52 protein-coding genes and 2 tRNA genes (2 of these 54 only partly in view) are annotated in these 56,709 nt (G+C 63.7%); 24 read left to right on the plus strand and 30 right to left on the minus strand.

Annotated elements, in window-relative coordinates; genetic code table 11:
- The 7 genes from K1X11_RS22565 to K1X11_RS22595 form a co-directional block, all read left to right on the plus strand.
- On the plus strand, positions 1–85 hold the end of the coding sequence (locus K1X11_RS22565; RefSeq protein WP_221030231.1) for a flagellin N-terminal helical domain-containing protein. It extends 812 nt beyond the left edge of the window; only the last 85 of its 897 coding nucleotides appear in the window; its start codon lies off the left edge, out of view; it ends in the stop codon at positions 83–85.
- Between the two features lie 26 nt (positions 86–111).
- The gene (gene fliW, locus K1X11_RS22570; protein ID WP_221030230.1) at positions 112–543 is read left to right on the plus strand and encodes a flagellar assembly protein FliW; all 432 of its coding nucleotides are present in this window, start codon (positions 112–114) and stop codon (positions 541–543) included.
- A 16-nt stretch (positions 544–559) separates the two neighbouring features.
- A complete protein-coding gene (gene csrA, locus K1X11_RS22575; RefSeq protein ID WP_221030229.1) occupies positions 560–808 on the plus strand; it encodes a carbon storage regulator CsrA in 249 nt (82 codons plus the stop codon).
- Between the two features lie 516 nt (positions 809–1,324).
- A complete protein-coding gene (locus K1X11_RS22580) occupies positions 1,325–1,801 on the plus strand; it encodes a response regulator (RefSeq protein ID WP_221030228.1) in 477 nt (158 codons plus the stop codon).
- A gap of 25 nt (positions 1,802–1,826) precedes the next feature.
- The gene (locus K1X11_RS22585; protein WP_221030227.1) at positions 1,827–4,271 is read left to right on the plus strand and encodes a PAS domain-containing protein; all 2,445 of its coding nucleotides are present in this window, start codon (positions 1,827–1,829) and stop codon (positions 4,269–4,271) included.
- Positions 4,272–4,580: 309 nt separating this feature from the next.
- The gene (locus K1X11_RS22590) at positions 4,581–4,931 is read left to right on the plus strand and encodes an energy transducer TonB (protein ID WP_221030226.1); all 351 of its coding nucleotides are present in this window, start codon (positions 4,581–4,583) and stop codon (positions 4,929–4,931) included.
- 33 nt (positions 4,932–4,964) lie between these two features.
- Entirely contained in the window at positions 4,965–6,938 is a 1,974-nt protein-coding gene (locus K1X11_RS22595; protein WP_221030225.1) for a methyl-accepting chemotaxis protein, read from the plus strand.
- 89 nt (positions 6,939–7,027) lie between these two features.
- On the opposite strand, the gene K1X11_RS22600 is transcribed toward K1X11_RS22595, so the two are convergent.
- From K1X11_RS22600 to K1X11_RS22635, 8 genes are all read right to left on the minus strand, one after another.
- The gene (locus K1X11_RS22600) at positions 7,028–8,125 is read right to left on the minus strand and encodes a Gfo/Idh/MocA family protein (protein WP_221030224.1); all 1,098 of its coding nucleotides are present in this window, start codon (positions 8,123–8,125) and stop codon (positions 7,028–7,030) included.
- Between the two features lie 21 nt (positions 8,126–8,146).
- Positions 8,147–9,340 (minus strand): MalY/PatB family protein, encoded by a 1,194-nt coding sequence (locus tag K1X11_RS22605; protein ID WP_221030223.1) that lies wholly within the window; start codon positions 9,338–9,340, stop codon positions 8,147–8,149.
- Positions 9,341–9,344: 4 nt separating this feature from the next.
- Positions 9,345–10,220, minus strand: coding sequence for a DUF3737 family protein (locus tag K1X11_RS22610; protein WP_221030222.1), 876 nt, complete (start codon positions 10,218–10,220; stop codon positions 9,345–9,347).
- Positions 10,221–10,325: 105 nt separating this feature from the next.
- Complete coding sequence (locus K1X11_RS22615; protein WP_221030221.1) at positions 10,326–10,553, minus strand: tautomerase family protein; 228 nt, start codon at positions 10,551–10,553, stop codon at positions 10,326–10,328.
- A 21-nt stretch (positions 10,554–10,574) separates the two neighbouring features.
- Entirely contained in the window at positions 10,575–11,996 is a 1,422-nt protein-coding gene (locus tag K1X11_RS22620) for an MFS transporter (RefSeq protein WP_221030220.1), read from the minus strand.
- A gap of 24 nt (positions 11,997–12,020) precedes the next feature.
- Positions 12,021–12,398: a DUF2255 family protein gene (locus K1X11_RS22625; protein ID WP_221030219.1), complete on the minus strand. Its 378-nt coding sequence runs from the start codon at positions 12,396–12,398 to the stop codon at positions 12,021–12,023.
- Between the two features lie 2 nt (positions 12,399–12,400).
- The gene (locus tag K1X11_RS22630) at positions 12,401–12,796 is read right to left on the minus strand and encodes a (R)-mandelonitrile lyase (protein WP_221030218.1); all 396 of its coding nucleotides are present in this window, start codon (positions 12,794–12,796) and stop codon (positions 12,401–12,403) included.
- Between the two features lie 654 nt (positions 12,797–13,450).
- Positions 13,451–13,525 (minus strand) — tRNA-Asn (locus K1X11_RS22635).
- 179 nt (positions 13,526–13,704) lie between these two features.
- Between K1X11_RS22635 and K1X11_RS22640 the strand changes: the two genes are divergently transcribed.
- The 10 genes from K1X11_RS22640 (at position 13,705) to K1X11_RS22685 (ending at position 23,110) form a co-directional block, all read left to right on the plus strand.
- Complete coding sequence (locus tag K1X11_RS22640) at positions 13,705–14,331, plus strand: 50S ribosomal protein L25 (RefSeq protein ID WP_221030217.1); 627 nt, start codon at positions 13,705–13,707, stop codon at positions 14,329–14,331.
- A gap of 58 nt (positions 14,332–14,389) precedes the next feature.
- A complete protein-coding gene (gene pth / locus K1X11_RS22645) occupies positions 14,390–14,989 on the plus strand; it encodes an aminoacyl-tRNA hydrolase (protein ID WP_221030216.1) in 600 nt (199 codons plus the stop codon).
- On the plus strand, positions 14,970–15,266 hold the full coding sequence (locus tag K1X11_RS22650; RefSeq protein WP_221030215.1) for a 30S ribosomal protein S6: 297 nt from the start codon (positions 14,970–14,972) through the stop codon (positions 15,264–15,266). The genes pth and K1X11_RS22650 overlap by 20 nt, the downstream gene beginning before the upstream one ends.
- 28 nt (positions 15,267–15,294) lie before the next feature.
- Entirely contained in the window at positions 15,295–15,768 is a 474-nt protein-coding gene (locus K1X11_RS22655; RefSeq protein ID WP_221030214.1) for a single-stranded DNA-binding protein, read from the plus strand.
- A gap of 53 nt (positions 15,769–15,821) precedes the next feature.
- Positions 15,822–16,322: a 50S ribosomal protein L9 gene (gene rplI, locus K1X11_RS22660; RefSeq protein WP_221030213.1), complete on the plus strand. Its 501-nt coding sequence runs from the start codon at positions 15,822–15,824 to the stop codon at positions 16,320–16,322.
- 170 nt (positions 16,323–16,492) lie between these two features.
- The gene (gene dnaB / locus K1X11_RS22665; RefSeq protein WP_221030212.1) at positions 16,493–17,929 is read left to right on the plus strand and encodes a replicative DNA helicase; all 1,437 of its coding nucleotides are present in this window, start codon (positions 16,493–16,495) and stop codon (positions 17,927–17,929) included.
- 34 nt (positions 17,930–17,963) lie between these two features.
- A complete protein-coding gene (gene bamA, locus K1X11_RS22670; protein ID WP_225919347.1) occupies positions 17,964–20,264 on the plus strand; it encodes an outer membrane protein assembly factor BamA in 2,301 nt (766 codons plus the stop codon).
- Between the two features lie 27 nt (positions 20,265–20,291).
- Positions 20,292–20,936 carry an OmpH/Skp family outer membrane protein gene (locus K1X11_RS22675; protein ID WP_221030211.1) on the plus strand — a complete coding sequence of 215 codons (645 nt, stop codon included), beginning with the start codon at positions 20,292–20,294 and terminating at the stop codon, positions 20,934–20,936.
- 140 nt (positions 20,937–21,076) lie between these two features.
- Complete coding sequence (lpxD, locus tag K1X11_RS22680; protein WP_221030210.1) at positions 21,077–22,129, plus strand: UDP-3-O-(3-hydroxymyristoyl)glucosamine N-acyltransferase; 1,053 nt, start codon at positions 21,077–21,079, stop codon at positions 22,127–22,129.
- 27 nt (positions 22,130–22,156) lie between these two features.
- Positions 22,157–23,110, plus strand: a complete 954-nt coding sequence (locus tag K1X11_RS22685; protein WP_221030209.1) for a ribose-phosphate diphosphokinase — start codon at positions 22,157–22,159, stop codon at positions 23,108–23,110.
- A 92-nt stretch (positions 23,111–23,202) separates the two neighbouring features.
- On the opposite strand, the gene pyrE is transcribed toward K1X11_RS22685, so the two are convergent.
- Positions 23,203–23,772, minus strand: a complete 570-nt coding sequence (gene pyrE / locus K1X11_RS22690) for an orotate phosphoribosyltransferase (RefSeq protein WP_221030208.1) — start codon at positions 23,770–23,772, stop codon at positions 23,203–23,205.
- A 75-nt stretch (positions 23,773–23,847) separates the two neighbouring features.
- Between pyrE and K1X11_RS22695 the strand changes: the two genes are divergently transcribed.
- Both K1X11_RS22695 and K1X11_RS22700 read left to right on the plus strand, forming a co-directional pair.
- The gene (locus K1X11_RS22695) at positions 23,848–24,699 is read left to right on the plus strand and encodes an MBL fold metallo-hydrolase (RefSeq protein ID WP_221030207.1); all 852 of its coding nucleotides are present in this window, start codon (positions 23,848–23,850) and stop codon (positions 24,697–24,699) included.
- A 101-nt stretch (positions 24,700–24,800) separates the two neighbouring features.
- Positions 24,801–24,877 (plus strand) — tRNA-Pro (locus K1X11_RS22700).
- Positions 24,878–25,287: 410 nt separating this feature from the next.
- Here K1X11_RS22700 and K1X11_RS22705 read toward each other — a convergent pair.
- The 6 genes from K1X11_RS22705 to K1X11_RS22730 form a co-directional block, all read right to left on the minus strand.
- Positions 25,288–25,905 carry a LutC/YkgG family protein gene (locus tag K1X11_RS22705; protein ID WP_221030206.1) on the minus strand — a complete coding sequence of 206 codons (618 nt, stop codon included), beginning with the start codon at positions 25,903–25,905 and terminating at the stop codon, positions 25,288–25,290.
- Positions 25,906–26,045: 140 nt separating this feature from the next.
- Positions 26,046–27,440, minus strand: coding sequence for a LutB/LldF family L-lactate oxidation iron-sulfur protein (locus tag K1X11_RS22710; RefSeq protein ID WP_221030205.1), 1,395 nt, complete (start codon positions 27,438–27,440; stop codon positions 26,046–26,048).
- Positions 27,441–27,546: 106 nt separating this feature from the next.
- Positions 27,547–28,314: a (Fe-S)-binding protein gene (locus tag K1X11_RS22715; RefSeq protein WP_324726044.1), complete on the minus strand. Its 768-nt coding sequence runs from the start codon at positions 28,312–28,314 to the stop codon at positions 27,547–27,549.
- Positions 28,315–28,427: 113 nt separating this feature from the next.
- A complete protein-coding gene (locus tag K1X11_RS22720) occupies positions 28,428–29,702 on the minus strand; it encodes an L-rhamnose isomerase (protein ID WP_221030204.1) in 1,275 nt (424 codons plus the stop codon).
- 22 nt (positions 29,703–29,724) lie between these two features.
- On the minus strand, positions 29,725–31,008 hold the full coding sequence (locus K1X11_RS22725; RefSeq protein ID WP_221030203.1) for a class II aldolase/adducin family protein: 1,284 nt from the start codon (positions 31,006–31,008) through the stop codon (positions 29,725–29,727).
- Positions 31,009–31,049: 41 nt separating this feature from the next.
- On the minus strand, positions 31,050–32,480 hold the full coding sequence (locus K1X11_RS22730) for a rhamnulokinase (RefSeq protein ID WP_221030202.1): 1,431 nt from the start codon (positions 32,478–32,480) through the stop codon (positions 31,050–31,052).
- Positions 32,481–32,600: 120 nt separating this feature from the next.
- Here K1X11_RS22730 and K1X11_RS22735 point away from each other — a divergent pair, with 120 nt between their 5' ends.
- A complete protein-coding gene (locus K1X11_RS22735) occupies positions 32,601–33,494 on the plus strand; it encodes an AraC family transcriptional regulator (protein WP_221030201.1) in 894 nt (297 codons plus the stop codon).
- 148 nt (positions 33,495–33,642) lie between these two features.
- Here K1X11_RS22735 and K1X11_RS22740 read toward each other — a convergent pair whose 3' ends face one another.
- From K1X11_RS22740 to K1X11_RS22805, 14 genes are all read right to left on the minus strand, one after another.
- Positions 33,643–34,569, minus strand: a complete 927-nt coding sequence (locus K1X11_RS22740; RefSeq protein ID WP_221030200.1) for a lactate/malate dehydrogenase family protein — start codon at positions 34,567–34,569, stop codon at positions 33,643–33,645.
- A 111-nt stretch (positions 34,570–34,680) separates the two neighbouring features.
- Positions 34,681–35,802, minus strand: coding sequence for a class II aldolase/adducin family protein (locus tag K1X11_RS22745; protein ID WP_221030199.1), 1,122 nt, complete (start codon positions 35,800–35,802; stop codon positions 34,681–34,683).
- A gap of 12 nt (positions 35,803–35,814) precedes the next feature.
- Positions 35,815–36,117 carry a EutN/CcmL family microcompartment protein gene (locus K1X11_RS22750; protein WP_221030198.1) on the minus strand — a complete coding sequence of 101 codons (303 nt, stop codon included), beginning with the start codon at positions 36,115–36,117 and terminating at the stop codon, positions 35,815–35,817.
- Between the two features lie 5 nt (positions 36,118–36,122).
- Complete coding sequence (locus K1X11_RS22755) at positions 36,123–36,395, minus strand: EutN/CcmL family microcompartment protein (protein ID WP_221030197.1); 273 nt, start codon at positions 36,393–36,395, stop codon at positions 36,123–36,125.
- Between the two features lie 54 nt (positions 36,396–36,449).
- Positions 36,450–37,907, minus strand: a complete 1,458-nt coding sequence (locus K1X11_RS22760; RefSeq protein ID WP_221030196.1) for an aldehyde dehydrogenase — start codon at positions 37,905–37,907, stop codon at positions 36,450–36,452.
- A 67-nt stretch (positions 37,908–37,974) separates the two neighbouring features.
- Positions 37,975–38,274, minus strand: a complete 300-nt coding sequence (locus tag K1X11_RS22765; protein WP_221030195.1) for a EutN/CcmL family microcompartment protein — start codon at positions 38,272–38,274, stop codon at positions 37,975–37,977.
- A gap of 97 nt (positions 38,275–38,371) precedes the next feature.
- Positions 38,372–38,668, minus strand: coding sequence for a BMC domain-containing protein (locus tag K1X11_RS22770; protein ID WP_221030194.1), 297 nt, complete (start codon positions 38,666–38,668; stop codon positions 38,372–38,374).
- A 29-nt stretch (positions 38,669–38,697) separates the two neighbouring features.
- On the minus strand, positions 38,698–39,888 hold the full coding sequence (locus K1X11_RS22775) for an acetate/propionate family kinase (RefSeq protein WP_221030193.1): 1,191 nt from the start codon (positions 39,886–39,888) through the stop codon (positions 38,698–38,700).
- Positions 39,889–39,982: 94 nt separating this feature from the next.
- Entirely contained in the window at positions 39,983–40,261 is a 279-nt protein-coding gene (locus K1X11_RS22780) for a BMC domain-containing protein (protein WP_221030192.1), read from the minus strand.
- A 65-nt stretch (positions 40,262–40,326) separates the two neighbouring features.
- Positions 40,327–40,596, minus strand: coding sequence for a BMC domain-containing protein (locus K1X11_RS22785; RefSeq protein ID WP_221030191.1), 270 nt, complete (start codon positions 40,594–40,596; stop codon positions 40,327–40,329).
- A gap of 36 nt (positions 40,597–40,632) precedes the next feature.
- On the minus strand, positions 40,633–41,310 hold the full coding sequence (locus K1X11_RS22790) for a PduL/EutD family phosphate acyltransferase (protein ID WP_221030190.1): 678 nt from the start codon (positions 41,308–41,310) through the stop codon (positions 40,633–40,635).
- 431 nt (positions 41,311–41,741) lie between these two features.
- Positions 41,742–43,934, minus strand: coding sequence for a bifunctional rhamnulose-1-phosphate aldolase/short-chain dehydrogenase (locus K1X11_RS22795; protein ID WP_221030189.1), 2,193 nt, complete (start codon positions 43,932–43,934; stop codon positions 41,742–41,744).
- A 110-nt stretch (positions 43,935–44,044) separates the two neighbouring features.
- Positions 44,045–44,827, minus strand: coding sequence for a DeoR/GlpR family DNA-binding transcription regulator (locus tag K1X11_RS22800; RefSeq protein ID WP_221030188.1), 783 nt, complete (start codon positions 44,825–44,827; stop codon positions 44,045–44,047).
- Between the two features lie 90 nt (positions 44,828–44,917).
- Entirely contained in the window at positions 44,918–45,805 is an 888-nt protein-coding gene (locus tag K1X11_RS22805) for an SMP-30/gluconolactonase/LRE family protein (RefSeq protein ID WP_221030187.1), read from the minus strand.
- Between the two features lie 412 nt (positions 45,806–46,217).
- On the opposite strand from K1X11_RS22805, the gene K1X11_RS22810 reads away from it, so the two are divergent.
- The 4 genes from K1X11_RS22810 to K1X11_RS22825 all read left to right on the plus strand — a co-directional run bounded on the left by K1X11_RS22810 (position 46,218) and on the right by K1X11_RS22825 (position 55,306).
- Positions 46,218–49,880, plus strand: a complete 3,663-nt coding sequence (locus K1X11_RS22810; RefSeq protein WP_221030186.1) for a TonB-dependent receptor plug domain-containing protein — start codon at positions 46,218–46,220, stop codon at positions 49,878–49,880.
- Between the two features lie 291 nt (positions 49,881–50,171).
- On the plus strand, positions 50,172–51,518 hold the full coding sequence (locus tag K1X11_RS22815; protein ID WP_221030185.1) for a GH1 family beta-glucosidase: 1,347 nt from the start codon (positions 50,172–50,174) through the stop codon (positions 51,516–51,518).
- 318 nt (positions 51,519–51,836) lie between these two features.
- Positions 51,837–54,125, plus strand: coding sequence for an alpha-xylosidase (yicI, locus tag K1X11_RS22820; protein WP_221030184.1), 2,289 nt, complete (start codon positions 51,837–51,839; stop codon positions 54,123–54,125).
- Between the two features lie 80 nt (positions 54,126–54,205).
- On the plus strand, positions 54,206–55,306 hold the full coding sequence (locus tag K1X11_RS22825) for a LacI family DNA-binding transcriptional regulator (RefSeq protein WP_221030183.1): 1,101 nt from the start codon (positions 54,206–54,208) through the stop codon (positions 55,304–55,306).
- A gap of 111 nt (positions 55,307–55,417) precedes the next feature.
- Here K1X11_RS22825 and K1X11_RS22830 read toward each other — a convergent pair whose 3' ends face one another.
- On the minus strand, positions 55,418–56,709 hold the 3' portion of the coding sequence (locus K1X11_RS22830) for an MFS transporter (RefSeq protein WP_221030182.1). 133 nt of this gene lie beyond the right edge of the window; 1,292 of the gene's 1,425 nt are visible here — the last part of the coding sequence; the start codon falls outside the window, past its right edge; the stop codon is at positions 55,418–55,420.

The following is a 56,709-nucleotide window of genomic DNA, read 5'->3' on the forward strand; positions in this document are numbered from 1 at the left end:
TTCCCAAGCCACCACGGCATATGAAGCGGCGCTCGCCTCCGCCTCACGAATCCTCAACATGTCGATCCTCGACTATCTGCGTTAAACGCTACCCCCTTTGTTTTCGTTGTCATGAAAGTCACCGCCGACTCCGCCGCCACTGCCGCCGGCCCCACGGACGAGATCTCGCTCCCGCAGGGTCTGGTCGGATTCCCCGACTACGATCGTTTCGCGGTCGTTTACCAGGAAGACCAACTGCCGTTTTGCTGGATGCGCCTGATGGGGCCCAATGACGAGCTCCACTTCGTCGTCGTGGAACCGGGCAACGTGATGCCCGACTACGAGCCTGAACTTTACGACGAGGATGCGTCCTATTTGGAACTCTCGGAACCGGCCGATGCCATGGTGCTCAACATCGTGACGGTCACGCACGGCGCGCAGGCCACGGCGACGGTGAACCTCACTGGTCCGGTCGTCATCAACCGGCGCACGGGCAAAGCCAAGCAGGTGGTTCTTGCGAATCATCAACAATATAGCGCTCGCCATCCCTTGGTCACCGGCTAACTCAAAGGAGCCCATCATGCTCGTTCTTACCCGCAGAGTTGGCGAAGCCATCAAGATTGGAGACAACGTTGAGATCAAAATCACGCGCATCGATGGCGACGTGGTGAAGATCGGCATCGATGCTCCGCGCAATGTGCCGATCTACCGCAAGGAGGTCCTGGCCGATATCGCGCAAACCAACCAGTCGGCGGCCGTCAAAGGCCAGCGCGGTGGTCCGCTGCCGGCGCTGCCCGCCCTGCCGCGGCTGGCCCGTCGTCCGGACTGATATTCCGTCCGCGGCATTCGTTCAATCGAGGTTCGATTTCCGACGCCCTGGGGCGAACGGGACGACGAGTTGTATTCAAACGCTGCGAGCGCGCGCGGTGACTGATCGGAACTAGCTAGTCTGTCTCGATTAGGGAAATCTCCGAAACTCGGGCCCGGCGAATGGGCTAGGGATAATTCTCTGTTTTGTGCTCAAGAAACCCTCATGTTGGACGATCTCCCCTAGGTTGAATCTCTCGCCTATGCACTCGACGATGGCTTCCCCCAGCACGCCTTTCAGTTCGCCGATTTCTCCACCTCGCAGCTGCCACACTTGTTTGTTTTGGCTGCAGGGGGCGGGGTGTTGTCATTGTGAAGGCAGTTCGTGTGGCGAGGGACAGGGAACGGACCCGGAACGGAGTTTCTGGCGACCCGTGCACGGCGAAACGGCCTGTTTTGGAAGTGGATCTCGCATCCCCTTTCCGCACCGCCCGAAGTCTGCGGTGGCGTAGAATTTTCCGTCGTCCCCCATTAATTGATGCCTGAACCGTCCGCGCTGAGTGATCCTGCTCCTACGATTCTGGTGATCGACGATGAGAAGCCCGTGCGGGTGGTTGCGGGCAAGCTGCTCGAGCGTTTGGGGCATCCGATCGGGTTGTGCTCTTGCGCGAGTGAGGCGCTGCGCTGTGTGGAACGCGCCGCCGGATCCGTCCGTTTGGTGTTCGTCGATCTGCGGCTCGGGGAGGAGGACGGGCTGGACTTGGCGCGCCGTCTGCGGGCCTACCTTCCCCGGGTGCCTTTGGTGTTGATGGGCGGGGACATCAGTGAGGTGGCGCTACGTTTTGAGGAAGAGAACAAACTGATTTTCCTGCTGCCCAAACCCTTCGATTTCGCTGGTTTGCGGCGGATGCTCCAGGTGACGGGGTTCGAGCGGGAAGATCCTGAAATGCATGATGGCGGTTCTTGCTTGTCGCGTTCCGACAGTGCCAAGATCCCGCCTAGGCATGACCGATAGCGTCGCAAGTTCCCCCCGCGTTCCGTTGGAACGTCTTTTGGCCGAGGCCCGTGAACGCCTCACCGCGACCATGCCGCCGAAGACGGTGCAGCGGATCCTGGAGGTCTCGGGCGACGTGCCGTTTGTCGTGATGGATCCGAGCGGGACCATCCTGACGACCAATGCGGCGTTTCTGGCCATCTACCAAATGACCGCGAGCGAGATGGTGGGCGCGAGCTTGGAGCGCTTTCGATCCGATTATCAAAGCACGCTCGTCTACGAGCACCTGCAGGACGTCTTAAGCCGTGGGGAGGGGTGGTGGGGTGAACTCTGCCATTGCACGCCCACCGAATCGTTGCGCTGGGTGGAAGCGTTCATCGTGGCCGTCTCCGTCGACGAGATCGACTACCATGTGGGGCTTTGTCGCGACAACACGGACAGTCACCGCACCGACAGTCCGATGCAGCTACACGACCTGGTGCTGGAACAGATGGCCGAATCGGTCATCATCTGCGACGCCTCGACCGAGGACACGCCAATCATCTACGTGAATCAGGCGTGGATTCGCATGACGGGCTACTCCCTCGAGGAATCGATCGGCCGCAACGCCCGTTTTCTCCAAGGACCCGATACCGACGAGGCCGTCGTCGAACAGATCCGCCAACACCTCGGGGACGGGCGCCTCTTTCACGGCGAATTGCTCAACTACCGCAAGGACGGCACGCCTTTTTGGAACGAGTTGGAGCTGCGGCCTGTGCGCGGGCAGGACGGCAAGCTGACCCACTTCGTCGGCACGTGCACCGACGTGACCGAACGGCGCCATTTCCGCGCGCAAAGCGATTTTGAGGAGAGTGTGCTCAAGAACCTGGCCCGCGGTCAGCGCCTCGATGATGTGCTCACCATGATCGTGACCACGCTCGAGCGGGAGTTCCCGGCGCTCAAATTTGGATTCTACCTCGTGGAAACCGAGGAGAAGGTGCTGTCCGCCCGCACCGCCCCCACGACCCCGCCCCAGGTGTTCGGGCAATGGGATGGGGTGACGGTCGATGCGCAGAATGGGTTTTGTGCCGCCGCCGCTGCGATGGGCAGACTCACGGTGGAACCCGACTTCAGCCGTTTACCCGACAGCGAGTTTAAACGCGAAGCGCTCGACCGCGGCTTTTTGGGCGGCTGGGCCGTGCCGGTATCCTCCGGCGCAGAGGCTCCAATCGGCACGATGATGGTGCTCAGCGGATCGCCGCGGCACCCGACCGAAGGGGAGCGCAGCTTCTGCCAAGTGGCCGCGGGACTGGCCGCCATCGCGATCGAACGCTGGCTCGACGATGAGCTGCGCGCGCATCTGGAGCGGCAGCTGCGCCGCGCGCAAAAGATGGAGGCCGTGGGCACGCTGGCCGGTGGCATCGCGCACGATTTCAACAACATCCTTACCGGCATCTTTGGATTTGTGCAGCTCGCCCGCGACGACCTGCCCGCCGAACACAGTGTGCACCAATGGCTGGAGGAGGTCATGGCCGCAGCGATGCGGGCGCGCGACGTGGTGCGCCAGATTCTGACTTTCAGTCGCCAGCAGGAACAGGAGGTCGGCCCCTGCGACATCGAGCGCGTCACCTCGGAGGCCATCAAACTCATTTCCTCCATGCTCCCGTCGACCATCGAAGTGCAGATGGTGCCCGCCGCCAATTTGCCCGTCGTGCAGGCCGACCCGGTGCAGGTGCACCAGGCCATGGTCAACCTCTGCACCAACGCCTGGCACGCCATGCCCGAAGGCGCCGGGAAAATCACGGTGTCTCTGGTCGATCTCACTTTGCCGACCGATGGGCTCACCACACCGACGGAGATTCCCGAAGGCCGCTACATCTGCATCGCCGTCAAAGACAACGGCGAGGGCATGTCGGCCATCATGCTCGATCGCATTTTTGAACCCTTCTTCACCACCAAACCTACCGGTAAAGGCTCCGGCTTGGGCCTCGCCGTGGTTCACGGCATCATGCAGGCTCAAAACGGCGGTGTGTTGGTGGAGAGCGAAGAGGGCAAAGGCTCCACCTTCTATCTGGCTTTCCCGGTGGAGGAGGCGGAGGTCAAGGAACCGCCGCCACCCAAACCGCACATCGTGAAAGGTGACGGGCAGTCCTTGCTGCTGGTGGACGATGAGAAACCGATCGTAGGCTGGCTGCGGGCGTTGCTCAAACGCAGTGGCTACGCCGTGACGGGCTACGAACAGCCAGTGGATGCCCTCGCGGCTTTTGAGGCCGATCCGCAAGGGTTCGATCTGGTGCTCACCGATCTTACCATGCCGGGCCTGACCGGCATCGATCTGGCCCGCAAGATCCGCAAGATCCGCGACGATGTGCCGGTCGTGCTCATGTCCGGCTACGACGATATTTCGGCCCCCGATCTCCTCCACGAATCCGGAATCTGCGAGGTGCTGCGCAAGCCGCTCATGGCCGAAACCCTCACCACCGCACTCGCGCGAGTGCTCTCCCAAAGCTAGAGCGTGTCCGGCAAAGCCGAGGTCGCTGTGTGCTGGCCGCGTGCTCGCCCTCGGACCACGCTTTGGCTCCCGGGGAACGGCGGGCAGCATTGGTCAATAGAGTGACGAATTTGGCCCGTAGGTCGTTACCCCCATGGCGATTGGGGAGACGGAGACAGGGCGGTAAGCGACGAACATGATGGGGTTTAGGGTGCGTAGCCCAGTCGCCGAGGAGGAGCGCAAACCCCGAGCGCGTGACTGGTGAGGTTAAAACCTCACTTAAGGAATCCGATTAGCGGGTCGATTGGGTGCTTAGTCTCCATTCGTTTCATGAACCTACTTCGAAAAATCAGCACCCTGCTCGTTTTCCTCTCCGCCGCCTGTTTTACCGCTGCCGAGGAATTCGAGACTCCCGATAACCCGCCGGTTCCTGTGCGCACGCCGCCTCCGCGCTACCCGGACCAACTCAAACGCGACGGTATTTCCGGCATGGTCGTTGTCACCGTCGTCATCGACGAGGATGGCAAAGTCGCCGACGTCTCCGTGCGCAAATCGACCCACGCTGAGTTTGAGGAACCTGCCCTCGACGCGGTGAAAAACTGGCGCTTCAAGCCGGCCAAGAAGGGGGGCGCCGCCATCCGCTCCAAGGTCGCCCTGCCGCTGAAATTCTCGGCGGACTAAAAGCCTTTCCCCTGTTCGCCACCCCATTCCGTCATGAACCAGTTTACTGTTACCATCGGCCGTCGCATCGCGATGGGTTTCGCCATCGTGCTCGTGCTCTTCGCCGTCGTCGCCGGTCTGGCCGCTTACGTGGTCAACTCCGCCGGCGGCACGCTCAAGAGCGTCCTCGCCAGCGGCACCCAAGTCAGCGAAGTCGGCAACACCGAAGCCGCCATTAAAGACCTGCGTCTCAAGGTCGCCAGCTGGATGCGCAACCCGTCAGCTGCCAACGCCGCGGCCTGTGACGAGGCCTTCAAGCACTTCGACCAAGCGCTCGAAGTGAATATCCAACACGCCGACGGCAAAGCACTCGCCGATCTCCAGGATGCCGCCAAACTCGCGAAGGCCTTCGCCGCTTCTTACAAAGAGCTCAAGCAGCTGAAGGACACCGAAGCGATCATCGTTGACGAGGAGCTCGACCAAGCGGCGCAATCGCTGCGAGGCGACCTCGACGAGATCATCGCCATATCGCGCGCTTCCGGTGACCAGATCATCGCCGCCCGCGGCAACACCGGCCTGCAGTATTATTTCGCGGCCGCCGCCGGCGCCAGCAGCTATCGCCTTCGCGCCTCCGACAAAAAGATCGAAGAGGTCACCACCGCGCTCACCCGTCTCGATGAAGAAATCGATGGCATGTTGGCCGACCAACTCGAAACCGAGGCGCTCGACGAATCACTCGTTTCGCCGGAAAAGAAAGCGGTCATTGCTCGTTTGGATGCAGCGGCCACCGCCTTCCGCACCGCTTTCCATCGTCAGGTGGAGAATGCCGCGGCGCAGGAAGCCACGCTCAACGACACCATGTTGCCGGCGGGCACCGCCTTTGAAAACAAGGTCGCCGGTATCCGCGATTTCATGCTCGAGCAAAACGACGCTCTCGGCGAAGCCTCGCTGTCCAGCCAAGCTCGTCAGCAGGTCTTCCTCGGCACCCTCAGTCTCATCGGTATCGGCTGCGGCATCTTTGGTGCCTGGTGGATCGGCCGCAGCGTGCGTGCTCCCATCGTCGATCTCGCGCACAAGCTCAACACGGGTGCGGAGATGACCGCCAGCGCCGCTCAGCGCATGTCGGCCGCTTCGTCCGAACTCGCCTCCGGTGCCTCTCGCCAAGCGGCCGCGCTTGAGGAATCCAGCGCTTCGCTGGAAGAGGTCGCCGGCATGACCCGCCGCAACGCGGATCACGCTGAGCACGCCAAGCAACTCTCCAATCAAGCGCGCACCGCCGCCGAAGCTGGCGCGGGCGACATGGGCCAACTGCAGAGCGCGATGACCGCCCTGCGTCAGTCCAGCTCCGAGATCTCGCAGATCATCAAAACTATCGATGAGATCGCGTTTCAGACCAACATCCTCGCCCTCAACGCCGCGGTCGAAGCTGCCCGCGCCGGTGAAGCCGGTCTTGGCTTCGCGGTGGTGGCCGATGAAGTCCGCGCGCTCGCCCAACGTTCCGTGCGCGCCGCGCAGGACACGGCCGGCAAGATATCCGATGCCACCCAGCGTTCCGAACAAGGCGCCCGTCTGAGCGAACAGCTCGCCGCGCACTTCGCCGAGATCACCAGCAAGACCCAGGAGGTGGACCAACTCGTCGCCGAGATCGCCACCGCCTCCCGCGAGCAGACGCAAGGCATCGAGCAGGTGTCGCGCGCCGTCTCCGAAATGGATCAGGTCACGCAAGGCAACGCCGCTGCCGCCGAGGAAACCGCCAGCTCGGCGACCGAACTCAACGAGCAGTCGCAAGTCATGTTGTCGGCAGTCAGTCACCTCGGCCAACTGGCCGGCGTGGAAACCCGTTTGGCCGGTGAGAGTGATCTCTCCTTTGGCTCGGACGAGGATTTTAGCGCACCGACGTCGCATGCGCAGGTTTCGCCGGCTCCGGCCCCGAAACGTGGCAAAGCGCCTGCCGCCGCCCCCGCTGGTGGTGGCTGGGACGACGCGGGAGACGACTGTGAATTCTTCGGTCCGGTGGATGGCAAATAAGCCCCACGTTTCTGGAGACACTTGATAAGCAAAACGCCCGAAGCCTCCCCGGCTTCGGGCGTTTTGCGTGAGGGGGGAAAGGACCGGCGTCAGCTGCTGGCGCGGGCGGAGGTTTCGATGGCGTCGATGACCTCGTGCAGGGCGACGGCGTCCTGGAAGGAGGGCACGGTATGGGTGCCGTTTTGAATGTCGTCGGCGAGACGGGCATACATGCGGGTGACGTTGCGCACGAGGGCGTCCTCCGGCCAACCGGCGTAGGCTTCGGCGGACGGCATGAGCGATTCCATCTCCGTCGCGTCACCCCGGGCGCCGCGCAGCGTGAGCTGCACCATTTGAGCATGACCGAGATCCGCGGTGACCTGGATGTCGCCTTCGGTGCCGTTGATTTCCCAGAGCAGGTTGGTGCCGCGGGAAACCCCGCCGCGGTAATGCACGGCGACCGCGGCGCCACTCTCCATGGTGCCATGAATCAAAACCTGGTCGGGCGCGTCCTTGGGCGCGGTTTCGCCGGTTTCGGCGAGGGTGACTTTGTCGAAGTTGCTGACGAAGCGGGCGGAGAGATCGCCGAAGGGACCGAGCACGTCCTTCACGGCCGCGAACGTATGGGCGAGCGGAATGGCCTGCATGGTCGCGCCATTGGCGGTGTCGAAAAGGTAGGCGTGCTCGGCGATACATTGGCCGGCCCAGTTGCCACCGGATCCAATGAGGGTGGTGGAGAGCACTTTGCCGACGTAGCCGTCGGCGATGAGTTTCGCGAGATGCTCGATCTCGACGGCGGCGCGGGCCTGGGTGCCGGCGGCGGCGACCACGCCTTTGGCGGCGGCGAGGGCGGTGAGCTCACGGGCTTCGGCGAGACCGTTGCCCAACGGCCATTCACAATAGACGTGTTTGCCGGCTGCGAGCGCGGCAGTGACGAGTTCGCGATGGTAAGGCACTTTAACCGTGACGATCACCAGATCGATCTCGGGCGAGGCCGCGAGTTCCTGTGCACTGGCGAAGGCGTGCGGCAAGCCGAGCGCTTCGGCCGTGCGCTGACTGCTGGCCAGCGAGGAGTTGGCGACACCGACGATCTGGTAGCGGTCCGACAGCGCTTTGAGCGCCGGGAGGTGGGCGGTGGCGGCCCAGTGGGAATCGGGATTCAGGCCGATGAAGCCTACGCGGATGGGAGTGGTTTGGACTTTGCTCATGGTTCGGTTAAGGCGAAACGTTCAGGCGGTGGTCACACTGGGAGCGGCTGCGGCGAGCGGCGCGAGGGCGGATCGCAAGCGACTTAATCCGTCTTTTAAGGTGGCGCGAGGGCAGGCGAGATTTAGACGAATGAAACCTTCGCCGTCCTCGCCATAAAGGGTGCCGGGACTGACCAGTAGGTGGGCGTCCTCGGCGAGGCGCGCGGTGAGCTCGGCCGAGCTGAGGCCGAGCGCGCGGCAGTCGATCCACGCGAGGTAGGTGGCTTCCTGCGGCGTGAGTTTGAGCGCGGGGAGATGGCGGGCGAGCTCGCGGGCGACGGCCTTGTAGTTGGAAAAGAGATACAGCCGCAACGCGTCCAGCCAGTCCTCGCCGGCGGTGTAGGCGGCGATGGTGGCCGTGACGCCGAAAGGGTTGACGTCGCAGACCTCATGGATGTTGAGGGCGCGGTCGATGCGGGCGCGCAGGTCGACGTCGTGCACGATGACGTTGGCAATCTGCAGGCCGGCGATGTTGAAGGCTTTGCTCGGCGCGTGGCAGGTGATCGAGCGGGCGAGAAACTCCGGGGCGAGCGTGGCGAAGGGCTGGTGGCGGAAGCCGGGATGAATGAGGTCGCAGTGGATCTCGTCGCTCACGACCGTCACGTCATGGCGGAGGCAAATCTCGCCGAGGCGACGGAGCTCGGCGGCGGTCCAGCAGCGGCCGACCGGGTTGTGCGGATTGCAGAGCAGCAGCACGCGGGCGGACGGATCGGCGGCCTGGCGTTCGAGGTCCTCAAAATCGATTTCGAAGCGCCCGTCGACTTCGCGCAGCGGGTTGGCTAGGGCGCGGCACTGCAGGTTGCGAATGGAGGAGAAGAAACAGTTGTAGACGGGCGTCTGCAGGATGACGCCGTCGCCCGGCTGAGTGAGGGCGCGCAGGATGGCGGAGATGGCGGGCACCACTCCCGAGGTGTAGAGCAACCACTCGCGTTGCAGCGGGAAAGCGTAGCGCCGGGCGAACCAGTGGATGACGGCGTCGTAGTAGGCGTCGGGCACATGGGTGTAGCCGAAGATGCCGTGGCGCACGCGTTCGGCCAGCGCCTCAATGATCGCGGGGGCGGTGGGGAAGTCCATGTCGGCCACCCACATGGGCAGGCTGGCCGGATCGGCGGAGGCATCCCACTTGGTGGCGCCGGTGCCGCGACGCTGCACGACGGTGTCGAAGTCGTAGCGCATGGTTTTAGGAGGCGACTTCGCAGGCGGTTTCGATGCGGCAGGCGCCGGGGTTGCGGCAGTTTTCATCGAGGATGATTTCGCCGATGCGCGGGGCGCGAATGACGCCGCCCTGCGGGTTTTTGACGCTGACGATTTCGTTCACGATCTCGGCGTCGACGGCGGAGTATTCGAAGGCGAGATCGGCGTCCTCCAGGCGGCAGTTTTCCATCACCAGATTGGTGGCATAGCAGAGGGGCTGGGCGCCGCGGATGGTGCAGTTGACCAAACGCAGATTGTAGGAGTGCCAGCCGAGGTATTCACCTTCGATCACGCTGTCGTAGACGGTCACATCGCGGGTGCCCCAGAAGGCGTCCTTGGAGTCGAGGTGAGCGTTGCGGATGGTGACGTTGTGCGCGTCCTGGAAGGAGTAGTTGCCTTGGAGACGGACGTCCTCGAGCTCGAGGTTTACGCCGTTCATGAAGACGTAGTCGGCCCCTTTCAGTTCGGCGCGGCGCAGGGTGACGTCGCGGCAGTTCCAGAGGGTTTCGCCGGCGCTGGTGAAGCGGGTGTCTTCGATGGTGAGGTGGGAGGCGGCGCGAAACATCTTGGGCGCCTCGATGAGGCAGTTTCGCATCTGCAGGTGGTGCGTATACCAAATCGCGGCGCGGGCGTAGACGGTGAAGGTGCTGTGCGCGACGGAGACGCGATCGCTGTGCCAGAGCGGGTATTTGCCCATGAAGTTGCAGTGTTCGATCGCGAGATCCTGCGTGTGTTTGAGGGCCGACTCACCCGGGTAAAATCGCACGTCGCGCAGGGTGGCGTGCTCGAGGGCAAAGAGCGGGCGCTCGCCTTCGTAGAAACGGTCTTGGATGGTGGTGTTAAGGTCTAGCGGTGCGTTCATGGCAGGTCGGGAAGGGTGGCAGAGCGGGAGGTCTGCGAGGGAGGAGGCCGGGGGCACCGGAAGAGGCGGCCAAAGGGAAGGTGGTGAGCGGGAGAGAGAGCGGCGTCAGAGCTGATAACCCGGGGGCTTCAGCAAGGTGTCGGCGCGGCCGACGATATCGGGCACGTAGACATCGTCCTTCCAGCGTTCGGCGCTCACATCCTCCAGGGCGACGGAGATGGCGTCGGGCTCGTTGCCGAAGATCTCGCTCACACTGCGGGTGATCGCATCGGCGATCTGTTGCTTTTGCGCCGCGGTTTTACCGGGCAGGGCTTTGATGATGACGTGTGGCATGGTTTGGAAAGGGCAGGGCGGTCAGGCGGTTTGGGCGGTTTGGGCGTCAGTGGTCGCGAGGTCGCGGCTGCGGGCGAAGAACACGATGGCGATGCCGATCACGGTGAAGGCGACGGAAACGAGGATGGCCTGGCGCCAGCCGCTGAAGAGGCCGCTGGCACCGTGCACCTCGGCGCCGTGGGCGATGAGCACGGCGGCGATGGTGATGCCGATGGCCGAGCCCAGGTAGCGGGCGGTGTTGTTGGCGGCGCTGCCCATGGCGGTGCGATCCTGCGGCACGGTTTGCACGGCTTGGTGACCGAGTGCGGCGTTGAGGAATCCGTTGGAGATGCCGGCCATGAGCAGGCCGGGCAGGGCGAGCAAGACGCCGCCGGAAGGCACGACCAACCAGAGCAGCACCTGGCCGACACCACAGCCGAACATGCTCCAGAGCAGTAAGGCGCGCGGCGAAAGGCCGCTGTGCAGGCGGTTGGCGGCGAGGGCCGTGATCACCGTCATGGCCGACCAGGCGATGAGCACGACGGCGGCGAGCAGGGGACTGACGCCGAGCGAGCGTTCGAGCACCGTCGGCAGCAAGGTCATGATGGAGAGCACGCCGGCGCCGGAGGCGAATGCTCCGGTCGTCGCTCCCACAAAGTCGGCCCGGGTGAAGAGGGAGAGTTGCAGGATCGGGTTGCTCGTCTGCACCTCGATCCACACGAAGACGCACAGCAGGATAACGCCGGCGGCGAAGAGCCAGATCACATGCGGGCGAAAGCCGAGGCGCATCTCGGTGAGGGCGGCGAGAAAGGCGCCCATGCCAACCATCAGCACCACGGAGCCCGCGTAGTCGACGCGCGCCGGATTTTTAATGACGGTCTCGGGCAAGCGACGGCGACCACTCAACGCGAGTGGGGTCGCCAGAATCGCCACGACGGCGTGGGAAGCCCGCCAACCGCCGAAAGACAGCAGGCCGGCGGCGATGATGGGGCCGATCGCGACGCCGGCACCGAGGCCGGCCGCCCAGATTCCCGCGGCGCGCACCCGGGCCGGACCATGAGGATAGACCTGACCGATCAAGCCCAGTCCGCAGGCCAGTAAAGCGGACGAAGCGAGACCTTGGACCACGCGGGCCGCGACCAATACGAACGTCGACCACGCCAACGCGGCGACGATCGACGCGATCACCAACAAGGTGACCCCGGAAAGAAAGACGCGTTTGCGCCCGAGGTTGTCTCCGAGGGCGCCAGCGCCGAGCAGACCCGCGGCGGCGCCGAGGGGCATGCCACTGAGGATCCAAGCCTGCCCGCCGGGGCCGGAGCCGAGATCGGCCACGCTGGCGGCGAGCGTGGTGAGTGGCTGGGTGAAAACGATGAGCGCCAGCATGGTGGCGCCGGCCACCACCAGCAGCGGGGCGACCGGTGTCGCGTTGCTGGGGGCGGAGTGAGTTTGGGAATGGTGCATCGAGAAGTTGGATACGTCGCGGCTTCAGGCGCGCGGCGTGACGCGCATGGTGGCGGCGCGGGTGCGCTCGCTCACCATCGGCGCGAGGTAGTTGCTATCGGCGTATTTGGCGCGGTAGGCGTCATCGATCCGGTCGTTGAGCGCCGGATCCGGGATGGGCTCGAAAGCAACGTCCTTGATCAAACCGGCGGCGTGAATGCGGCCGGCTTTTTGCGAGAGGGCGGACTGATACCAACGGGAACCCCGACCGGAGTAGGCGCGCACGTAGAGTTGGTCGTCGACGACGACGGACCAAATCCACGTCGGGGTGCCGGCGGTTTTGCCATCCGCGCGAAAGGGCGCGATGTGCAGATCGTCGGACTCCTGGATGCGGGCGAGTTCGGTGGGATTCCAGTCGCTCATGATCAGGCCTCGTATTGGGCGTCCGACACCTTCTCGAGCCAGTCGACGGCCTTGCCGTCCAAGGCTTCCTGAATGGCGATGTGGGTCATGGCCTTGTCGGGGGAGGCGCCGTGCCAGTGCTTTTCTTCCGGCGGGAACCAGACGATGTCGCCGGGGCCGATGCTCTCGATGGGGCCGCCCTCGCGTTGGACGCGGCCGCTGCCGGAGACGACGATGAGGGTTTGGCCGAGCGGGTGGGTATGCCAGGCGGTGCGGGCTTTCGGCTCAAAGGTCACGACCGAGGCGCCGGTGCGGGCCGGCGGCTCGGTATTGTAGAGCGAGTCGATGCGGACGGTGCCGGAGAACCAGTCGGCGGGACCCGGGATGGAGGGCATGGAAGCGTTGCGGATGATTTTCATAATGAGTCCTTGGTATTGAGGACCCGGCGGGGAGGCTCGGTGGGAAAAAAGGTTGAGCACTCGTCGGGTGTGATGCCGCCATTCTAATCCCGTTCTGCTCCCGCGTCTTACAGCCTCTTGCGCCACCTATCCCAACCTTGCGCCAAAGCTCAAAGCGGCGGCTTCCAAGCGCGGGGCAGGGCAGCGGACACGAAAAAACCCTCCGGCGGACCGAAGGGTTTTTCGAAAATGGCTGCCCGGGCTGGGGTCGGCAAGGGCGTGTCTGGGAAAGCCGAGGAGCCAGCGTGAGTGGTAAAAGGGGCTCGCGCCAGGCGGCCGCGACGGAGGTGGCCCAGAGGGCCATGCCGTCGCGGGCAACGCCGCGCCAGCCCCTTTTACCGCTCACCCTTTGGGCTGGGACGGAGACAGCGGAGGCCGGCGTTGTCGCCGAGGGACAGTGCCCACGGGCACAGTTCCCTCGGCTCCGCCTTGCCCTCCACGGGCTGCGCTACCAGCGATGGCTCCTCGGCTTTCCCAGACACGCCCGAGCGCCGCAGGCGGTGGTTTGACACCCGCGACCCGGCGTCAGTCGGAACGTCGCGACGTTCGACCCTTCGCGGGGCAGGGGAGCGGGCACGAAAAAACCCTCCGGCGGACCGAAGGGTTTTTCGAAAATGGCTGCCCGGGCTGGGGTCGAACCAGCGACCAAGTGATTAACAGTCACCTGCTCTGCCACTGAGCTACCGGGCAAAAAGGAGGGCTGAAAAACAGGTCGGGCGGACGCGTTGTCAACGCTCCTTTTGAATCCAAGCGCGGAATTTTTTCATGCGCCAAAGATTTGGTTGCTTTCAGAGGGGCGATTCTATGCTCTCGCCCTCTTTTCACCTACGCCTGCCCTCAATTCCGGGGTGACAGGGGGAATGAAAGTTATGTCCACATCCACTGAACTCAAAGTAATCCTCCGCGAACAGACCGGCCGCTCGGCCTCCCGTCGTTTGCGCAAATCCAACCAGATCCCCGCGATTCTCTACGGCAAGGGCACCGAGCCCAAGGCACTGTCCGTTGATATCCCGGAGTTCACCAAGCTGCTCAAGTCGATCGCCGGTCGTAAGACGATCATCGAGCTCAAGAGCGAAGGCGCCGACAAGCCGGCCCTGTCCTTCCTCCAAGAGGTGCAGCGCGACCCGATCACGGATCGTTTCCTCCACGCCGACTTCCAGGAGATTCATCCGGAAGAGAAGTTCGAGGTCGAAGTGCCGGTTGTCATCAAGGGCGACGCCTACGGCGTGAAGACCCAGGGCGGCATCCTCGAGATCGCGACCCACACCGTGCGTGTGCGCTGTCTCGCCAAGGACCTGCCGGGCGCCATCGAGGTCGATGTCACCGAGCTCAAGACCGACGAAACGGTCAAGGTTGGCGCGCTGCCGGCCCTCGAGGGCGTGGAATACCGCGATCCCGTCGGTCAGGCCGTGGTGGCCTGCTTGGCTGGTGAGGCGCCGGAAGAAACTCCTGCTGACGCTGCTGCTGCCGCTGCGGCCGCCAAGAAGAAGAAATAATCTTTCCCGCGGCGTTCGCGCCGCGTAACGCGGCTCCGCTCCGCGTGTTCTTTGCATCATGTCCATCACGCTCGTGCTCGGTCTGGGAAATCCCGGCCGAGACTACGCGGAAACCCGTCACAACATCGGTTGGATCGTGCTCGACGAGCTCGCCCGACGCGAGGGACTGACGTGGAAGCACCAAGCGGCCTTTCAGGCTGACGTCGCCCGTTGGAATCACCCCTCCGGTCGTCCGGTGCTGCTGGCCAAGCCGCTGACGTTTATGAACGACAGCGGCCGAGCCGCCCGTGCAGTGGCGAGCTACTACAAACTCTCCAACTCGGCGATCGCGGCCGTCTACGACGATCTCAATATCGATCTGGGTTTGGTGAAGGTGTCGGACCGCGGCAGCGCGGGCGGGCACAACGGCGTCTCCGACTTACTCGAAAAACTGGGCCAAGGGTTTATCCGTTACCGCCTGGGCATCGGGCCGAAGTCACCGCCGCAGATGGACCTGAAGGACTTCGTCCTGGGCAAATTCACGCCGGATCAGCGCCACCTCCTCGACCAATCCCTTTCAAAATACCTGTCCGGTCTCGACCTGCTGCTCACCAGTGGGCCGGAACGGGCGATGAACCTTCTAAATCGTAGAGTCCAAAATGAACCCGAACAAACGTAACTACCGCGCCACCTTCATCCTCGATACCCGCGGCGTCGAAGAAACCGTCGATCAGATCATCGAGAACGTGAAGAGTGAGATCTCCGTCGTCGAAGGCGAGGTCAGCGCGGTTGAGAACCTCGGCCAGCGCGACTTCGCTCGCGTGACCGATCCCAAGCGCCCGACCGGCGTGTATGTCCAGGTTGACTTCAGTGCCCCCGGCACGGCCCCGGCCGCGCTCAAGGAGCGTCTGCGCCTCAACCGCGTCGTTTACCGCACCTACATCGAGACCCTTTAAGCGCGTCGTTCGTCGCGCCAATCGCCCCATGGCCAATCTCAATCGCGTTCTCCTCATCGGCAACCTCACTCGGGATCCCGAGCTGCGGGTCACCCCGAAGGGCAACTCCATCTGCCAGTTTGGTCTGGCGGTGAATCGCTCCTTCAAGGATGGCTCCGGCCAGACCCGCGAGGAAACGACCTTCATTGATGTGGAGGCTTGGGGCCGACAGGGCGAAACCATCTCCAAATACTGCACCAAGGGACGAGCGCTCTTCGTTGAGGGCCGTCTCCGCTTTGACCAGTGGGAAGACAAAAACACGGGTCAAAAACGCAGCCGTCTGTCGGTTGTGCTGGAAAATTTCCAGTTCATCGGTGGGCGCGGGGATGGCGACAATGAGGGTGGTGGCAGCAGCGGTGGTGGCGGCAATTACAGCCCGTCCCCCGAGCGCAATTCGCCGCCCCCGCGGGCTCCGCGCCCGGCCCCGGCCGACGACAACCTCGATGAAGACGTGCCATTTTAAACTGCGCGTCGCTCCCTTCCAAAAAACAAACAAACACCTAATCCATTCCTCCCATGGCCAATACTGAAGTTCTCCTCCTCAAACCCGTCGAAGGCCTCGGCGGCGAGGGTGACCAAGTCAAAGTTCGCGCCGGCTACGCCCGCAACTACCTCCTCCCCCAAGGCTACGCCACGCCGATGACCCTCGCCAACCGCAAGCGCGTCGAAGCGCTGCGCAAGCGTCGGGCCGAGCGCGAGGCAGCTGAGCTCAACGGTGCGCAGGAACTCGCCAAGCACCTCGAGAAGCTCTCCATCGCCTTCGCCGTGCAAACGGGCGAGGGTGGCAAGATGTTCGGCGCCATCACCGCGGCCGACCTGCACGAGAAGATCACCGAGGCCGGCGTCGAGATCGATCGCAAGAAGATCCACCTCTACACCCCGGTCAAGAGCCTCGGCAACCACTCCACCAAGATCAAGTTGCACGCCGATGTGAGCGTCGAGCTGTCGTTCGACGTCGTGTCGGAGAACCCGATCGAAGAGACCACCGACGAAGAGGCCGCCAAGGCCGATGCGTAATCGTTTCTGATTGTTTTACCGGCCGCCGCCCGCTTGCCCAGCTGGCGGCGGTTGTCGTTTTAGGGCCCGTTCGTCCCGCTTGAGCGGGGCTTTGTGGACAAGCCCAACAACTTTTCCATTCCGCCTGTTGCCTTGTCCGCGACAGGTCGTTGCCATCTCCGTTTTCCCCTATGGAATCTGCTCCCTACGAATCCCGTTCCGATTTCCGTCGCCGCCGCGCTCCCGGTCGTGGAGGTGATGATAGAGGGGGACCCGATGGGGAAATGCCGACGCTGGGGCGGCAGGCTCCGCACTCGGTGGAGGCCGAGGAGTATTTGCTATCGTGCTGTCTGCTCGATGGTTCGGATTCCATCGCCAAGTGTTTGGAGAAGAAGCTGGCGCCGGCGGCCTTCTACGTGCCGGCCAACCGCATCATCTTCGAAAAGCTGGTCGAGCTCTACCAAACCAACCCGCCGGTGGCGATTGAGGTGTTGGCGGAGGAGCTGAAGACGACCGGCCAACTCGATGAGATCGGCGGACTGCCGTATCTCATGCAGGTCAGCAGCCGCATCCCCACGACGGCGCAGACCGACTACTTTATCGAACGGGTGCGCGAACTGCATCTGTTACGCCAGCTCATCAAGGTCGGCACCAGCACCGTCGAGCAGTGTTTTAACTTCCAAGGCGGGCTGGAGGAGTTCGTCGACAAGATCGAGCAGGACATTTTCCAAGTCACGCAGGAGCGTGTGTCCGACGGCGCGAAATCGATGAAGCAGACCGCCAAGGACGCTTGGGTCGTCATCGACAAGATGATGCACCACAAGGGCGAGATCACCGGCGTCTCCTCGGGTTACAAGGACTTGGATGCCATGACTTACGGCTTCCAGAAGGCGGAAATGATCATTTTGGCGGCGCGTCCGTCGATGGGTAAAACCTCGCTGGCACTCAACATGGCGGAGCATGCGGCCATGCCGAAGCGAGGCACGCCGACGGGCACGCTCGTATTCTCGCTCGAAATGAGCGCGGCTCAGCTCGGCATGCGTCTGCTCTGCTCACGCGGCCGCGTGAACATGAAGAAACTGCGTGAGGGCTTCGTGAGCCAAGGCGGCAAGGAGTATCAGGATCTGCAGAACGCGGCCGATGAGATGTCGCGCGCGCCGATCTTCATCGATGACTCCAGCCATCTCACCATCATGGAGTTACGCGCCAAGGCCCGTCGCCTGCATGCGCGTCATCCGCTCGGGTTTATCGTCGTCGATTACCTCCAGTTGCTCAGCCCCACCGACCCCAAAACCCCGCGTGAGCAACAGGTGGCGGAAATTTCCCGCGGTCTAAAATCCTTGGCCAAGGAACTTGAGTTGCCCGTGTTGGTTCTCAGTCAGCTCAACCGTTCCGCCGAAAAGGAAAACCGCACTCCCAAACTCTCCGATTTGCGTGAATCAGGCTCCATCGAACAGGACGCTGACGTCGTGCTTATGTTGGCTCGTCCGCGCGACGCGGATGAGAAGTTCCAAGTGGCTGCAGACTCCGCCGAGTTAATCGTTGCCAAGCAACGAAACGGACCGGTAGGAGACTTGAAGCTTACGTTCCTCCGAGACATCACTCGCTTTGAAAACTACACTACGTAATCCGCTCGTTCGGATCGCTCGATTTATCGTCTTATTGGCTTTGGTCTCGTGGAGTGGCTCGTCCGCTCTGGCGCAGGCTTTCGGTGGAGGCAGTCCCCAGACCATCGAGGATATCATCATCCGCTTCCAAGGCGCCACCAATGTGAGCGAACAGATTGTTCGCGCCAACATGCAGCTGCGCGAAGGCGACCCCCTCAACGAGGTGCTGATCGACCGCGACATCCGCTCGCTGTATCGCACGTCGCTCTTCGAGTTCATCGAGGTCAAGCGCGAGACCCTGCCGTCCGGCGGTGTGAATCTGGTCTTCGAGCTCACCCCGCGCTATCGCGTGCTGGCGATCATCTTCGACGGCAATGATCGCGTGCGCGACAAGCGTCTCGAGAAGGAGATCAAGTCCCGCGCCAATCTCGTGCTCGACGAACGTCAGGTGAAGGAGGACACCGAGAAGATTCGCGAGTATTACCAGAAGATCGGTTTCAACCGCGTCTCCATTTACTACGAGATCGACCGTGATCGCTCCACCGGTTTCGGCACGGTCACCTTCAAGATCCGTGAAGGCGACAAGGTGAAAATCGCGGGCGTGAAATTCACCGGCAACGACAACATCAAGGCCCGCAAGCTCCGTAAGGAAATGGAGACCAAGAAGTGGTGGATGTGGTCTTGGCTACTCGGCACTGGCCGCTTCAAGGACGAAGTGTTTGAGGATGACCTCGAAACCCTGCGCGATTTCTACCGCGAAGAGGGTTACCTCGACGTTTCCATCCCGCCGGAACAGATCATCTACGACTACCCGTCGCCGGAGCGTCTCGTCATCACCATCAACGTGAACGAAGGCCGCCAATATCGTATCGGTGACGTCAAAGTTTCCGGTGCCACCATGGTGCCGGGCGAACTCATCCGCATGGGTCTCAAGAATAAGAAGGGCGATGTTTTCGTGCCTTCGAAGCTCGATGAGGATGCTTCCGAGATCGAGAAGTTCTACGGCCGCGGCGGCCACCTCGATGCCCGTGTGACCTTGCTGCGTATCCCGAATCTGCAGACCGGCGATATTGACCTCGAATACATCATCGATGAGGGCGACCCCTACGACGTCGAATCCGTGCGTATCGAGGGCAACACCAAGACCAAGAGCATCGTGATTCTGCGCGAGTTGGTGCTCGGACCGGGTGAACTCTTCGACACCTCCCGCATGGAGATTTCCAAGCTGCGTTTGGATAATACCCGTTTCTTTGAGGACGTGAACCTCACGCCGGAATCCACCAATATTCCGGGCCGCCGTAACATGAAGGTCGCTGTCCGTGAGGGCCGCACCGGTAACCTCACCTTCGGCGCCGGCTTCAGCTCGCTTGAGCGTGCGGTGATTTTTGCGGAGCTCACGCAGTCCAACTTCGACGTTTTCAACCGCCGCTCCTTCTTCCAGGGCGACGGCCAGAAGTTCCGTCTGCGCATGCAGCTGGGTGATCAGTCCAGTGAAGTGGTGCTCTCCTTCGAGGAGCCGTGGCTCTTCGAGCGTCAGCTCGCCACGGGTTTCACGCTGTTCCGCACGACTTCCGACTTCAATTCCGCCATCTACAGCGAAATCCGCACCGGTGGTGAGATCTACATGCGCAAGCGCCTGTTCGAGCTCGTGAACGGCCAGCTGTCCTACTCCTACCAAGTCGTGGAAATCGATGACATCTCGCCCAACGCGCCGGCCGTTATCCAGGCGCTCGCCGGGCAGCAGTCCATTTCCAAGATCGGCTTCACGCTGGAGCGCGACACGCGTAACAAGATCATCAACACCACTTCGGGTAATCGCGTTGAACTGCGCATGGACCTGGCGGGTGGCTTGGTCGGCGGTGACGCGGATTACTACCGCCTCGAATTCCGTGGGTCCCAGTTCTACCCGCTCTTCGAATTCCAGGAGCAGGTGCTGGCCGTCATTCTCCGTGGTGGTATCGTCGACTCCTACGGAGACACTGACCGGGTGCCGTTCTACGAACGTTTCTTCCTGGGCGGTCCCTACACCCTGCGCGGTTTTGAATATCGCGAGGTGGGTCCCAAAGACTCGATCACCAACGAGCCGACCGGTGGTAACACCTACGGTATGCTCACGCTCGAATACACCATCGACGTCGTATCGCCGGTGCGTTTCGCGGTCTTCTACGACGCCGGTTTCGTCAATGAAGATGCCTGGGACTTCAATCCCTCCGGCTACAACGACAACTTTGGTGTCGGTCTCGGACTCTTCGTGGCCGGTGCTCCGCTGCGCCTCGACTTCGGTATTCCGCTCACCGCCGACGACGTGAACGACAAGGGAAATCAGTTCAATTTTTCCTTCGGCACCCGTTTCTAATTTGCTAGTCCAACTCTTTTCAAACTCATGAAGAACCACCTCAAATCCCTCTTTGCAGTTCTGGCTTTTGCCGCTGTCGCCGCTACCGGCTTCGCCCAAGCCCCTAAAATCGCGATCGTCGACATGGCTTACCTGTTCGACAATCACTACCGCACTGTCGAACAAAACGCGGTGTTCAAGGGTGAGCAGGAGCGCGTGAAGGCTGAGATCGACCGTCTCAATGGCGAAGGCCTCGCCCTCCAGCAGGAAGCGCAGAGCATTGCCGAGCAACTCAACAACCCGGTTCTCTCCGACGACGCCAAGGCCAAGATCGAGGACGAAGCCCGCGCCAAGGTCGGCGAACTGCAGCGCAAGCAGAACGAGATGAACCAGCTGGTGAACAACAGCACCGAGTCTCTCCGTAAGCGCGTGATGAACTTCCGCAGCCTCCTCCTCGAAGAGATCTCCAAGGTCGCCGTCGAAGTCGCCAAGCGCCAGGGTGCGACCCTGCTGCTCGACAAGTCCGGCCCGTCTGTCCTCGGCATGCCGTCCGTGCTTTACAATGATGACTCCCTCGAGATCACCGAGGCCGTTCTCGCCGAGATCAACAAGGACAAGCCGGCTGATTCTGCTGTGACCTCCGACGCGAACAGCGGAGAGACGCCGACGGTCAGCTTCCCCGGCGCCAACTAAGTCGCCCGTTTAAGTCCGATTCCTTTCTCGAAGCCCCGCCACCACGGCGGGGCTTTTTGTTACCCGGATGGCCGGACAGGGGAACGCACTCCGTGCGACATGCGAATTGCCTAAGTGGTCGGGGGTGGCACGTTTGGGCCATGAAGCACTCCTTCGATCTGGCCCAACTCGAAGAAATCGTCTCTCCCGAGCAGGTGAGAGGATCCACGACGCGCACCATTCATGGCATCGCCGCGCTCAAGGAAGCCGAGGCCGGCGACCTCAGTTTTCTCGGTAACGCCAAATACAAGGTCGACGTGCCTGCGACGCAGGCCTCGCTCGTGCTCCTGCCGCTCGACTATGAGGGGGAACCGGGGGACGATCAGTGCTTTTTCCTGGTTAAAAACCCGTCGGTGGCGCTGGCCACGATTTGTAGTCGGATCGAGCAGCGGCTGTGGCCGACGCCGCACGCTGGTATCCACGCCAGCGCAGTGGTCTCCAAGGACGCCGAGGTGCACGACAGCGCGACGGTGGGCCCGCTCTGCGTGATCGAGGCCGGGGCCAAAATCGGCCCGGGCACGCATCTTCAAGCACACGTGTTTGTCGGCCGTGGCGCCAAGATCGGCGCCGACTGTTGGCTGAGTCCGAGCTCGCAGGTGACATCGAGCTGCATCCTCGGCGATCGCGTGCGGCTGCACGGCGGCGTGATCGTGGGCTCCGACGGCTTTGGTTATGAACTCGTCGAGGGCCGCCACGCCAAGGTGCCGCAGGTCGGCTCCGTGGAAGTGGGGGACGACGTGGAAATCGGCGCCAATTCCACCATCGATCGAGCTCGCTTCAGTCGCACGGTCATCGGTCGCGGCACCAAGATCGATAACCTCGTGCAGATCGGCCACAACGTGGTCGTCGGTCAGCATTGCATCCTCTGCGCTCAGGTCGGCATCTCCGGCAGCACCACGCTCGAAGACTACGTGGTGTTGGGCGGGCAGGTGGGCGTCGGCGGTCACATCACCTTGGCCAAGGGCACCCAAGCCGGTGGTCAGACCGGCATCACCGCCAACACCGAGCCCGGGGTGACGCTGAATGGCACGCCAGCGATGCCATTCCACCTTGAGCGGCGGCTGGTGGTGTTGAACCGCAAGCTGCCGGACCTCTTCAAACGGGTGGGGCAGCTGGAGACCCTCATTGAGGCTATAAAAAAGACTTCCGCCTGATGCCTTGGTCGGCAGGATGGCCGTCTGATGAGCGCCCCCGGACTGAAAGTCTTCACTGGTAACTCCAACCGGCCGTTGGCCGAGCAAATCTGTGCCTCGATCGGCGTCCCGCTGGGCGAGGCGACGGTGACGAGCTTCCCGGACGGTGAGTCGTTCGTGAAGATCAACGAGAACATTCGCGGTCAGGACGTGTTCATCGTCCAGTCCACCTGCACGCCGACCAACCATCACTTGATGGAGTTGCTCATCATGATCGATGCGGCGCGCCGCGCGTCCGCGCATCGCATCACGACGGTGATCCCGTTCTACGGCTACGCCCGTCAGGACCGTAAGGATCAGCCGCGCGTGCCCATTACGGCGAAGTTGGTGGCCAACCTCATCGTGGCCGCCGGCGCCAACCGCATTCTCACCATGGATCTGCACTCCCAGCAGATTCAGGGCTTCTTCGACATCCCGGTGGATCATCTCTTCGCCTCGCCGGTGTTCTTCGATCACGTCGAACGCATCAAGATGCGCAGCGACAACATGGTCGTGGTTTCGCCGGACGTCGGCGGCATGAAGATGGCCGCCGCCTACGCGGGACTCATGGGATCCCAACTCGGCATGGTCTGGAAGAAGCGCACCAGCGCCACGACCGTCGAATCGGTTAACATCGTGGGCGACGTTAAAGGTCGCGACGTCCTGCTCGTCGACGACATTACCGAAACCGCCGGCACACTCATGAACGCCGCCAAACTCATGCGCGAGCATGGCGCGTTGAGCGTGCGCGCAGCAGTGAGCCACTCACTCCTCAGCCCGATGGCTTACGACCGCCTCAAGCTCGGTCACATCGACGAGTTGATCACCACCAACTCCATCCCGGTGGAGCCGCGTGGTCTGCCCATCACCGTCCTGAGCGTCGCCGAGCTTTTGGGTGAAGCCATCCTGCGCATCCACAACAACGAGAGCGTCACCGGCCTGTTTAAGGTCAAAGGGTTCTAGCCCCGCTTGTGCGGGGAAATCCTAAACTCTGAAATCCTAAATCCCAAACCGGGAAGCGGGACTCAGGGGCGAATTTCTCTGCCTCCGCGCGCTCAGCTCCCGGGCTTTTCGGCCGGGATTGCGGCCAATTCCGGCGGCAGAGCGTCGGGCTGGTAGGTGGGAAAACTCAGCTCCAGCAGCGATACACACGGCACCTCAAAGGAGGTCTGTCCCGCGCTGCGATCGACCAGGACCGCCACGCCCACCGGCGTGCCGCCGTGGGCTTTCACCTGTTCGATGGCTTCGTTGACGCGACCACCGCGCGTGATCACGTCCTCGACGACCAGCACCTTTTCGCCCGGGGCGAAGGTGAAGCCACGACGGATGGCGAGCTTGTCGTCCACCTTCTCGGCGAAGAGGTAACGTTTGCCGGTCTGGCGAGCGACTTCCTGACCGATGACCAAGCCGCCCATGGCGGGGGCAAGCACGGTGGAAAATTCGAAGTCAACCAGCTTCGGCACCAGGAGTTCGGTGAGTCGGGAGACCGCCGCCATGTCCTCGCAAACCCGGGCGCACTGGAAGAAGTGACCACTGCGCAAACCGGAGCGCAAAATGAAGTGGCCGCGGAGCAGCGCCTTGGTGCGGGTGAAGATATCGAGGACTTCCTGCTGGGTGTCGGACATGGCGCCAAGGTGAGTGGCGGTGCGGAACACGCCAAAACATTTTTGCGCTGGGAATAAGAGTCGCTACGGTGCGGCATGGTTATCGAACGCGCACCATTGGAAGACGAGTTGGGCGATGTGCTCGACAAGGCCATTGATCGCAGCGGGATGACCGACGCCGAGGTGGCGGAGCAGGCCGAAATTACGCTCGATCGCCTGCGCAACGCCATCGACTACACGGAGCGTTTGGCACCGGCCGAAATCAGTCGCCTGGCCGCCGTGCTGGGGCTGAGCGAGGTGGGCAGTCAGGCGGTGTCGAGTGAGGCTTATCCGCTCCCCGAGATTTCGGGTCTGCCGTTTTGCCTCTATCCGCTGCGCATGCCGCACGGCATCGGCGTGGCCAACGCCTATCTGATCGCGGATTGTTGTGCGGATTGGGGCGTGCTTTTCGATACCGGCACGGGCGCGGATGGACTGTGGCGATCCTGGCCGCAGAAAATCAAACGGGTCGCGGCGGTGTTTTTGACGCATTACGAAACCGAACACTGCGGTGGACTCGCAGCCGTGCGGGAGCGCTTTCGGGATGTGCCGGTGTTTGGACCAGCCGCGGACGGACGACCGGCCGGAGTGATCGCCCTGGAAGACGGCGCAGTGGTGCGGGAGCAGAGTCTGGCGGTGGAAGTGTGGTCGACGCCCGGTCACGCGGAAGGGCATCACTGTTATGCGGTTAAAGTGCCCGGCGCCCCGCATGGTCGGCCGCTCTTGGTGAGTGGGGATCTGATCTTTGCCGGCTCGGTGGGCGGCGCGTTCTTTTGTGCGAAACGACTGAATTCCAGTCTGGAAGGTGTGTTGGCGCGCTGTGCACCGGAGACGGTGGTGGCGCCCGGTCACGGACCGCTTACGACCATTGCCAACGAGCGGCGCTTCAACCCTTTCTTGGCGGAGTAGGGCGGAGTAAAACAGACCAATAATTTTGGTTGCAGAGCGCATCGGTGAGCCTTTCGCTCTGCCCTCCTCACGGGTGACACGTCTCTCGGAGGATACACCGTCGGGGTGTAGCTTAGCCTGGTAGAGCGCTACGTTCGGGACGTAGAGGCCGGAGGTTCGAATCCTCTCACCCCGACCATTTTCCTCAGAGCGAAGAAAGCATCGAATCGTCCAAAAGCGTGAAAAGCACGAGGGACGAACGCCTTGAGAGGGTTTGAACCGAGAGAGGTTCGACGGAGTCACGCGGAGCGTGACGGAGAAGGGGCTCGGCGCGAAGCGTCGAGAGTCCGCAGGACTTCTGCGAAGCAGAACCAATCCTCTCACCCCGACCATTTTCTCAGAGCGAAGAGGGGCATTACGGGCCTGCCTCGGGATGATTTGATATGACGTGGCGGCGGGGCAGGGGGAGCGGCCGAGACGGCCGCTGCTACAAACCAAGGCGGGGGGGCCGCGAGGGTCTGGCAAGCCAGACCGCTACAAGGAGGGAGGTGTAGGGGCTTTGCTTGCAAAGCCCGCGGCCTACGTTGCGGTGGAAGGGGCCGCGAGTTGTTACCGACGTAGGGCCAGTTGGCGGCCGGGGCCGTGGACGCCTTCGATGAGGATGCCTTCGACGTCGGCGGTCTTGGACGGGCCGGTCACAAAGATGAGGTTCGGGTCTTCGGGCAGGGCGTTGATAGCGGCGAGGATGTCGGGGTGGATCTGGGCGTCGCGCACGACCGCGATATGGGCCCACGGCGTGAGGGCGCCCAGACGCGATGAGGTCGTGTTGTCCCCGAGGATGAGCGTGCCGGTTTCGGCGATGGCACCGGCGACGGCCGTGATGCCAAAAGCGTAGTCGTCGACGCGCGTGCGATCGAAGTCGGTTTCCACGGTGAAGCTTTCGTCGAAGGCGGATTGCAGTTCGGGCCACAAGGCCGGGTCGCAGTAACCGTGCAGCCAGCCGTTTTCGCGCAGCAGGTTCACGAGGGTGGCGAGGTCGTCCACCGGCTCGCCGTTGACGGATTTGAGCCGTTCGGAAAATAGCGCCCAAAGATCCGTGGAGGGCGGGATGGCGGTCTCGCGCACGTGCACGAGTTCGCGGTCCCAGTCGGGCAGCGGAGCACGTTCAGGCAGCGGAGCGAGCGCGTCATTGACGCGTTTGAGAATCTGGTCGCGGGCAGAGCTCATGAAGAAAATGGGGAATGGGTTTTAACCACGAATGGACACGAAGGGCTCCACTACTGTTTCGCCTCTAAAAGATAGGCAAAATGAGGACAGTGCGTAGGCGGTGGCCGAAGCCATTCGTGTCCATTCGTGGTTAAACAATACTATTTGGACGGGCGGTTTTTCATCCACTTGCGGAAGGAGCCGCCGCGCCACTCGGGGAGGGTGCGGGAGGAGGTCCAGCTTTGTAGCGGGGGGAAGGGAATGAGTTTGGTGGGGATGTGGTTGATGACCTTGCCGCCGGCGAGTGCGGCTTTCCAGGCGGTGGGTTGGCTAGCCATGAGGGCCCAGCCGCCCATGGGCGGAACGCCGATGGAGGCTTTGGGCGCGCCTTCGGTTTTGCCCTTGTCGCGCAGGCGCAGGAGCAGATCGGGAATGGGGATGTCGACCGGGCAGACTTCGTTGCAGGCGCCGCAGAGCGAGGAGGCTTTGGGCAGGTCGGCGAGCTCGGGGAATTGTTTGCCGGCGAGCAGCGGGGAGAGCACGGCGCCGACGGGACCCGGATACACGCTGCGGTAGGCGTGGCCGCTGGCTTGGCGATAGATCGGGCAGACGTTGAGGCAGGCGCCGCAACGGATGCAGCGCAGGATCTCGCGGCACTGGCTGGCGAGCACTTCGGTGCGGCCGTTGTCGACAAAGATGACGTGCATCTCCTCGGGGCCGTCGGGCTGTGTGGGCGATTTTGGGCCGGTGATGAACTCGGTGTAAACGGTGAGTTGCTGCGCGGTGGCGCTGCGGCCGAGCAGGTTGAGCAGGAGGCCGAGGTCGCGGTCGCGTGGCACCAGCTTCTCGATGCCGACGAGTGCGATGTGCACCTTGGGCGCGGCGAGGCAGAAACGGGAGTTGCCCTCGTTGGTCACGAGGACGAGGCGGCCACTCTCGGCGGAGATGAAGTTGCCACCGGTGAGACCGACGTCGGCCTGCAGGTATTTCTGGCGCAGAAAATCGCGGGCGCGGCGGGTGATGACCTCGGGCTCGTCGTTGTAGTCGCCGAGTCCTTCACGCTCAAAACTCGTCGCGATCTCGCGGCGGTTTTTGTGGATGATGGGCCGGACGATGTGCGACGGGTGGTCGTGATCGATCTGGATGATGAACTCACCGAGGTCGGTCTCGAGTGCCTCCATGCCGCGTTTCTCGAGGTAGGGCGTGAGTTCGATTTCCTCGCTCACCATGGTCTTGGATTTGACCAGTTTGGTGGCGCCGCGGGCATCCATGATGCCGTGCACAGCGGCGCAGGCGTCTTCGGCGGTGGGAGCCCAGTGGACCTGCACGCCGTTGGCCTGGAGTTTGGCTTCGGCGGCGGGCAGCAGTGTATCCAGATTTTCGATAACGTGCTGCTTGATGCGGCCGGCGGTCTGCCGCAGCTCGTTGGGATCGAGGAAGTGATCCCAGAGCAGCTTGGTGCGTTTCTCGTGCGTGCCCTTGGTGCTTTGGTAAACCGACTCGCGCTTGTCCGGCGGGAGTGAGGCAGCGTAGGCGTCGATGGGTTGATTGGCCATGGGGCGGGAAAGGGAGCAGTCAGCTTTCAGCGATCAGCTGTCAGCTTGTGTTTGAGTTAGGCGAGAGGGTGAGCTGAAGGCTGAGCGCTGAACGCTGAGAGCTCGCTCAACCGGCGGTAGCCGGGTTGAGCGCGTCGCGGAGGATTTGGGCGAAGTGGCGGGTCTTGAGGGGGGCGCCGGCTTTTTCGGCGAGGCCGCCCATGTGCATGAGACAACTCATGTCGGCGGAGACGAGGTAGTCGGGCTCGACGGCGCGGACGTTGTCGAGTTTGAGCGTGCCCATGTTGGCGGAGATGTGCGGGAAGCTCACCGAGAAGGTGCCGCCGAAACCGCAGCATTGCTCGGCTTCGCCGAAGGGCGCGACCGTCACGCCGTCGATGGATTCGAGCAGACTGATCGCGGCCTCACTGGTGCCGCTGCCGCGGCTGTGGCAGGAGCGGTGGAAGGCGATCTTGGCGTCGAACTTGCCGGGCCAGGTTTTGACGCCGAGGCCGTTGACGATGAAGTCGGCCAACTCCCAAGTGCGGCGGGCGAGGGCGTCGACCGCGGGAGCGTCGTCTTCCTTTTCAAACTCCAAGGGCGCGCCGTGGAAGACCATGGCGGCGCAGGAGCCGGAGGGCACGATGACTGGCACGTCACCGGTGAAGGTTTTGACGGTGTGGCGGACCACTTTGCGCGAGGCTTTCCAGTCGCCGCCGTTGAAGGCGGGTTGGCCGCAGCAGGTCTGGGCTTCGGGAAACTCAACGATGCAGCCGAGGTGTTCGAGCACCTCGACAGTGGCGCGGGCGACGTCGTCATAAAACGCGTCGCACAGGCAGGTGGCCATGAGTTGCACGCGACGATCGGCGGCGGGAAGTTGGCGGTCAGAGATCACGGTAATTGGTGGGGCCCACGGAATACACGGAAGACACGGAAAACCACGAAACACACGAATGGCGGAATGGCAGGGCTATTCCGTGTTTTCCGTGTGTTCCGTGGGCTACAAAATCAGTCGCGGTTGAGGAGGACTTGGGACTCGTAGGCGGCGACGTCGTCGAGCCAGTCGGCGCCGGCAGGGACGTTGGCGCGGCGGCAGAGCTCGTCCCACACGGCACCCCACGGGAGGGCGCGGGTGAGTTCCATGAAGGCAAGCGGCTCGTGCGGCTGGAAGGCCCGCTGCTCCTTCGCCATGGGCGGGAAGATGTCGAGCAGACCGCAGAGGATGGCCTGGCGAGTGGCGCGGGTGCCGGTGACGTAGGCGGCGACGCGGTTGATGGAGGCGTCGAAGAAGTCGAGCGCGACGTAGATGCGGTCCCAGGCGTCACCGCGGGCGATCTCGAGGAAGAGGTTGCGCACGGCGTCGTCGAGGGTGACGACGTGATCGCTGTCCCAACGCATCGGGCGGCTGGTGTGCAGGAGCAGCTTCTTGTGGAACTCGAGGTGAGCGCTGACTTTGTCGGCCACGGATTCGGTCGGGTGGTAGTGACCGAGGTCGAGGCAGAGCACCTTGTCGCGGGTGAGGGCATAGTTGGAGTAGAACTCCTGTGAGCCGACGGTGTAGGCCTCGCTGCCGATGCCGAAGAGTTTGCCTTCGACAGCGTCGACGCAGTGCTTCGCGCTGATGGACTTGTCGGCGAAGATCTCGTCGTAGGCGGCGGCGAGGCGTTGGCGCGGGCCGAAACGGTCTTGCGGGTCGTCCTTGGCGCCGTCGGCCACCCAGTGGTTGTTCACGCAGGGGGACTTGAGCTTCTTGGCGAAGTGTTGGGCGATCTTGCGGCTGGCTTTGCCGTGTTGGATCCAGAAGTTGCGGATCTCGTCGTCGGCGCTGGAGAGGGTGTAGCCGCTGTTGGCGAGCGGGTGGGCGAAGTAGGTCGGGTTGAAATCGAGACCGAGGTCTTCGGACTGGGCCCAGTCGAGCCAGCGGGAGAAGTGTTTCGGCTCGATGGCGTCGCGCTCGACAACCTTGTCGCCGGTCTCGGCGTAGAAGGCGTGGAGGTTGAGACGATGGGCACCGGGTAGCAGGGCGAGCGCCATGCTGATGTCGGCGCGCATCTCATCGCCATTGCGGGCGCGACCGGGGTGGCCGCCGGTGGCCATGATACCGCCGCCGGCGACGCCGTCCTTGGGCGTCTCGAGGCCGCGCACATCGTCGGCCTGCCAGCAGTGCAGGGAGATCGGCACGGCGAGGGCCTTGGCGATGGCGGCCTCGGTGTCGACGCCGAGGTCGGCGTAACGTTGCTGGGCGAGTTTGTAGGCGGCGGTGATTTGTTTGGAAGTAGGCATGAGTGCGGGAGGAATGGAGGGTTTAGGGAACGTTAAAGGCGGCGCGCAGTTCGTCGATGGCGCTCTCGGGCATCTCGACGATGGGACCGAGCGGGCGTGCGAGGAGCAGCGCTTCAGAGGTGGCTTCGAGGACCTCCAGGCGATCGAAGGCTTCGAGCACGGTGCGGCCGAGGACGACCGCACCTTCGTTTTCGATGAGCACGACGGGCGTCTTCACCGGATCGAGGGCGGCGACGATGGCGTCAGCGTCCTCGACGATGCGTTGGAAGGACAGTCGGGGCACGTCGTTGAGCACGACGTAACTTTCGGGAATGGTGTGCGTGCCGAGTTTTTCGGCCGTCATACAGAAGGCGCTGGCGTGAGCAGGCTGGGCGTTGATGACGGCTCCAACTTCGGCGAAGCGTTCGTAGATGAGGGCGTGGAGCAGGGCGGCGCGACTGGGCTGGCGACCCGCCTCACACGCGGTGCGGGAGGCGCGCACGAGGTTGGCCGGGCTGACCTCGAGGCGGTCGCGGCGGCGCGGGGTGATGACGAAATTTTCGGCATCGATGCGGGCGGAGACGGCGCCGGCAGTGCTGATGAGCAGGCGCTGCTGGTAGGCGCGTTGGGTGAAGGCGGTGATCTGCGCGCGCAGTTCCTTTTCAGTGAGCGACGGTTTGGTCTCGGGGAGATCGGCCCAGGTGGCAGTGGTGTCGGCGTCGAGCGATTCCGGTGGCAGCACCTGCAGCTCGCCGAGCTGGCGGGCTTTGATGATGGTCTGGGCGGTGAACTCGAAGGTCTCGAAGCGTTGGAAGGCGTCGGCCAGGTCGGTGCCGCCGATGACGACGCCGTGGTTTTCGAGCAACACGCAGTCGGCGCCGTCGGCAAAGGTGTCGGCGATGCGATCAGCGAGGGCGTCGGTGCCCGGGCAGGCGTAGGGTGCCATGGCGATGCGGCCGCAGATCGAGTGGGCGTGCGACTGGATGCGCGTATCCGGAAGTTGGCGACAGATGGAAAAGGCGACGAGCGCACCGGGGTGGGCGTGCACGATGGCGCGCAGGTCGGGGCGCTGGCGGTAGATCTCGCGATGGAAGGGAAACTCCGAGGACGGCGGGTGCAGCCCGTCGATCGTGCCATCGGCGTGGATACAAACGATGTCACGCGGCTGCAGGGTGCCTTTGTCGACGCGGGACGGCGTGATCCAGATGTCGCCGTTTTCGTCGCGGATGGACAAGTTGCCACCCGAGGTGGTGGTCATGCGGTAGCGGTAGATCCGCTGCATGGTGGCGACGAGTTCGTCGCGGGGATGGAGCCAGGTCATGGGCATCGGATTTTCGATTTGGGATTCTCGATTTTGGATTGGGTGACTCAACCGGCCGGTGTGTAGACGGTGGGTTTGAGTTGTTGGCTCAGGGAGGCGCGGAAGGCGGCGAGGTTTTTGACGGCTTTCAGCGCGATGAGTTGGTTGGCGAGGTTGCCGATGGCGGAGCCTTCGAGTTGGAAGGCGTGCACCGGCAGACCGGAAGCGTTGGCCGTGGCCTGACAGAGCAGGCGGTTCTTCGCGCCGCCGCCGACCATGAGCACACGGTGGAAGGTTTTGCCGGAGAATTCCTGAAAACGCTGAATGACATCGGCGTGGCCCTGGCCGAGGGAGTCGCAGATGAGGCGCATGTAGCCGGCGAGTTCGCGCGGCGGCTTGGCTTTGCGGGCTTTGAGGTGGGCGTCGATGGCGGCCTTCATCGACTTCGGGTTGGCGAAGGCGGGATCGGCGACATCAATGAGGCACTTGGGGGCGGGCAGGGTGGCCGCGGCTTTGATGAGGGCGCGCCACTCGCGGTCCTTGGTCGGGCGGGACGGGAAAGCGTCGAGGGTGCGTTCGAGCAGCCACAGGCCGATGACGTTGACCAAGGGGCGATATTCGCCGCGGCCAGTGCGGTCATTGGCCACGCGGGCGGCGAGGGCCTCGGGGCCGAGAATGGGGGCGTCGTTTTCGAATCCAACGAGCGACCAGGTGCCGGAGCTCAGGAAAATGTCACCGCCTTCGGGCGCGGCGGGCATGGCGTCGTAGGCGCAGGTGGTGTCGTGACCGGGGACGGCGACGACCGTGGTCTTGGCGAGCTCGGGCAGACCTTTGACGCGGCCGAGTTTGCTGCCGGTTTTGACGGGTTTGGTCAGCCACGTGGGCGGCACACGGAAGTAGTCGAGGGCCTCGCGGGACCAGTCGTCGCCATGGACATCGAGCAGTTGGGTGGTGGACGCGATGGCGAAGCCATTGGTCATTTTGCCCGACAGCAGGTAGTTGAAATAGTCGGGCAGGAAGAGGCAGCGGGTGGCGAGGTCGGTGATGGCCGGGTTGGAGGCGACGGTCTCGGCGAGCTGGAAGGAGCTGTTAAAAAACACCGCGGGAATGCCGGTGGCGGCGTAGATGCGGGCGAGGGCGGCGCGGGTGTTGAGCAGCGAGTTGAGGCCTGCCTGAGTGCGGGCGTCGCGGTAGGCGTGCGTCGGGAAAACGAGGCGGCCCTCGTCGTTGAGCAGGGCGTGGTCGACGCCCCAGGTGTCGACGCCGACGGAGGAGAGGGTGGCGCCTTTGGGCAGGCTGGCGGCGGCTTTGGTCAGGCCGGTGCGGACCTCGGCCCAGAGGGAGGTGATATTCCAGTAGTCGTGCTGACCGAGGCTAAAAATGGCGTTGGGGAAGCGATGGACTTCGGTGGTGGTGAGCTGGTGGTCGGACCAGGTGCCGACAATCACGCGACCGGAGGTCGCACCGAGGTCAACGGCGGCGCAGTAGAGGGGAGACATTGGGAGAGCGATTAACCGGAGTTGGGAGGGTTAAGGGATCAAGGGGCGGCGATAAGATAGCGGGATGGAGGGGGAATAGGAATCGACAAACTGACCCTAAACATACGGAAATTGACCCTTATGCCGCATCTGTCGCCGCTCCCGGATTTTTCCCGCTATCTGCCGGTGGCGACGGCGGCGGAACCGTGGGGCGTGGCGGTGACGGGCGGCGGACGTTTCCGGGCGGCGGCGGGGGAGCGTTACCCCTCGCGCGGGCATCCGGATGACCACTATTTTGAATGGACCAGCGGGCGGGTGTTGGGCGCGCTGCAGGTGGTGATGATCGCGGAGGGCAGCGGCGAATTTGAGAGTCGGGTCACGGGCACGCAGCCGTTGGAAGCGGGGCAGGTGATGGTCCTGTTGCCCGGAATGTGGCACCGCTACCGGCCACTGGCGCGCAAGGGGTGGACGGAGAAGTGGGTGGAGCTCGGCGGGCAGGTGCCGGCGGCGCTGCAGAGTAGGGGTGTTTTGGATACGGCGGGCGCGGTGCGTTTGCCGGCGCGACCGCAGGAATGCGAGCGGCTGCTCGATGAGATTCACGCGTTGATCCAGCGCGGGCCGGAGGTGCAGGCGGGGAGACTGGCGGGGGCGGCGTTGACGTTATTGGCGGAGCTGGGCGACCAAATGGACGCAGCGGAGCAGGAGCGGCCGGTCGATGGGGCGATCAATCAAGCGCAGCGTTGGCTGGAGGGCGACGACTTGGAGTTGGCGTTGCTGGCGGGCCCGGAGTTGGCGCGGCGGCTGGGCGTGGGGTATTCTTATTTCCGGCGCGAGTTTCGGCGCCGCACGGGTGTGTCACCGCAGCAGTATCAGTTGCGCGCGCGGTTGCAGCGGGCGCAGCGGCTGCTGGGTGCGACGGAGCGCTCGATCAAGGAGATCGGCGACCGGCTGGGTTTCAGTTCGCCGTATCACTTCTCGGCGGCGTTTAAGGCGCAGTATGGCGTGTCACCGCGAGAGTGGCGCAAACGCGGGTAGCTGGGAGGAGGGCGGCGGAGAGGCAGGGCTGTTTTTTAACCACGGATGGACACGGATGGGCTCCACTACCGTTCCGCCTCTGAATTTGTATTTCAGTGCGTAGGCGGTAGCCGAAGCTATCCGTGTGCATCCGTGGATAAAACCCTCCTCAGACCTTGAGGTTGGACCAGGTGGTGCGGAGGGCTTGGGCGCTGGCTTGGAGGCCTTGTTGTTCCTTGGGCCAGAGGGGGACTTCGACGTGTTTGATGACGCCTTTGCGGCCCACGATGGTGGGGACGCTGATGGAGACGTTGCGCAGCCCGTAACAACCGTTCTGGACGGACGACACGGGGAGCAGTTCCTGGCGGTTGAGCGCGATGGCGTGCACCACTTCGGCGATGGTGAGACCGACCGCCCAGCCGGCGCCACCTTTGCGGCGGATGACTTCAGCGCCAGAGGTTTTGGCGCGGGTGAAGAGTTGGGTCTGCAGGGAGGCGTTGAAGCCGGGGAATTTTTCGAGCGGCAGGCCGGCGCAGGTGGCGCTGGACCAGATCGGCACCATGGAGTCGCCGTGTTCACCCAGAATGAGCGCTTTTACCTGGGCGGGGGATTGATCGATCTGGGCGGCGATGAGCGAGCGGAAACGCGCGGTGTCGAGCATGGTGCCGAGACCCAGGACCTGGGACGTCGGCAGACCGAGGCGCGTGGCGGCGAGCTGGGTGAGGATGTCGACCGGGTTGGAGACCACAAAGATCAACGCATCGGAACGGAAGCCGGCGTCCTTGATGGAGGTGAGGATGCCGTCGAAGAGGGTGACGTTGCGGTTGATTAGATCGAGGCGGGACTCGTCGGGCTTGCGCCGCAGGCCGGCGGTGATGACGAAAACATCGGAGTCGGCCGCGCGGGCGTAGTCACCAGCGTAGATGCGTTGGCCGCCGACCACGGAGGCACCGTGCAGGAGGTCGAGGGCTTCGCCTTCGGCCAGGTCGGTGTTGTAGTCGAGTATTTGGATTTCCGATACGATGCCGGCGCATTGCAGGGCAAAGGCCGCATTGGATCCGACGCGGCCGCCGCCGCCGATGATGGTGACTTTCATGGGGAAAAGAGTAGCGAGTGGTGGGGAGTGAGTAGCGAGTAGGAGTGTAGCGAGAGGTGGGAGGCGGAGTAGCGGCGGATTTGATGCTCACTACTCGCTACCCACTACTCTCTATTTGGCGGTGGCGAGCTGGCGCAGGATCTCGTTGGTGAGGGACTGGACGAGCGTTTCGACCTGCGGGTCGACCTCCGCGGTGGCGGGGGCGGCGCTGGAGGGCGGGGTGGCTTGGCAGACGGCGCCGGGGCGGAATTCGCTGTTGTCGCTGCAGAGCTCACACTCCTCGAGTTCGGCGCGGGGATCGGGCATGCCGAGCGCTTTGCGCAGGCCGATCAGGTCTTTGAGTTTGTCGGTGCCGAAACGATGGAGGCCGCTGCCGAGTCCGCCGGCGATGGCGACGGTTTTGCAATACGAGTCGATGTTCTCCATCTTCCAGTAAGCGTCCTCAACGTCCTTGCCCCAGACGATGACACCGTGGTTCTGCATGAGGATGGCTTGGTGATCGATGCCGAGTTGGCCGACTTCGTCGGCGTTTTCCGGGGTGCCGGGAGTCTGGTATTTGGCGAGGGCGATCTTACCGAGGAAGACCTCGGCCTCGGGGATGAGGCAGGTGGGGATCTCGGCGTTGGCGATGGCGAAGGCGGTGGCGTGCGGCGGGTGGGCGTGCACGCAGGACTTGGCGGCGGGCTGGCGCTTCATGATGCCAAAGTGGGTCATGGCTTCGGAGGTGCGCTTGCGGGTGCCGGCGAGTTGGTTGCCGTCGAGGTCGACGAGGCAGATGTCGGCGGGCTTCATGAAGCCCTTGCAAATGAGGGTGGGGGTGCAGAGGGCGAGGTTGTCGCCGACGCGGATGGTGATGTTGCCGCCGTTGCCGTCGGTGTATTCCCGTTCCCAGAGGCGGCGACCGATGTCGCAGATGCGCACCTTGAGTTCCTCGATGGCGGGCGAGGTGAAGAAACGTTGGATGTCGGAGGGGGTCTTGGGATCGCTGCCGGGCGCCCAGCGGAACTCGTAGTCGGGCGTCGACGGAGCCGGGGGTGTGGCGGAGCTGGCGGCCGGTTTGGTGGCGGGCGCAGCGGAGCCGGCGCGAGGCGCGTTGGCGGTGAAGGTGCGGCCGTTGCGGCGGCGGTCCTCGACGAGGTCGCGGGCGGATGGGGTGAGGCGGGCGTCGGCCGGCACGGCTTCGCCGGCACGGAGCAGGGCCTCGACTTCTCGGGCGGTGAGGATCTTGGGCATGATGGAAGGGGGCTAGGTGGTGGAAGGCGGGCGGTAGTCGAGCTGGTGAACGATGCAGGCGTTGTAGGCGTCGACGGGCGCCGGGTTGGAAAAGGGTTGAGACGCCTCCGCGCCCTCGGTGTAGCCGATGGTGGCACCCTGGCCGGCGCCGAGCTGGTCGTAGACGATGAGGCTCGAACCGGAGGCGACGGGGGAAGTGTCGGCGCCCGTGAGCTGGTCACGGGTGAGCGGTTGCACCACCAGCAACTGGCCGCCGCGGTAAACGGGCTCCTGTTGGCTGAGGGTGATGCGTCCGATGACCGTGCCGAGTTTCATGACGTCTAGCGGGAGGAGAGGGTGGGATCGACGAGCGCCAGCACGAAGTTGCGCAGCGGCGAGTGCGGATCGCCCACCAGTTGGCGGGTTTGGGAACCGTCGGTGGAGATCAGCACCTGTTGGTGTAGACCGGACACGAGCGGATCGTAAGCGAGGATGGGCGTGCCAATGTCTTCGCCGTCGGCGCCGAGCGGCTGGCAGATGATCGTGCGCTTGCCGACCATCGAGGGGGGGCAAGTCGCAGGGATCAGGGTGCCGTCGACGCGGGCGAGGATCATGAGGTCAAGTAAGAAGTTGGAAGTAAGAAGGACGAAGTGGGGAAGCGGGCGGGCTCAGTAGATCCGGAGTTGGTCGACCATGACGCAGCGGCGGGTGCGGGTGAAGGTGCGCGGCGTGGTGATGCCTTCGCCGGTGGTGGTGGCGATGGAGTAGCTGAGGTAACCTTCGCCGCCGAGGCCGAGGCCGGCGGTGGAGGGGCCGTTCTTGACGAAGAGCGTGGTGTCGAGGGCGCGGGCCATGGCGGTCATGCGATCGACATTGAGGGAGTGAATGATGGCGGAGTGCTTGTAGCCGTGTTCGGCGGCGAGAGCGGCGCGGATGCCTTCCTCGATCGAATTCACGCGGACGATGGGCAGGACCGGCATCATCTGTTCCTCGATGACGTAGGCGTGCAGGGCGTCGCACTCGGCGAAGAGCATCTCGGTGTTGGCCGGCGCGGAGGTGCCGGCGTGACCGGCGAGGGTGGCGGCGTCGAGACCGACGAAGGCGCGGTTCAGCACGGGGTGCGAGCAGCCACCGGCATCGGGCGAGTTGGTGAAGGCGGCGGCGGTGAGGCGTTCGAACTGAGCTGTATTCAGTTGGTGGGCACCGTTGCGACCGAGGGCGGCCATGAACTTGTCGGCCACGGAGTCGAGGACGAAGACCTCCTTCTCACCGATGCAGAGCAGGTTGTTGTCGAAGGCACCACCGGCGATGATGTCGCGGGCGGCCTTGTCGACGCAGACGGTGTCGTCGACGAGCACGGGCGGGTTGCCCGGGCCGGCGCAGACGGCGCGTTTGCCGGATTTCATGGCGGCGGCGACGACGGCGGGACCGCCGGTGACGCAGATCATCTTGACCTCGGGGGCGGCGCAGAGGGCGTCGAAGGAATCGAGCGACGGGGTTTCGATGGTGCAGACGAGGTTTTCGATGCCGGTCTCGGCTTTGATGGCCTCGTTGAAGGCGGCGACGGCGAGGGCGGCGGACTTGGCGCCACCCGGGTGCGGGTTGAAGACCACGCTGTTACCGGCGGCGACGATGTTGATGATGTTGCCGGAGAGGGTCGGGATGGAGTGCGTCATCGGCAGGATGGCCGCGATGACGCCGAAGGGGGTGAACTCCTCGAGGGTGATGCCGTGGTCGCCGGAGCGGGCGTCGGGGCGAAGCCATTCGACACCGGGCACGAGTTTGACGATCTGGAGCTTCTCCACCTTGTGGGCGAGGCGACCGATCTTGGTCTCGTTGAACTCAAACTTGCCCCAGATCTCGGCGTTCTGCGTGCAGAGCGTTTTGACGATCTCGATGACCTTGGCGCGGGCGGCGATGCCACCGGCGAGCAGTTTGAGTTGGGCGGCCTGAGCGGCGGCGCAGGCGGCGGCCACATCGGTGAAAACGCCGGGGCGTTTGGCCGGAGTGAGGATTTGGGGCGCGGCGGAGGTGGCGGGGGTGGCGCCGTTGCGGACGAAGGTCTGCAACACCTCGGCGACGACGCTGCGGACGAGGTCTTCGTTGAGATTGAGCGAGGCGGACATGGCTGGGCGGGGGAGCGGCGAAGTGGATGAACCACTCGCTCACGCTCGTAGCTACGGAGTGAGAAATTTAGGCGAGGCGGTGGCCGAGGACTTCGACGGTGTCGACGAGGCCGACGACCGCGGCGTCGATGGGCAGGGTTTTCATGCCGGTGGCCTGGCGGGCGGAGCTGCCCTGGCAGAAGAGCACCAGGTCGCCGGCGCCGGCACCGAGGGAATCCACGGCGACGATGGTATTGGCGCCGGAGCGAAATTGGGCGGGGTCCTGCTCGTCGACCAATTGAGGGCGCAGCAGGAGCAGTTTGCGGCCGCGCATGATCTCATCCTTCTTGGTCGAGACCACTGAGCCGATGACGCGGGCGAGAAACATGACGGGGAGGCAGGTTAGAGGTAAGATGTATGATGTGAGAGGGGGCACACGGGCGGTGACTCGAGTGTCACACGCCCGTGGATACACGTCCGGCGGGTTATTTCTTACCGGCGGTCTTGATCTTCGGCAGGATGGCAGCGGTGTCGTCGTGCGGGCGCGGGATGACCTGCACGGAGACGACCTCGCCGTATTGGCGGGCGGCTTCGGCGCCGGAATCGATGGCGGCCTTGACGGCGGCGACATCGCCGGTGACGACGGCGGTCACGAGGGCGTTGCCCACCTGGGTCATGGGGGCGGCGAGGGTGACGTTGGCGGATTTGAGCATCGCGTCCGTGCCCGCGACGAGCGCGGTGAGGCCACGAGTTTCGAGGAGTCCGAGGGCGGATTGAGCCATGGTGGTATGGAGGAGTTTAAGGGTGGAGTTTAAGTTGAAGGCGTGAGGGTGGAGAGCAGGCGGGCCGCTTCGCGGGCCACGACGAGTTCTTCGTTGGCGGGAATAACGAACACCTGCGTCCGGGAATCGAAGGTGGTGAGGGGCGCCTCGGCGGGACCGGAGGCGTTGAGGTCGGGATCGAGATAGAGTCCGAGGTCGGCCAGGCCGGCGCAGACGCCGGCGCGCAACCACGGGTTGTTTTCGCCGATGCCGCCGGTGAAAACGAGGGCGTCGCAGCCACCGAGTTCGAACCAGAAGGCGCCGACCCAATGGCGGATGGCGTGGATGAAGGCATCGATCGCGCGCTGGGCGCGGGCGTTGCCGGCATCGGCGGCGGCCTTGATGTCGCGGAGGTCGTTGCTGACGCCGGACAGGCCGTCCAAACCACTTTCCTTGGTGAGCTGGCGTTCCGCTTCCTCGATGGTGAGACCGAGACGGCGCACCGCGGCGGGCACGGCGGCGGAGTCGAGGTCACCCACGCGGTTGTTTTGCGGGAGGCCGGACTGCGGGCTGAGGCCCATGCTGGTGCCCCAGGCGACACCGTCGCAGATGGCGGTGACGGAACTGGAGCCACCGAGGTGGCAGGAGATCACGCGCACGGGGGCGCCGGGGAGAGTCTGCGGACCATCGGAGTAGAGGCGGCGGACGTTGGCGGCGAGATCGTGGCGACCGAGGAGTTCGGCGGAGCGTTCGGCCACAAACTTGTGGCTGGCACCGTGGAACCCGTAGCGACGGATACCGGCTTCGAACCACGACTCCGGCACGGCGTAGCGCCGGGCGTAGTCGGGCACCCATTGGTAGAACGCCGTTTCGAACAACGCGACCCGCGGCACCTCGGGGAGGCGTTCACGGAAGCTGCGCAGGCCGGCGGCGTAGGGTGGGTTGTGGGCGGGAGCGAGGTCGGCGTTGGCGAGCAGGGCTTTTTCGACGGACTCGTCGGCCAGCACGCAGCCGGTGAGTTCACCGCCGAAGACAGTCTTGAAGGCCACACCATCGAGATCGGCGGCGGAGCGCACCAGACCTTGATCGGCGAGGGCGCCGAGGGCCTGGTTGATCGCGTCGTCGTGATCGGTGACCCGCTCGTAGCCGCCTTTGGCCAGTTCGCGCACGTCGCTGCCCGCGAGCTCAAGCAGGCGGTATTTGAACGACGTGGAACCGAGGTTGGCGACGAGGAGTTTCATGGGGTTTGGGCGGGGGCCTTCTCCGCTCCGAGACCGCCGGGTGGTGGTCGGGGAGAAAGAGAAAGATAAAGACGAAAGAGAAAGAGCGCGGGGCTCAGGAGAGCCAGGTGCCGAGACCGACGAGGTCTTCGTGCGGGCGCGGGATCACTTGGGTGGCGACGACTTCACCGACGCGCTGGGCGGCATCGGCACCGGCGTCGACGGCGGCTTTGAGGGCGGCGACGTCTCCGCGGAAGAAGGCAGCGACGTGGCCGGAGCCGATTTTCTCGAATCCGGTCATTTCGACGTTGGCGGCTTTGAGGGCGGCATCGGCGGCTTCGACGAGCGAGCAGAGGCCTTTGGTTTCAATCATGCCGAGAGCTTCGTTGGCCATGGGGAAAGAATGTAGAAAGGTGAGTGGTGAAGGGTGAAAAAACGTAACCTATAAGTGGATACGGGTTACATGTTGAACTGCTTGAGCAGCTCGGGATGGGGGCGGGCGATGACGTGCGAGCAGACGAGCTCGCCGACGCGTTGGGCGGCTTCGGAGCCGGCTTCGACCGCGGCTTTGACGGAGCCGACGTCGCCTTTGACCACGACGGTGACGAGACCGCCGCCAATTTGGATTTGGCGGGTCAGGCGGACGCCTGCTGCTTTGACCATGGCGTCGCTGGCTTCGATGGAGCCGACGTAGCCTTTGGTTTCGATAAGACCGAGAGATTCACTCATGGAGGGTGGGGGTTGAGGGTGCGTTGATGGGAGGGTTTAAGGAAGGAGCTGACAGGGCGTGTCGGGGCCGAGGCCGCAGGCGTTGCCCTCGTCGGTGTCGATGTGGACCTCGAGTTTGAAGTCGGGGGAGACGCGCACGAGGATGCGGTCGAAGGTCATGCCGACGGGGCCGTCGATTTTGAGCCGGGCGAAGGAGCCGGGTTTGAAACCGTAGAATTCGGCGTCGGTCGGGTGCATGTGCACGTGCGGCGCGGCGCGGATAACGCCTTCGGGCAGTTCGAGGAAACCGGCGGGGCCCATGAGCATGCAGCCGGGCGTGCCGGCGATGTCACCGGAGGCGCGCACCGGGATGTCGAAGCCGAGCGAAATGGCGTCGGTGTAGGCGAGTTCCACCTGGTTGAGATCGCGGCAGGGGCCGAGGATGCGCAGGTTGGAGATGACGCGGGAGCGGGGACCGATGAGGGTAACCGATTCCTTGGCGGCATACTGGCCCTCCTGGTAAAGCGCCTTCATCGGCGTGAGCTCATGGCCCTTGCCGAAGAGGGTTTCAACGGCCTCGGGGGTGAGGTGACAGTGACGGGCACTGACGTTGACGAGGAGGGGGCGCGGAGCTTGCGCGGCGCGCGGCGTGGGACGACCCAGACGCTGGTAAAGGAGACGGCGAACGGCGTGTTCGATTTCGGCCCGATGGGGTTTGGCAGGGGCGGTCAACATGGAGGCTGACTATGGCAGTTTGGCGAGGGCGGCGCGCCGCATCCGTTGGCGAGAGCTGTGCATTAAATGACGAGAAACGCTCATAAAGGGATATGCGCGGAATGTTTCATATAAGTGACGGACGTGCGGGGTGACGGAGGGGCGGCGCGCGGCGAGCGGCGGGGCAGGAGGAGGCGGGGCAGGGCGGCGCGCGGCGAGCGGAGAGGCAGGGCGACGCGGCCCCGCCGTCGCGGAAGCTTTGGCGGGCGGGGCCGGAGGTCCGCGTCCACCGTTGGGCGCTTCTTTGGAGGGCGTAGCGGCTGCTTTAGCTGCCGGCTCTTTCGGTGGGGCGGAATGCCGGCTGAAGCCGGCACTACGTTGACGCGTGCGGGCACAAAAACGCCGCGCCTTTTTTGGGGCGCGGCGTGGGGGGAGTTTTACTTGCGCGAGGTTTAGCGCAGGAAGGCTTCGTGGAGGCCACCGTCGACGGTGATGACCTGGCCGGTGGTTTTGCTGAGACGCTGGCTGGTGAGCAGGAAGTAGGCTTCCGCTTGGTCGGCCGGCGTGATGGGGGCCTTGGTCAGGGTGCGATCGGCGTAGAACTGCGCGAGTTTGCTGGTGAGCGACTCGGTCTCTTCGTCGTCGGTATACGGGATGTTGTATTTGGCGAGGGAGCCGATGACGCGGTCGCGCGGGAACATGGCCGAACCCTTCACAACGGTGGCGGGGGCGACGCCGTTGACGCGCACCAACGGGGAGAGCTCGATGGCGAGTTCGCGCACGAGGTGGTTGGCGGCGGCCTTGGAGGTGTCGTAGGCGACGGAGCCCTTTTTGGCCACGGCGGCGTTGGCCGAGGTGGTGAGCACGAGGTTGCCGCGCAGGCCCTGTTCGCGCCAGGTCTTGGCGGCTTCGTCGGCGACGAAGTAGGAACCGCTGACGTTGATGCCGAAGGTGAGGGCCCACTTCTCGTCGGGGATGTGGCCGGTGGTGTCGGACGGCACGAAGATGCCGGCGGTGACGCAGATGTGATCGAAACCACCATAGGCGAGCGCGACCTGGTCGAGCATGGTGCGGATGGAGGCGCGGTCGGTGATGTTGGCGGCGAGGCCGATGGCCGGACCGCAACCGGAGATACCGGTGCCGGCGACGCCGATGCCGAGACCGTATTGGTCGGTGATTTCCTTGGCGGTGGCTTCGGTGGCGGCGAGGTTGAGGTCGACGCAGACGATCTGCGCGCCCTCTTTGACGAGGCGGTGGGCGGTCTCTTTGCCGATGCCGGAGCCAGCGCCGATGACGAGGACGATCTGGCGGGCGAGTTCCTTCTCCGGCGGCATGCGGCGGAGTTTGGCTTCCTCGAGCAACCAGTATTCGATGTCGAAGGCTTCTTGCTGGGGCAGGGCGATGTATTCGTCGATGGCTTCGGCGCCGCGCATGACTTCAACCGCGCAGTTGTAGAACTCGGCGGTGACGCGGGACTCGGACTTGTCCTTGCCCCAGGCGATCATGCCGAGGCCGGGGATGAGCACGACCGTCGGGTTGGGGTCGCGCATGGCCGGGGAGTTGTCGTGTTTGCAGGCCTCGTAGTAGGCGGCGTAGTCCTTGCGGTAAGCGGCGAGACCGTCGGCGAGTTTGGCCTTGAGGGCGGCGATGTCCTCGGTCTGCGGATTCCAATCCACGTAGAGCGGTTTGATTTTGGTGCGCAGGAAGTGGTCGGGGCAGGAGGTGCCGAGCTCGGCGAGGCGAGGGGCGTCGGCGGAGTTGACGAAGCGGAGGATCTTTTCGTCGTCCTGGATGGTGCCAACGAAGCGCTTGAACTGGCTGACCTGACCGCGGAGCCACGGAAGGATGGCGGCGAAGGTGGTGTGGCGGTCGGCCTCCGGGAGGGTTTGGTATTTAGCGCCACCGAAGGCGGCGGCGTCACCGCCCTTGGCCTCGTATTTGGCTTCGATGTAGGCGGCGGCCTTTTCGATGAAGTCGAGGGTGTGGGTGTAGCAGACCTTGTCGTCGTCGTCCCAGGAGATGAAGCCGTGTTGGCCCATCATGATGGCCTTCACGTCGGGCTGGGCTTTCGCGATCTCCTGCATGGCGAGACCGAGCTCGAAGCCCGGGCGCATCCAAGGCACGTAAGCCATGGTGCCGCCGAAGATCTCCTGGGTCAGCTCCTCGCAACGCTTGCTCGCGGCGATGGCGATGATGGCGTTGGGGTGCATGTGATCGACGTGTTTGCCCGGCAGGAAACTGTGGAGCGGGGTGTCGATGGAGGAGGCGCGCGGGTTCAGGTTGAAGGTCGTGTGGGTATACATGCCGACCATGGCGTCCTCGGCGGGGGTCTTGAGGCCGCGCTCGGGTTGAGCGTCGTAGACCTTTTGCAGGGCGAGGAGCTTGTCCTGATAGAGGGAGGAGAAGTTGGCGCGTTTCGACGTGCGCAGGTCGCCGCCGGAGCCCTTGACCCAGAGCACCTCGGTGGCGTCGCCGGAGAGCGGATCGTTCTCGGTGATCTTGGAGGAGGTGTTGCCGCCGCCGGTGTTGGTGATGCGTTGATCGGCCCCCAGAATGTTGGAGCGATAAACGAGGCGGTCGACGGGATCGAGCGACGCGGCATGAGCGTCGTCCCAGCTATAGGTGACGTATTTGTAGTCGGACATGGATGTTTGGGAAGGTAAGGTTCGGTTGGTCAAAAAAGTCGGACCGCGCGGGTGACGCGACGCGACGACGGCCGGGGAGGCCGGGTGCAAGAAGGTGAGGGAAGTCGCCGCTAACGGGCGAAGATCCGGCGGGTAACCGGAAGTTGGATACCGGCCTCGGCGAGCGCGTTGGCTTTCGCGTCGGTGACGAGGTGGAATTTGCCCTCCCAGGCGGTCACGCGGTAGGGCGTGGCGCGACCGAGCTTGGAGGCGTCGAGGCCGAAATAGAGGTCGCGGGCGTGGGCGAGCACAGCGATCTGGAAGGCGGCAATCTCGGCGTGGGAATTGGTAATGCCGTAGGCGTCCATGCCCTCGCCACCGAGCACGGCGGCGTCGAAGACCCAGCTGTCGAGGGCCCGGGCGGATTCGGCGCCGAGCAGGATGGCCTGGCGGTGCAGGAAGGTGCCGCCGATGACGTGCAGTTCGATGCCGTCGGCGCCGCCGAGCACGGTGGCGACCGGGAGGCTGTTGGTGACCACGAGCAGCTGGCGTTTGCGGCGCTCGGTCACGAGGTGGCGGGCGACGGCCTGCACGGTGGTGCCGGCATCGAGGAAGACCGCGCCCTTGGTGGGGAGGCGGCGGGCGATGGTGGCGGCGATGCGGGACTTGGCGGTGCGGGCGCGATGCGCGCGTTCGCCGTGGGAGGCAAAGTTGGTGTTGTAGTCGGCGAGGGCGCCGCCGCGGGTGCGAGTAATCTGGCCGTCTGCCGCGATGGCGGCGAGGTCGCGCCGGGCGGTGGCGGGGGAGATGTCGAGCCGACGGCAGATCTCACCGACGGGCAGGAACCCATCGGTGCGGATCAGCGCGCGGAGTGACTCGCGGCGCGCTTCGACAATGTGCAGGGGAACTCGCATGGAGTGCCGCAGGGATCGCTGGCTATATGAGCGCAGTCAATCATATAAAGTGGCGAACGGCGGGAGGCCGTCGCTGCGAACCGCTTTGTTTCAGAAACGAAACCGGTCGACGGGGAGACCGCGCACGTCGGGCTGGCAGGTGAAGAGGCTGCCGGCGAGTGGCTGGGGGGCGCGGGCGGCGGCGTCGAGGCCTTCGAAGGCGGTGGTGATGTAGAGCGTAGCGAGGTCGGGGCCGCCGAAGGCGCAGGAGGTGACTTGGGCGACCGGCAGTTCCACCTTGGCGAGTTCGGCTCCGGTGAGGCCGTCGAGCCGGCGGACGCAGTGTCCATTATAGAAGGCGACCCACAGATGGCCCTCGGCATCGATACACATGCCGTCAGGCGTGTCGTCGACTTGGGAGTAGTTGGCCAATGTTTCGCGATTGAAGATCGTGCCGGTGTCGGCGGACCACGAGTAGCGATCGACGAGGCCGGTGAGGGAGTCGATGAAGTAGCAGAAGCGACCGTCGGGCGACCAGGCGAGGCCGTTGGAGCAACCGGTTTGGCGGCGTTGGGCGGCGGGGCCGGCGGCGGCGGTGACGCGGTAAAGGGCGCCGGTGAAGTTGCCCCAATCTAGTGGCACGGTGCCGGCCCAGAGGCGCCCTTGCGGGTCGCACTTGCCGTCGTTGCAACGGAAGTCGGTTTCCGGATCGAGACGGTGGAACGGCGTGGCATCGCCGGTGGCAAGATCGAGGCAAACGACCTCGGCGCCGCGTGCAGCCAACCAGATGCCCGGCCGATTGGTTGGCACGGCGAACCCGCAGCGAGCGCCCATTTCCCAGTGCGTGGTCGCGCCGGTGGCGGGGTCGTGGCGGAAGAAGCGACCGGTGTTGATGTCGACCCAGTGGAAATACTGGGTGAGGTCGTCCCAGACCGGACCTTCGCCGAGTTCGTAGAGGCCGAGGGCGGGCAGGGGAGTGGCAGAGAGGGTGTCAGGCATTGTTGGATACAGAAAATGGTGGGAGCTGTCGAAAATGGGTGGCGAAAAGTCTTATCCGATTTTGGCGCGGCGGGGCAAACGCGACCTATTCATTTAGGTGCGTTAAAGGTCGGCAGAGGGAAAATAGTCTCAATACCCAAATACCCATTCTCTGGAATCGGGGCCTTTCGCGGGGGGAAAAGGATTGAACCATAAATCACGGATGATTTAACGAAACATCTTAAACCCCCCTGCCTTTGACGTGCATCCAAGCGTGCGCTGCCTCGTGTGGCGTAAACCCGCCGAAGGTGGTTCGGGATAGCATCCAAATAACACCCAAACACCAGACCCCATGCTCAATAAAAACGCCTCCGCTCCGGCTACGGGGCGGCGATTCTGGTCACGAGCAGTCTCGGCGAGTCTCCTTGGTCTGATGGCCCTTCCGGCCATCGGTCAAACGGCAGACCCGGCGGACGACGTGATCGATGATGAGGAGCTCATCATCCTGTCGCCCTTCGTAGTGGACGCTCAGGAAGACGCCGGTAGCTACCGTGCGACTTCGACCCTCGCGGGTTCCCGTATCCGCACTGACCTCAAGGACGTCGCGTCCTCGATCACCGTTGTCACCGCCGAGTTCCTCAAGGACACCGGTGCGACGGACAACCAAACCCTGCTGCAATACACCACGAACACGGAAGTGGGCGGTGTGTATGGTAACTTCGCCGGCGTAGGCGGCACCTTCATCGATGGTGCCAGTGAAGGCTCGAACTTCCTGCGTCCGAACAACAACACCCGCGTGCGCGGCCTCGATTCGGCCGACAACACCCGTGACCTCTTCCAGTCGGACATCCCGTGGGATGCTTTCAACGTGGGTCGCGTGGACCTGCAGCGCGGTCCGAACTCGATCCTCTTCGGTTTCGGTTCCCCTGCCGGTATCATCAACACCAGCCTGAATGGCGCTACTTTGGGCCGCTCCGAAGGCAATGTTGAGTTCCGCGTGGGTAGTTTCGGCAGCATGCGCGCGTCGTTCGACTACAACAAAGTGATCATCCCCGACGAACTCGCCGTGCGCGTGTCCGCCGTTTCCGATGACACGCAGTATCGCCAGGACCCGGCCTTCAATCGTTCGGACCGTATCTTCGCCGCCGTGCGTTGGGCGCCGGACTTCCTCCGCACCGACACGGCCTCCACGATCATCCGCGCTAACTTCGAAAGCGGTGAAGTCGTGGCCAACCGTCCGCGCGTGCTCCCGCCCTGGGACCACATCACGCCTTACTTCGATCCCAACGCCATCAACAAGCAGTCCTGGGATCCGTATCAGGCTTGGGCTTCCGGCGTGGTCGTCACCTCTTCCGACGGTGCCGCTCCTGGCGTGACCCCGAATCCGTGGGTCGCCCAATACTTCGGCCCCGGCGTGCAGAACGTCAGCGCTCCGACCTTTGTCTACGACTCGTCCGATGCGTCCAACTACGTGGCGGTCTATCAAGCCAGCCCGGGCAACTACTGGGGTATCAACCCGCAGGGTCAGCGCGACGGTGGCATCGATGGTTTCCCTTACGGGTCCAACATCGGTATCGGCAGCTACGCCGACGCGGCGCGCAACACCAACATGTATCTGGACAGCTCCCTCTTCCCGGGTGCTGACAGCGGCTTCTACAAGCGCAAGTCCATCACCGACCCGTCGATCTTCGACTTCTACCATAACCTGCTCGACGGCGACGCCAAGCGCGAGTGGCAGAACTGGGACGCCTACAACATCACCCTCGAGCAGACCCTCTTCGACGGCCGCGCCGGTCTCGAGTTGGTCTACGACAAGCAGGAGTATGACGATGGTCAGTCCCGCAACCTCAACGACCCTTACATCTCGGTCGACATCCGCTCGAACCTGATGCGTTACCCGGGTGAGCTCGACGGTCTCGCCGTCGCCAACCCGAACGTCGGTCGTGCCTTTGTGGCCGGCAACTCCAAGAACGGTGGCAACACCCAGATGTTCAGCGACCGTGAGAACCTGCGCGCCACCGCCTTCGCCGACATCCAGTTCGACGATTTCATGGACAGCGATTCCCTGGTCGCCCGTATCCTCGGCCGCCACGTCATCACCGGCGTGTATTCGGAAGAGACCTACGAGCGGGAGAACCGCAACTTCGTGCGCTACGCCGTGGATCCCTCCTGGTCCGACGCGATCGGCACCGGTCCGTCCGGCGCCAACGACGGTGGTCTCTCCCAAGGCGACACCACCATCGACTGGGTCTACTACCTCTCCGGCAACCTGAGCGCCTACAACTCCGCCTCCGGTCTCAACCTGCCCCGCATCACGGGTCAGCACGATCCCTCCGGCGAGCACGGCATCCTCTACTTCAACAGCCGTTGGAACAGCGACACGGTCAACCCGGGCGACTTCTGGTATAACACCGCTCGCGGTCAGTCCAACGACCCCGTGGGTGAAGATTCCACCCAGTCGGAAAACCCGGCCAACTACGTCGGTTGGGAGACTGGCTCCTTCAAGGTGCTCAACGCCATGGGCGGCGACATCGATCGCCTCTACACCGACATCTCCCGCACCAAGCGCGAGACCGAGTCCACCGCGCTCACCTGGCAGGCCTACCTGATCGACGACCTGCTCGTCGGCACCTACGGCTGGCGTGAAGACAAGCAGACCCTGCGTTCCGGCGCCGACAGCTCCAACGCCGCCGGCAACCTCGACGGTTATGCTCACGTGAATCCGGAACTCGACCCGCTCGATCCGGAAACGGGTTCCAGCGACGGCCAGAGCCGCAGCTGGGGTCTCGTGCTCCACACGCCGCGCGCCATTCGTGAGCGCATGCCCTGGGGCACCAACCTGAGCCTCACCTACAGCAACGGCCGCAACTCCCGCGTCGAAAACCGCTACGGCTTCGACGGCAACCCGCTGCCGAATGCCAAGGGTGAAACCAAGGACTACGGCGTGGTCATCAGCACCCTCGACGACCGTCTCCAGATCAAGGTGACCAAGTATGAGACCACCGTCTCCGACGCCAACCTCTCGAGCGTCTCCTCCGAAGTCTCCACCCTCGGTGCCAACACCTACTACCTCCGCAACCTCGAAGGTTGGGGCACGGGCACGGTGATGGCCTACCTCAACGGTTTGGACGGCAACAGCCCCGGCAACGAGTGGTTCTGGAACTGGGCCCTCATCGACGAGAACTGGGACAACACCTACAACGATCCCAACAGCGCTGCGTTCCTCAACCATCCCTCGACGGTTGCCCAGCAGGCCGCGATCAACTCCTGGCTCTCCCAGATGATGCCCGCCTCGTGGTATGAAGCCTACGGTTTCAACATCAACTACGACGCCGCCGTGGCCGGTGACTACGCCAACTCCTTCCCGGGTTGGGATCCGTCCCCGTCCATCGGCAATATCCAGCCCGCGGGCGGTGGCCGCATCAACGGCGCCTGGCCGACCGGCACGGTGAACAACAAGTCCGAAGGTTGGGAGTTCGAGATCATCGGTCAGCCGACCCCGAACCTCAACATCTCGATCAACGCTTCGAAGACCACCGCTTCCCAGACCGCCCTCGGTCAGAGCCTGGTCAACTTCATCGAGTCGCAATACGCCAAGTATCAGTCCCCCGCCGGTGACCTCCGGATGTGGTGGGCGGGTGGCGACACCATGCGCCAGGCCTACACGCAGAACATCTGGAGCGCTTACCAGTTCCAGCTGCAGACCAACGGCAAGCTCGTCCCGGAAATGTCCCCGTGGCGCGCCAACGTCATCGCGAACTACAACTTCGATGAAGGCTTCCTCAACGGCACCAACATCGGTCTCGCCTACCGCTGGCAGGACGGTCGCATCCTCGGCTACGGCCTGAATGCGGCGCAGGACAACCTCGACGTTGACGCCCCGATCTGGAGCTCCTCCGAGGATCACCTCGACCTGTGGATCGGTCACGAGCGCAAGCTCACCGAGAAGCTCCGCTGGCGCGTTCAGTTGAACATGCGCAACGTCGGCGAGAGCGTGCACCTCGAGCAGTTGAGCGTGCAGCCCGACGGCTCTCCGGGTGCCTACCGCATCGCCGAAGGCACCACCTGGACCCTCACCAATACGTTCTCCTTCTGATCTAATGGGTCTCGTGGAATGTAGGGTATGCAACAAAACCGCGGGACCTGTATCGGACCGAACTGAATTGGACCACTGATTGGTCAATAGGAGAGACCCCCACTGCGAAAGCGGTGGGGGTCTTTGTTTTTTGGATACAAGATCGGGTTCGGTTCGCGCGGTCACCGGCCGACACATGCGGCGGCGGGAAACGCAGCTTTGTGGGGTTTGAGGAGGGTATGGGATTGCGATTTGCCTTAGATTTTAGGTTAAATCTGCCTTTCCCGGCTTCAGAGCACCAAAGATTGCACCATGTCCTCGACCCAATCCTTCCCCTCCACGTTCACCTGGGGCGTCGCTGCGGCGGCGGCCCAAATTGAAGGCGGCGCCACCGCCGACGGCAAAGGCGAGTCCATCTGGGACCGCTTCGCTCGCACGCCGGGCGCGGTCCATGGCGGCGATACGCTCGATGTGGCCTGCGACCATTACCATCGCTACGAGGAAGACTTTGCCCTGATGGCGAAGCTGGGCGTGAAGAACTATCGCCTGTCGATCGCCTGGCCGCGCATCGTGCCGGACGGCGACGGACAGGTGAACCTCGCCGGTCTGGAGTTTTATGAGCGTCTCATCGACAGCATGGCCGCCAACGGCATCACGCCGTGGGTCACGCTCTTCCACTGGGATCTGCCGCAGGCCCTCGAGGATCGGGGAGGCTGGCGCACGCGCGCGACCGCCGAAGCGTTTGGCCGCTATGCCGAGATCGTGGTGAAGGCGCTCGCCGGCAAGGTGAAGAACTGGATCACGCTGAATGAGATTCGCTGCTTCACCCAGCTCGCCTACGGCTTCGGCCTCAAAGCGCCGGGCGCCAAGGTCGACGACGCGACCCTCAACCAGATTTATCACAACGCCCTCCTGGCCCACGGCTACGGGGTGCGCGCCGTCCGCACCTACGGCGGCGAAGGCGCGCGCGTCGGCATCACCGACAACAGCGACGTGTGCATCCCGGTGACCGAAACGCCCGCCGATATCGCGGCGGCGCAGGCCTGGTATGAGCGCAAGAACGAGCACCTGCTCGGCGCCATCTGCAACGGCGGCTACAGCGAGGCTTACCTCAAGCGCTGCGGGGACGCGGCACCGAAGGTCGCGCTGGGGGATTTTGACCTCATCAGTGCCCCGACCGATTTCCTCGGCCTCAACCTCTACACCGGTCCGTTCGTGCGAGCCGGCCAGGACGGCGCGCCGGAAGAGGTCTCGTTGCCGGCCGCTTATCCGAAGGCCGACAGCCCGTGGCTGCACTGGGCGCCGCAGGTCATCTACTGGGGCACCCGCCTGCCGCGCGACGCTTACGGCGTGAAGTCGATCTACATCACCGAAAACGGCTGTGGCTACAACGACGAGCCGGTGGTGGCAGGGGAGTGCAACGACCTGCACCGCCGCGAGTTTTTGCGCGCCCACCTGCGTGAGCTTGAGCGCGCCATCAAAGACGGCGTGCCGGTGAACGGTTATTTCCTCTGGTCCTTCATCGATAATTTCGAGTGGGAGGACGGCTACGAACGCCGCTTCGGCATCGTGCATGTCGACTTCGAAACGCAGGTCCGCACGCCGAAGCTCTCCGCCCTCTACTACGCCAAAGTCATGGCGGAGAACCGCGTCGTCTAAACGGCGCGTCGGGGCAGAGCAGGCGGGGAGGGCAGGGCGCGACTGCGGCGGAACGGCTCCGCAGTTCGCGCCACCGTGGACTGCGGTCGCGCCTGTTATGGTGTTAGCACAACATTTTCCGCGACAGCTGCTTAGTTGGTGCCCATCAAAGGCGGCGCGCCCCATGCGCGTGCTTTCTGACCCAGCCCTTAACCCCCTCGATGCTCAGATTTTGGCCGATTTACGATCGCCCCGGAATTGGATTTGCCAGCGATGATTTAACGTAACATCAATGGACGTTCGCTTGCCGTGAAGGCGGTGATAAAACCCTGAACCACCATGAAGTTTACCGATGGAGCCTGGCTTGTGCGGCCGGGTTACAAACCCCACTATTCTGCAGAAGTTCATCACGTGGAACGTGATGGAGATGTGCTCGTTCTCACTGTCCCGACCCGTCCGATCCGCCATCGCGGTGACACCTTGCAGGGGCCGTTGCTGTCGGTGCGTCTCGCGTCACCGTTGGCGGGCGTGATTCACGTGACCGTCGAGCACTACACGGGACAGCAGGATCATGGGCCGGTGATCGATTTGGAGGCGCTGCCCGCGCCGGAAGTCGACGTGAGCACGGGACCGGATTTTGCCACCCTGCGTTCGGGAGACATCGTCGCCAAGGTCGGCACCAAGGGGGATTGGGGCCTGAGTTTTGAGCGGGCCAATGGTGAGGTGATCACCCGCACCGGCTGGCGTGGCATGGGTTACGTCGAAGCCGAAGGCGACACCGCCTACATGCATGAGCAATTGGACCTCGGCGTGGGCGAAAACGTTTATGGTCTCGGCGAGCGTTTCACTGCTTTCGTCAAGAACGGCCAAGTCGTCGAGAACTGGAACAAGGACGGCGGCACGGGCAGCGAGCAGGCCTACAAGTGCGTGCCGTTCTACATGACCAACCGCGGTTATGGCGTGTTGGTGAAAGACACCGGCCCGGTGTCCTTCGAAGTCGCTTCCGAGCGCGTGTCGCGCGTGCAGTTCAGCGTGCCGGGCGAACGCCTCGAGTATTACGTCATCGCCGGCCCGACGCCGAAGGAAGTGCTGCACAAGCTCACCGCGCTCACGGGTCGTCCGGCCCTGCCGCCGGCCTGGTCCTTCGGCCTGTGGCTCACCACCTCGTTCACGACCGATTACGACGAGAAGACGGTGAACAGCTTCATCGAAGGCATGAAGGAGCGGAACCTGCCGCTGCACGTCTTCCACTTCGATTGTTTCTGGATGCGCGAGTTTGCCTGGTGCGATTTCAAATGGGATCCGCGCACCTTCCCGGATCCGCGCGGCCAGCTGCAGCGTCTGCACGAAAAGGGCCTCAAGGTTTCGGTCTGGATCAACCCCTACATCGGTCAGGCGTCGCGCCTGTTCCGCGAGGGAGTCGAAGGCGGCTACTTCCTCAAGAAGGCCAACGGCGACGTCTGGCAGACCGATCTCTGGCAGCCCGGCATGGCCATTGTCGATTTCACCAATCCGGCGGCGACGTCATGGTATCTTGGATACCTGCGCGAGTTGCTCGACATGGGCGTGGACTGTTTCAAGACCGACTTTGGCGAGCGTATTCCGACCGACGTGGTTTATCACGACGGCTCCGATCCGGTGCGCATGCACAACCACTACGCCTACATCTACAACAAGGCGGTGTTTGAGTTGTTGCAGGAAGTGCGCGGTGACGGCGAAGCGGTGCTCTACGCGCGGGCGGCCCACACGGGCGGACAGAAGTTCCCGGTGCACTGGGGCGGCGATTGCAACTCCACCTACGAGTCGATGGCCGAGTCGCTGCGCGGCGGGCTGTCGCTCGGTGCCTGCGGTTTTGGCTATTGGAGCCACGACATCGGCGGCTTCGAAGGCAAACCGGCGGCGGACATCTACAAACGTTGGATCGCCTTCGGTCTGTTGTCCTCGCACAGCCGCATGCACGGCAGCTCCTCTTATCGGGTGCCGTGGGTTTACGACGACGAAGCCTGCGATGTGCTCCGTCACTTCACCTCGTGGAAGTGCCGCCTCATGCCCTACCTGTGGCGCGTGGCGCACGAAGCGCACGAGACCGGCGTGCCGATGATGCGCGCGATGGTGTTGGAGTTCCCGGAGGACCCGGGCTGCGACACGCTCGATCGCCAATACATGTTGGGCGACCGCGTGCTGGTCGCGCCGGTGCTCACCGAGAGCGGCGAAACCACTTACTACCTGCCGCCCGGCCGTTGGGTGAACCTCTTCTCCGGTGAGGTGCACGAAGGTGGCTGGCATCGCGGCAAGTATGACTTCCTGAACCTGCCGATCTACGTGAAGGCCGGCACGGTGCTGCCGCTCGGCGCCAGCGAAACCGACGTCGAATACGACTACGCCGAGGGCGTGGAGTTGGCGGTGTTTGGGCTGGGCGTCGGTGAGCGCACCGAGACCGTCATCCCGGCGGCCGGTGATCGCGGCATGACGCGCATTTCGGTCGAGAACCAGGATGGCAATTTGCTGTTCCGTTTGGCGGGCCATGTGCCGGCCAAGTGGTCGGTGCGTTTGCTGCCGAACTTGTCGGCCAAAGCGGCTCCGGCCGGGGCCAACGAGTGCAGCGTGCTGGCTCCGACGGATTGGTAAGCTAACCGTCTGTCAGTTTGAACCGGTGGCGCGCTTGCGCCACCGGGCGCCGCTCTTCAATGTCGGCGACTTCCCCAGCTATGCCCCGACCCCGTAAACCCAAAACTCAACGCGCCGCGACCTTGGCAGATGTCGGTCGTGCGGCCGGAGTTTCCGCCATGGCCGCTTCGGCGGTGCTCAATTCGGTTAAGACCTCTTCTCGGATTTCGGAGGAGACGCGCCAACGCATTCTCGAGGCGGCGGCCAAGCTGCAATACCGGCCGAATGCAGCGGCGCGCGCGTTGCTGCACCGGCGGATGAACACCATCGGCATCGCGGCGATCCTGGATGAGAACGAGCTCAACCATTACTTTCTGGCGCTGTTCAACGGGGTGCTCGCGGGGGCCACACACTTTGAGCAGAACACGACGGTGTTTGCCCTGCACGACTGGAGCAATGACACGCGCCGACTGGATTCGGTGTGCGACGGTCGCATCGACGGCCTCATCATGTTTGCCCCCACCTACGACGCCGCGGTGGCCAAGACGCTGCCGAAGCACACGCCCTTTGTGACCATTCACGCCAACACGCCGCTGGAGGGGACGGTCAACATCGAGAGTGACGAAGAAGCCGGCGCCAATGCGATGGTGGAGCACCTCATCGCCAAGGGCCATCGCCGGATCATGCACATCGCGGGCCCGAAAGGGTTCGTGGGCGCGGATCGCCGCGTGGCGGGTTACCGCAAGGCGCTGCGCGCGCATCACATCAAGTTTGATCCTGCGTTGCTGGTGCACTCGCAGTTTATCGATTTCCACGGTTACCGGGCGATGAAGACCTGGTTGGAGGAAAATGCCGGTCAGCCGCTGCCGCACGCGGTGTTCTGCGCCAATGACGGTATGGCAATTGGCGCAATGCAGGCCTTGGCGGAGTCGGGCCTGCGCGTGCCCGAGGATGTCTCGGTGTGCGGCTTTGACGATACGCTCGCCTCGCGCGCGTCGGTGCCGCAGCTCACCACGGTGCGTCAGCCGCTCGTGGAGATGGGACGCAAGGCCGCCGAGATTCTGCTCGCCCAGATCGGCACACTCAAAGACGTGCAAGTGCCGGCGTCGCCGGTGGTGATGCCGGTGGAGGTGGTGGAGCGTGCTTCGGTGGGGCGTTGCCCGGCGGGAGATCGGGTGGTGCCGGCGTTGGCGCGCGTTTAAGCGACTCGTGATTCGGCCGGGTGGGGTGGCGCCCTCACGTGCCCGATCTCTGGATACAGAAAACCCGCTGCCCGGCCCGAAAGCCGAGTCAGCGGGGTTGGGTTATCTGACTCAAACAGTGCCGCGGCGCGACTCGAGTTCACCACGGATCTCGGCCATGCGGCTGGGCGTGAGCGGAAAGCGGTAGAGGGCGACCAGAGCGATCACCAAGCCGACGATCGGAATCGCGGCGAGGTAGAAGCGGATGTTGAAGATCGTCTGGGCGGATTGCTCGGCCAACTCGGAGTTGAAGCCGGTGGCTTGGAGAATCATGCCGGACGCGCCGATGCCGGCGGCCATGCCGACCTTGAGGATCCAGGAGCGGCAAGCGGCAAAGGCACCCTCGCGGCGCTTGCCGGTCTCGAGTTCATCGGCGTCGAGCACGTCGGCCATCATGGAACCGTCGAGCATGTTGAAGCCGGCGCCGGTGAAAGCGATGAGGCCCGTGGCGAACATCTGCAGCCAGACGACTTCGGGGGTGTAGAGCCACCAGGTCGCGGCGAAGACCGCGATGGCGGCAAACTGAACGGTCTTCATCGCACCGCGTTTACCAACCTTGCGCGAAACCCAGCTGAAGAAGGGCACGCCGGAGAGGCCCATCACCATGCCCATGAGGCCCATGTAGGCGTTCCATTGGGATCCGAGTGACTGGTCGCCGCTGCACACGTAATAGACGGTGCAATGGAAGCCGAGGGTGCCGACCATCGAGGTGCCCATGCCGTAGGCGAAGGCCATGGCGAGGATGGCGCGGAAGGGTTTGCACTTGATCGTCTGCCAAATGGTTTCGGCGACTTTGGTCTTCTCCTGGTGCTGGGCGACGACGCCTTCGTAGTAGCGCTCGCGGGTGGTTTTGAAGATCACCACACCCACTATCATCATGATGAGGCCGAGGCCAGCGGTGTAGATCTGGGCCCCGCGCAGGTAGTCGACGCGGCCCGTGTCGGCGTCGGTCCAAATGGACCACGTGACAAACGCCGAGGCGAAGAACATGAAGACCTCCGGGCCTTTTTGGATAGCGCCGCGAATCGCGAAGATCTGGGTCCGCTCGTGGTAGTCTGGCGTCATTTCGTAGCCCAGGCTGTTGTAGGGCATCATGACGCAGCTCACGATCGTGATGTAGACGGCGGAGGAGCCGACCATCCACCAGAAGTATTGCATTTCGCTCCAGTCCTGCGGGACGGCGAAGAGCAAGGGCAGGCCGATACCGGCCAGGATACTGCCCACCAAAATGAAAGGCCGACGGCGTCCCCAGCGCGTGCGCACATTGTCGGACCACCAGCCGAAGAACGGGTCGGAAACGGCGTCGAAGAGGCGGTTCAACATGAGGGCGATGCCGATCAAACTGGACGAGACGTGCAGGTAGA

Origin of the sequence: Actomonas aquatica, from assembly GCF_019679435.2 — a bacterium.
GTDB classification, from domain to species: domain Bacteria; phylum Verrucomicrobiota; class Verrucomicrobiia; order Opitutales; family Opitutaceae; genus Actomonas; species Actomonas aquatica.

What these genes read in the sequence shown, in the direction of transcription:
- K1X11_RS22730 (WP_221030202.1), bottom strand. Translation starts at nt 32,480, where the DNA reads ATGTCTCCCCTCTACTGCGCCGCCGTTGACCTCGGTGCGACCTCCGGT.
- K1X11_RS22590 (WP_221030226.1), top strand. Translation starts at nt 4,581, where the DNA reads ATGAACCTACTTCGAAAAATCAGCACCCTGCTCGTTTTCCTCTCCGCC.
- K1X11_RS22685 (WP_221030209.1), top strand. Translation starts at nt 22,157, where the DNA reads ATGAGCGCCCCCGGACTGAAAGTCTTCACTGGTAACTCCAACCGGCCG.
- K1X11_RS22760 (WP_221030196.1), bottom strand. Translation starts at nt 37,907, where the DNA reads ATGTCCGCCTCGCTCAATCTCAACGAAGACCTCGTCCGCAGCGTCGTC.
- K1X11_RS22600 (WP_221030224.1), bottom strand. Translation starts at nt 8,125, where the DNA reads ATGAGCAAAGTCCAAACCACTCCCATCCGCGTAGGCTTCATCGGCCTG.
- K1X11_RS22650 (WP_221030215.1), top strand. Translation starts at nt 14,970, where the DNA reads ATGAACCCGAACAAACGTAACTACCGCGCCACCTTCATCCTCGATACC.
- yicI (WP_221030184.1), top strand. Translation starts at nt 51,837, where the DNA reads ATGAAGTTTACCGATGGAGCCTGGCTTGTGCGGCCGGGTTACAAACCC.
- K1X11_RS22775 (WP_221030193.1), bottom strand. Translation starts at nt 39,888, where the DNA reads ATGAAACTCCTCGTCGCCAACCTCGGTTCCACGTCGTTCAAATACCGC.
- K1X11_RS22770 (WP_221030194.1), bottom strand. Translation starts at nt 38,668, where the DNA reads ATGGCTCAATCCGCCCTCGGACTCCTCGAAACTCGTGGCCTCACCGCG.
- K1X11_RS22640 (WP_221030217.1), top strand. Translation starts at nt 13,705, where the DNA reads ATGTCCACATCCACTGAACTCAAAGTAATCCTCCGCGAACAGACCGGC.
- K1X11_RS22750 (WP_221030198.1), bottom strand. Translation starts at nt 36,117, where the DNA reads ATGAAACTCGGCACGGTCATCGGACGCATCACCCTCAGCCAACAGGAG.
- K1X11_RS22805 (WP_221030187.1), bottom strand. Translation starts at nt 45,805, where the DNA reads ATGCCTGACACCCTCTCTGCCACTCCCCTGCCCGCCCTCGGCCTCTAC.
- K1X11_RS22780 (WP_221030192.1), bottom strand. Translation starts at nt 40,261, where the DNA reads ATGGCCAACGAAGCTCTCGGCATGATTGAAACCAAAGGCCTCTGCTCG.
- K1X11_RS22620 (WP_221030220.1), bottom strand. Translation starts at nt 11,996, where the DNA reads ATGCACCATTCCCAAACTCACTCCGCCCCCAGCAACGCGACACCGGTC.
- K1X11_RS22580 (WP_221030228.1), top strand. Translation starts at nt 1,325, where the DNA reads ATGCCTGAACCGTCCGCGCTGAGTGATCCTGCTCCTACGATTCTGGTG.
- K1X11_RS22815 (WP_221030185.1), top strand. Translation starts at nt 50,172, where the DNA reads ATGTCCTCGACCCAATCCTTCCCCTCCACGTTCACCTGGGGCGTCGCT.
- K1X11_RS22615 (WP_221030221.1), bottom strand. Translation starts at nt 10,553, where the DNA reads ATGCCACACGTCATCATCAAAGCCCTGCCCGGTAAAACCGCGGCGCAA.
- K1X11_RS22605 (WP_221030223.1), bottom strand. Translation starts at nt 9,340, where the DNA reads ATGCGCTACGACTTCGACACCGTCGTGCAGCGTCGCGGCACCGGCGCC.
- K1X11_RS22795 (WP_221030189.1), bottom strand. Translation starts at nt 43,934, where the DNA reads ATGTCCGACTACAAATACGTCACCTATAGCTGGGACGACGCTCATGCC.
- pth (WP_221030216.1), top strand. Translation starts at nt 14,390, where the DNA reads ATGTCCATCACGCTCGTGCTCGGTCTGGGAAATCCCGGCCGAGACTAC.
- K1X11_RS22625 (WP_221030219.1), bottom strand. Translation starts at nt 12,398, where the DNA reads ATGAGCGACTGGAATCCCACCGAACTCGCCCGCATCCAGGAGTCCGAC.
- K1X11_RS22745 (WP_221030199.1), bottom strand. Translation starts at nt 35,802, where the DNA reads ATGCCCAAGATCCTCACCGCCCGAGAAGTCGAGGCCCTGCTCCGTGCC.
- K1X11_RS22695 (WP_221030207.1), top strand. Translation starts at nt 23,848, where the DNA reads ATGGTTATCGAACGCGCACCATTGGAAGACGAGTTGGGCGATGTGCTC.
- pyrE (WP_221030208.1), bottom strand. Translation starts at nt 23,772, where the DNA reads ATGTCCGACACCCAGCAGGAAGTCCTCGATATCTTCACCCGCACCAAG.
- K1X11_RS22595 (WP_221030225.1), top strand. Translation starts at nt 4,965, where the DNA reads ATGAACCAGTTTACTGTTACCATCGGCCGTCGCATCGCGATGGGTTTC.
- fliW (WP_221030230.1), top strand. Translation starts at nt 112, where the DNA reads ATGAAAGTCACCGCCGACTCCGCCGCCACTGCCGCCGGCCCCACGGAC.
- K1X11_RS22705 (WP_221030206.1), bottom strand. Translation starts at nt 25,905, where the DNA reads ATGAGCTCTGCCCGCGACCAGATTCTCAAACGCGTCAATGACGCGCTC.
- K1X11_RS22675 (WP_221030211.1), top strand. Translation starts at nt 20,292, where the DNA reads ATGAAGAACCACCTCAAATCCCTCTTTGCAGTTCTGGCTTTTGCCGCT.
- K1X11_RS22755 (WP_221030197.1), bottom strand. Translation starts at nt 36,395, where the DNA reads ATGATCCTCGCCCGCGTCGACGGCACCCTGATCCCTGCGACTTGCCCC.
- K1X11_RS22735 (WP_221030201.1), top strand. Translation starts at nt 32,601, where the DNA reads ATGCCGCATCTGTCGCCGCTCCCGGATTTTTCCCGCTATCTGCCGGTG.
- K1X11_RS22825 (WP_221030183.1), top strand. Translation starts at nt 54,206, where the DNA reads ATGCCCCGACCCCGTAAACCCAAAACTCAACGCGCCGCGACCTTGGCA.
- K1X11_RS22610 (WP_221030222.1), bottom strand. Translation starts at nt 10,220, where the DNA reads ATGAACGCACCGCTAGACCTTAACACCACCATCCAAGACCGTTTCTAC.
- K1X11_RS22725 (WP_221030203.1), bottom strand. Translation starts at nt 31,008, where the DNA reads ATGCCCATGACCTGGCTCCATCCCCGCGACGAACTCGTCGCCACCATG.
- K1X11_RS22800 (WP_221030188.1), bottom strand. Translation starts at nt 44,827, where the DNA reads ATGCGAGTTCCCCTGCACATTGTCGAAGCGCGCCGCGAGTCACTCCGC.
- K1X11_RS22810 (WP_221030186.1), top strand. Translation starts at nt 46,218, where the DNA reads ATGGCCCTTCCGGCCATCGGTCAAACGGCAGACCCGGCGGACGACGTG.
- K1X11_RS22765 (WP_221030195.1), bottom strand. Translation starts at nt 38,274, where the DNA reads ATGTTTCTCGCCCGCGTCATCGGCTCAGTGGTCTCGACCAAGAAGGAT.
- dnaB (WP_221030212.1), top strand. Translation starts at nt 16,493, where the DNA reads ATGGAATCTGCTCCCTACGAATCCCGTTCCGATTTCCGTCGCCGCCGC.
- K1X11_RS22720 (WP_221030204.1), bottom strand. Translation starts at nt 29,702, where the DNA reads ATGCCTACTTCCAAACAAATCACCGCCGCCTACAAACTCGCCCAGCAA.
- K1X11_RS22710 (WP_221030205.1), bottom strand. Translation starts at nt 27,440, where the DNA reads ATGGCCAATCAACCCATCGACGCCTACGCTGCCTCACTCCCGCCGGAC.
- K1X11_RS22790 (WP_221030190.1), bottom strand. Translation starts at nt 41,310, where the DNA reads ATGTTGACCGCCCCTGCCAAACCCCATCGGGCCGAAATCGAACACGCC.
- K1X11_RS22630 (WP_221030218.1), bottom strand. Translation starts at nt 12,796, where the DNA reads ATGAAAATCATCCGCAACGCTTCCATGCCCTCCATCCCGGGTCCCGCC.
- K1X11_RS22740 (WP_221030200.1), bottom strand. Translation starts at nt 34,569, where the DNA reads ATGAAAGTCACCATCATCGGCGGCGGCGGCCGCGTCGGATCCAATGCG.
- rplI (WP_221030213.1), top strand. Translation starts at nt 15,822, where the DNA reads ATGGCCAATACTGAAGTTCTCCTCCTCAAACCCGTCGAAGGCCTCGGC.
- lpxD (WP_221030210.1), top strand. Translation starts at nt 21,077, where the DNA reads ATGAAGCACTCCTTCGATCTGGCCCAACTCGAAGAAATCGTCTCTCCC.
- K1X11_RS22785 (WP_221030191.1), bottom strand. Translation starts at nt 40,596, where the DNA reads ATGAGTGAATCTCTCGGTCTTATCGAAACCAAAGGCTACGTCGGCTCC.
- csrA (WP_221030229.1), top strand. Translation starts at nt 560, where the DNA reads ATGCTCGTTCTTACCCGCAGAGTTGGCGAAGCCATCAAGATTGGAGAC.
- K1X11_RS22655 (WP_221030214.1), top strand. Translation starts at nt 15,295, where the DNA reads ATGGCCAATCTCAATCGCGTTCTCCTCATCGGCAACCTCACTCGGGAT.